At 55.5% G+C, this 57,671-nt stretch carries 50 protein-coding genes and 1 rRNA gene (1 of these 51 running past the window's edge); 21 read left to right on the forward strand and 30 right to left on the reverse strand.

Going from position 1 to position 57,671, the window contains the following annotated elements; genetic code table 11:
- Positions 1-113: ribosomal RNA gene (gene rrf / locus USG84_RS15865) — 5S ribosomal RNA — on the forward strand; the annotation flags it as partial.
- Between the two features lie 106 nt (positions 114-219).
- Here rrf and USG84_RS15870 read toward each other — a convergent pair.
- The 7 genes from USG84_RS15870 to USG84_RS15900 form a co-directional block, all read right to left on the reverse strand.
- On the reverse strand, positions 220-978 hold the full coding sequence (locus tag USG84_RS15870) for an amino acid ABC transporter ATP-binding protein (protein ID WP_061096913.1): 759 nt from the start codon (positions 976-978) through the stop codon (positions 220-222).
- A gap of 7 nt (positions 979-985) precedes the next feature.
- Positions 986-2,089, reverse strand: coding sequence for an amino acid ABC transporter permease (locus USG84_RS15875; RefSeq protein ID WP_151412477.1), 1,104 nt, complete (start codon positions 2,087-2,089; stop codon positions 986-988).
- A gap of 9 nt (positions 2,090-2,098) precedes the next feature.
- Positions 2,099-3,280 (reverse strand): amino acid ABC transporter permease, encoded by a 1,182-nt coding sequence (locus tag USG84_RS15880; RefSeq protein WP_151412454.1) that lies wholly within the window; start codon positions 3,278-3,280, stop codon positions 2,099-2,101.
- Between the two features lie 67 nt (positions 3,281-3,347).
- On the reverse strand, positions 3,348-4,373 hold the full coding sequence (locus USG84_RS15885; RefSeq protein ID WP_253543366.1) for an amino acid ABC transporter substrate-binding protein: 1,026 nt from the start codon (positions 4,371-4,373) through the stop codon (positions 3,348-3,350).
- 444 nt (positions 4,374-4,817) lie between these two features.
- Positions 4,818-5,039 carry a lipoprotein gene (locus USG84_RS15890; protein WP_008502867.1) on the reverse strand — a complete coding sequence of 74 codons (222 nt, stop codon included), beginning with the start codon at positions 5,037-5,039 and terminating at the stop codon, positions 4,818-4,820.
- A 302-nt stretch (positions 5,040-5,341) separates the two neighbouring features.
- A complete protein-coding gene (locus tag USG84_RS15895; RefSeq protein ID WP_253543365.1) occupies positions 5,342-8,455 on the reverse strand; it encodes an efflux RND transporter permease subunit in 3,114 nt (1,037 codons plus the stop codon).
- 11 nt (positions 8,456-8,466) lie between these two features.
- Entirely contained in the window at positions 8,467-9,606 is a 1,140-nt protein-coding gene (locus USG84_RS15900) for an efflux RND transporter periplasmic adaptor subunit (RefSeq protein WP_253543364.1), read from the reverse strand.
- A gap of 384 nt (positions 9,607-9,990) precedes the next feature.
- Here USG84_RS15900 and envR point away from each other — a divergent pair, with 384 nt between their 5' ends.
- The gene (envR, locus tag USG84_RS15905) at positions 9,991-10,707 is read left to right on the forward strand and encodes an acrEF/envCD operon transcriptional regulator (RefSeq protein ID WP_061096919.1); all 717 of its coding nucleotides are present in this window, start codon (positions 9,991-9,993) and stop codon (positions 10,705-10,707) included.
- Here the strand turns inward: envR and USG84_RS15910 are convergent.
- The 14 genes from USG84_RS15910 to USG84_RS15975 form a co-directional block, all read right to left on the reverse strand.
- Positions 10,623-12,704, reverse strand: a complete 2,082-nt coding sequence (locus tag USG84_RS15910; protein ID WP_253543363.1) for a putative bifunctional diguanylate cyclase/phosphodiesterase — start codon at positions 12,702-12,704, stop codon at positions 10,623-10,625. The genes envR and USG84_RS15910 overlap by 85 nt on opposite strands.
- A gap of 138 nt (positions 12,705-12,842) precedes the next feature.
- Positions 12,843-13,007 (reverse strand): DUF2556 family protein, encoded by a 165-nt coding sequence (locus USG84_RS15915; RefSeq protein WP_014885446.1) that lies wholly within the window; start codon positions 13,005-13,007, stop codon positions 12,843-12,845.
- 181 nt (positions 13,008-13,188) lie between these two features.
- Entirely contained in the window at positions 13,189-13,485 is a 297-nt protein-coding gene (fis, locus tag USG84_RS15920) for a DNA-binding transcriptional regulator Fis (protein ID WP_000462905.1), read from the reverse strand.
- 23 nt (positions 13,486-13,508) lie between these two features.
- Positions 13,509-14,474, reverse strand: a complete 966-nt coding sequence (gene dusB, locus USG84_RS15925; RefSeq protein WP_008502861.1) for a tRNA dihydrouridine synthase DusB — start codon at positions 14,472-14,474, stop codon at positions 13,509-13,511.
- A 330-nt stretch (positions 14,475-14,804) separates the two neighbouring features.
- A complete protein-coding gene (locus tag USG84_RS15930) occupies positions 14,805-15,545 on the reverse strand; it encodes a carbonic anhydrase (protein WP_151412455.1) in 741 nt (246 codons plus the stop codon).
- 138 nt (positions 15,546-15,683) lie between these two features.
- On the reverse strand, positions 15,684-16,565 hold the full coding sequence (prmA, locus tag USG84_RS15935) for a 50S ribosomal protein L11 methyltransferase (RefSeq protein ID WP_061096922.1): 882 nt from the start codon (positions 16,563-16,565) through the stop codon (positions 15,684-15,686).
- Between the two features lie 11 nt (positions 16,566-16,576).
- Entirely contained in the window at positions 16,577-18,028 is a 1,452-nt protein-coding gene (gene panF, locus USG84_RS15940; protein WP_151412478.1) for a sodium/pantothenate symporter, read from the reverse strand.
- On the reverse strand, positions 18,018-18,260 hold the full coding sequence (locus USG84_RS15945) for a YhdT family protein (RefSeq protein ID WP_006178860.1): 243 nt from the start codon (positions 18,258-18,260) through the stop codon (positions 18,018-18,020). The genes panF and USG84_RS15945 overlap by 11 nt, the downstream gene beginning before the upstream one ends.
- Positions 18,261-18,369: 109 nt before the next feature.
- The gene (gene accC, locus USG84_RS15950) at positions 18,370-19,719 is read right to left on the reverse strand and encodes an acetyl-CoA carboxylase biotin carboxylase subunit (RefSeq protein WP_003860388.1); all 1,350 of its coding nucleotides are present in this window, start codon (positions 19,717-19,719) and stop codon (positions 18,370-18,372) included.
- A 10-nt stretch (positions 19,720-19,729) separates the two neighbouring features.
- Positions 19,730-20,194 carry an acetyl-CoA carboxylase biotin carboxyl carrier protein gene (accB, locus tag USG84_RS15955; RefSeq protein ID WP_008502856.1) on the reverse strand — a complete coding sequence of 155 codons (465 nt, stop codon included), beginning with the start codon at positions 20,192-20,194 and terminating at the stop codon, positions 19,730-19,732.
- Positions 20,195-20,215: 21 nt separating this feature from the next.
- A complete protein-coding gene (gene aroQ / locus USG84_RS15960; protein WP_028014610.1) occupies positions 20,216-20,668 on the reverse strand; it encodes a type II 3-dehydroquinate dehydratase in 453 nt (150 codons plus the stop codon).
- Between the two features lie 234 nt (positions 20,669-20,902).
- On the reverse strand, positions 20,903-21,502 hold the full coding sequence (msrQ, locus tag USG84_RS15965; protein WP_151412457.1) for a protein-methionine-sulfoxide reductase heme-binding subunit MsrQ: 600 nt from the start codon (positions 21,500-21,502) through the stop codon (positions 20,903-20,905).
- Complete coding sequence (msrP, locus tag USG84_RS15970; RefSeq protein WP_151412458.1) at positions 21,503-22,504, reverse strand: protein-methionine-sulfoxide reductase catalytic subunit MsrP; 1,002 nt, start codon at positions 22,502-22,504, stop codon at positions 21,503-21,505.
- 77 nt (positions 22,505-22,581) lie between these two features.
- Positions 22,582-23,556, reverse strand: a complete 975-nt coding sequence (locus USG84_RS15975; RefSeq protein WP_061096927.1) for an MDR family oxidoreductase — start codon at positions 23,554-23,556, stop codon at positions 22,582-22,584.
- 182 nt (positions 23,557-23,738) lie between these two features.
- On the opposite strand from USG84_RS15975, the gene csrD reads away from it, so the two are divergent.
- The 8 genes from csrD to tldD all read left to right on the forward strand — a co-directional run bounded on the left by csrD (position 23,739) and on the right by tldD (position 36,003).
- Positions 23,739-25,679, forward strand: coding sequence for an RNase E specificity factor CsrD (gene csrD / locus USG84_RS15980; RefSeq protein ID WP_061096928.1), 1,941 nt, complete (start codon positions 23,739-23,741; stop codon positions 25,677-25,679).
- Positions 25,680-25,961: 282 nt separating this feature from the next.
- Entirely contained in the window at positions 25,962-27,005 is a 1,044-nt protein-coding gene (gene mreB / locus USG84_RS15985) for a rod shape-determining protein MreB (RefSeq protein ID WP_000913396.1), read from the forward strand.
- A 61-nt stretch (positions 27,006-27,066) separates the two neighbouring features.
- Positions 27,067-28,083: a rod shape-determining protein MreC gene (gene mreC, locus USG84_RS15990; protein WP_028014605.1), complete on the forward strand. Its 1,017-nt coding sequence runs from the start codon at positions 27,067-27,069 to the stop codon at positions 28,081-28,083.
- Positions 28,083-28,571, forward strand: a complete 489-nt coding sequence (gene mreD / locus USG84_RS15995; RefSeq protein WP_151412459.1) for a rod shape-determining protein MreD — start codon at positions 28,083-28,085, stop codon at positions 28,569-28,571. Before mreC ends, mreD begins: the two co-directional genes overlap by 1 nt.
- Before the next feature lie 9 nt (positions 28,572-28,580).
- The gene (locus USG84_RS16000; protein ID WP_061096929.1) at positions 28,581-29,174 is read left to right on the forward strand and encodes a Maf family protein; all 594 of its coding nucleotides are present in this window, start codon (positions 28,581-28,583) and stop codon (positions 29,172-29,174) included.
- Positions 29,164-30,633, forward strand: a complete 1,470-nt coding sequence (gene rng, locus USG84_RS16005; RefSeq protein WP_008502847.1) for a ribonuclease G — start codon at positions 29,164-29,166, stop codon at positions 30,631-30,633. The genes USG84_RS16000 and rng overlap by 11 nt, the downstream gene beginning before the upstream one ends.
- A 42-nt stretch (positions 30,634-30,675) precedes the next feature.
- Entirely contained in the window at positions 30,676-34,473 is a 3,798-nt protein-coding gene (yhdP, locus tag USG84_RS16010; protein WP_320738371.1) for an AsmA2 domain-containing protein YhdP, read from the forward strand.
- 84 nt (positions 34,474-34,557) lie between these two features.
- On the forward strand, positions 34,558-36,003 hold the full coding sequence (gene tldD, locus USG84_RS16015; RefSeq protein WP_320738372.1) for a metalloprotease TldD: 1,446 nt from the start codon (positions 34,558-34,560) through the stop codon (positions 36,001-36,003).
- Between the two features lie 110 nt (positions 36,004-36,113).
- On the opposite strand, the gene aaeR is transcribed toward tldD, so the two are convergent.
- Complete coding sequence (aaeR, locus tag USG84_RS16020) at positions 36,114-37,040, reverse strand: HTH-type transcriptional activator AaeR (RefSeq protein WP_028014600.1); 927 nt, start codon at positions 37,038-37,040, stop codon at positions 36,114-36,116.
- A gap of 179 nt (positions 37,041-37,219) precedes the next feature.
- Here aaeR and aaeX point away from each other — a divergent pair, with 179 nt between their 5' ends.
- The 5 genes from aaeX (at position 37,220) to USG84_RS16045 (ending at position 42,196) form a co-directional block, all read left to right on the forward strand.
- A complete protein-coding gene (gene aaeX / locus USG84_RS16025) occupies positions 37,220-37,423 on the forward strand; it encodes a p-hydroxybenzoic acid efflux pump operon protein AaeX (RefSeq protein ID WP_003860416.1) in 204 nt (67 codons plus the stop codon).
- A gap of 7 nt (positions 37,424-37,430) precedes the next feature.
- Positions 37,431-38,363 carry a p-hydroxybenzoic acid efflux pump subunit AaeA gene (gene aaeA, locus USG84_RS16030; RefSeq protein WP_028014599.1) on the forward strand — a complete coding sequence of 311 codons (933 nt, stop codon included), beginning with the start codon at positions 37,431-37,433 and terminating at the stop codon, positions 38,361-38,363.
- 5 nt (positions 38,364-38,368) lie between these two features.
- Positions 38,369-40,336 carry a p-hydroxybenzoic acid efflux pump subunit AaeB gene (gene aaeB, locus USG84_RS16035; protein ID WP_151412461.1) on the forward strand — a complete coding sequence of 656 codons (1,968 nt, stop codon included), beginning with the start codon at positions 38,369-38,371 and terminating at the stop codon, positions 40,334-40,336.
- An 87-nt stretch (positions 40,337-40,423) separates the two neighbouring features.
- Positions 40,424-41,878 (forward strand): NAD-dependent succinate-semialdehyde dehydrogenase, encoded by a 1,455-nt coding sequence (locus USG84_RS16040; RefSeq protein WP_061096933.1) that lies wholly within the window; start codon positions 40,424-40,426, stop codon positions 41,876-41,878.
- 45 nt (positions 41,879-41,923) lie between these two features.
- Entirely contained in the window at positions 41,924-42,196 is a 273-nt protein-coding gene (locus USG84_RS16045; RefSeq protein ID WP_028014596.1) for a barstar family protein, read from the forward strand.
- 61 nt (positions 42,197-42,257) lie between these two features.
- Here the strand turns inward: USG84_RS16045 and yhcN (USG84_RS16050) are convergent, their stop codons facing one another.
- The 3 genes from yhcN (USG84_RS16050) to argR form a co-directional block, all read right to left on the reverse strand.
- On the reverse strand, positions 42,258-42,524 hold the full coding sequence (gene yhcN / locus USG84_RS16050) for a peroxide/acid stress response protein YhcN (protein ID WP_061096934.1): 267 nt from the start codon (positions 42,522-42,524) through the stop codon (positions 42,258-42,260).
- A 110-nt stretch (positions 42,525-42,634) separates the two neighbouring features.
- Positions 42,635-42,898, reverse strand: a complete 264-nt coding sequence (gene yhcN / locus USG84_RS16055) for a peroxide/acid stress response protein YhcN (protein ID WP_014885423.1) — start codon at positions 42,896-42,898, stop codon at positions 42,635-42,637.
- Positions 42,899-43,272: 374 nt separating this feature from the next.
- Positions 43,273-43,743: a transcriptional regulator ArgR gene (gene argR / locus USG84_RS16060; protein WP_008502836.1), complete on the reverse strand. Its 471-nt coding sequence runs from the start codon at positions 43,741-43,743 to the stop codon at positions 43,273-43,275.
- 397 nt (positions 43,744-44,140) lie between these two features.
- On the opposite strand from argR, the gene mdh reads away from it, so the two are divergent.
- On the forward strand, positions 44,141-45,079 hold the full coding sequence (mdh, locus tag USG84_RS16065; RefSeq protein WP_014885422.1) for a malate dehydrogenase: 939 nt from the start codon (positions 44,141-44,143) through the stop codon (positions 45,077-45,079).
- Positions 45,080-45,140: 61 nt separating this feature from the next.
- On the opposite strand, the gene degS is transcribed toward mdh, so the two are convergent.
- From degS to zapG, 3 genes are all read right to left on the reverse strand, one after another.
- Positions 45,141-46,208, reverse strand: coding sequence for an outer membrane-stress sensor serine endopeptidase DegS (gene degS, locus USG84_RS16070; protein ID WP_028014593.1), 1,068 nt, complete (start codon positions 46,206-46,208; stop codon positions 45,141-45,143).
- Positions 46,209-46,300: 92 nt separating this feature from the next.
- Positions 46,301-47,668: a serine endoprotease DegQ gene (degQ, locus tag USG84_RS16075; RefSeq protein WP_320738373.1), complete on the reverse strand. Its 1,368-nt coding sequence runs from the start codon at positions 47,666-47,668 to the stop codon at positions 46,301-46,303.
- A 170-nt stretch (positions 47,669-47,838) separates the two neighbouring features.
- Positions 47,839-48,237, reverse strand: a complete 399-nt coding sequence (gene zapG / locus USG84_RS16080; protein WP_010436126.1) for a Z-ring associated protein ZapG — start codon at positions 48,235-48,237, stop codon at positions 47,839-47,841.
- A gap of 189 nt (positions 48,238-48,426) precedes the next feature.
- Here zapG and zapE point away from each other — a divergent pair, with 189 nt between their 5' ends.
- The 5 genes from zapE to sspB all read left to right on the forward strand — a co-directional run bounded on the left by zapE (position 48,427) and on the right by sspB (position 52,186).
- Positions 48,427-49,551: a cell division protein ZapE gene (gene zapE / locus USG84_RS16085; protein WP_151412462.1), complete on the forward strand. Its 1,125-nt coding sequence runs from the start codon at positions 48,427-48,429 to the stop codon at positions 49,549-49,551.
- Between the two features lie 348 nt (positions 49,552-49,899).
- Complete coding sequence (gene rplM, locus USG84_RS16090) at positions 49,900-50,328, forward strand: 50S ribosomal protein L13 (RefSeq protein WP_003860434.1); 429 nt, start codon at positions 49,900-49,902, stop codon at positions 50,326-50,328.
- 15 nt (positions 50,329-50,343) lie between these two features.
- Positions 50,344-50,736: a 30S ribosomal protein S9 gene (gene rpsI / locus USG84_RS16095; protein WP_003860436.1), complete on the forward strand. Its 393-nt coding sequence runs from the start codon at positions 50,344-50,346 to the stop codon at positions 50,734-50,736.
- A 308-nt stretch (positions 50,737-51,044) separates the two neighbouring features.
- Positions 51,045-51,683, forward strand: a complete 639-nt coding sequence (gene sspA / locus USG84_RS16100; protein ID WP_028014589.1) for a stringent starvation protein SspA — start codon at positions 51,045-51,047, stop codon at positions 51,681-51,683.
- Positions 51,684-51,688: 5 nt separating this feature from the next.
- On the forward strand, positions 51,689-52,186 hold the full coding sequence (sspB, locus tag USG84_RS16105; RefSeq protein WP_061099617.1) for a ClpXP protease specificity-enhancing factor: 498 nt from the start codon (positions 51,689-51,691) through the stop codon (positions 52,184-52,186).
- A 29-nt stretch (positions 52,187-52,215) separates the two neighbouring features.
- Here the strand turns inward: sspB and gltD are convergent, their stop codons facing one another.
- The gene (gene gltD, locus USG84_RS16110; RefSeq protein WP_061096937.1) at positions 52,216-53,634 is read right to left on the reverse strand and encodes a glutamate synthase subunit GltD; all 1,419 of its coding nucleotides are present in this window, start codon (positions 53,632-53,634) and stop codon (positions 52,216-52,218) included.
- Positions 53,635-53,643: 9 nt separating this feature from the next.
- Positions 53,644-57,671: the 3' portion of a glutamate synthase large subunit gene (gene gltB / locus USG84_RS16115; RefSeq protein WP_320738374.1), read on the reverse strand. Its footprint extends 433 nt past the window's final position; 4,028 of the gene's 4,461 nt are visible here — the last part of the coding sequence; its start codon lies off the right edge, out of view — the gene reads right to left on this strand; its stop codon occupies positions 53,644-53,646.

The raw sequence follows: 57,671 nt of genomic DNA on the forward strand, positions 1-57,671 counted from the left end.
GGCGGCTTTAGCGCGGTGGTCCCACCTGACCCCATGCCGAACTCAGAAGTGAAACGCCGTAGCGCCGATGGTAGTGTGGGGTCTCCCCATGTGAGAGTAGGGAACTGCCAGACATCAAATAAGTGAAAAGGCCATCCGCAAGGATGGCCTTTTTGCGTTTCGGCCCTGCACAAACCGTAGGCCGGGTAAGGCGAAGCCGCCACCCGGCAGAGCAAACGACTAATGAATCACCTGCGAAAGGAATGCTCGCGTACGTTCTGACTTCGGATGCGCAAAGAACTCATCCGGCGGTGCCTGCTCAACAATCTCCCCGCGATCCATAAAGATCACCCGGTCGGCCACGGTTCGCGCAAAACCCATCTCATGCGTCACGCAGAGCATCGTCATACCGGATTGCGCCAGCCCAATCATGGTATCCAGTACCTCTTTCACCATTTCCGGATCCAGGGCAGATGTCGGTTCGTCAAACAGCATGATTTTGGGTTTCATGCACAGCGAACGGGCGATAGCCACACGCTGCTGTTGCCCGCCCGAGATCTGGCCGGGAAACTTATTGGCGTGCTCCGCGATACGAACGCGTTCAAGGTAGTGCATCGCCAGCGCCTCCGCTTCCTGTTTCGGCATCTTTCGAACCCAAATCGGCGCAAGCGTACAGTTCTGCAGAACGGTCAGGTGTGGAAACAGATTAAAGTGCTGGAATACCATTCCCACTTCCTGCCGCACGCGTTCGATATTGCGGATATCTTCATTCAGCTCGATACCATCAACCACAATGCGCCCTTGCTGATGCTCTTCAAGATGGTTAATACAGCGAATGGTTGTGGATTTACCTGAACCGGAAGGGCCGCAAAGGACGATGCGTTCGCCCTGCTTTACCTTAAGATTGATGTCCTTCAGGACATGAAACTGTCCGTACCATTTATTGACGTTTTCCAGCGTAATCATCGCGTTGGCGGGTGTCATAGTAATCTGGCTCATAATTTCCTCAGTGCGGTGTACGCCCGGTGTTAAAGCGCTTTTCCAGATGCTGGCTATAGCGCGACATGCTAAAACAAAAGATCCAGTAGATCAGAGCGGCAAAGACATAGCCCTCGGTGGACATACCCAGCCAGACAGGGTCAACGGTTGCCTGTTGTACGCTGCTAAAGAGATCGAACAATCCGATGATGATCACCAGACTGGTATCTTTGAAGAGAGCAATGATCGTATTGACCAGCCCAGGGATAACCAGCTTGAGCGCTTGCGGAAGGATCACCAGCCCCTGCGTTTTCCAGTAACCGAGCGCCAGCGATTCCGCCGCTTCGTACTGGCCTTTGGGCAATGCCTGCAGGCCACCGCGCACAACTTCAGCGACATAGGCGGACTGGAAGAGAATCACCCCGACCAGGGCACGGATCAGCTTGTCGATCGTTGTACCTTCCGCCATAAACAGCGGCAGCATGACCGACGACATGAACAGTACGGTGATAAGCGGTACGCCGCGCCAGAATTCAATAAAGATAACGGAAAGCACACGTACGACCGGCATTTTTGAACGGCGTCCCAGAGCCAGTAAAATCCCCCACGGCAGCGCGCCGGCGATCCCCACTGAAGCGATAATCAACGTCAGCGTCAGACCGCCCCACTGGCGCGTTTCAACACGTTCCAGCCCCAGGAAACCGCCATACATCAGCACCCAGACAGTAATCGGATATACCACTGCCCAGCCGGCAATATACCGTCCACGATGAGGCAGCTTTTTCCAGAACATCACCGCGATAGAGAGCAGGCCGATGACCAGCGCCAGATTAATCCGCCAGCGCTGTTCATGCGGATACAATCCATACATGAACTGACCGAAGCGCTCATGAATAAATACCCAGCAAGCGCCAGCTTTTGTGCAGTCTGCTCGGGTTGAACCGACCCAGTTGGCCTGTATAACCGCCCAGTTCAGCAGGGGAGGGATCAATTCCCACATGAGCCACAGGCAGACAATCGTCAGCAGGCTATTACTCCAGCTGGAGAACAGATTCTTACGCGCCCAGAGAATAAAACGTCCACCTGTCGAGCTGGCAGGGCGCGAGGAGTGCGACAGTATCGCTTTTGTCATCATAGATCCTTAGCGCTCGACCAGTGCTATACGACGGTTATAAAGGTTCATCAGCAACGAAATGGCCAGACTGATGATCAGATAGACGGACATGGTGATGGCAATGGTTTCTATAGCCTGTCCGGTCTGGTTAAGCACGGTTCCGGCGAAGAGAGACACCATATCCGGATAACCAATGGCAGCTGCCAGCGACGAGTTTTTGACAATGTTGAGATACTGGCTGGTCAGGGGCGGAACGATCACCCGTAAAGCCTGCGGAATAATGACCTGGCGAAGCGTCACGGTATTCGGCAAACCGAGTGAACGTGCCGCCTCGTGCTGCCCGTAAGGCACGGCCTGGATCCCGGAGCGGATGATTTCCGCAATAAACGCGGAGGTATAAATTGAAAGCGCCAGCGTTAGTGCTGCCAGTTCAGGAATTAACACCATTCCGCCCTGGAAATTGAACCCGCGCAGATGAGGAATATCCCAGTGCAGGGCTGCACCAAAAAGCCAGTGAGCAACTAACGGTAAGCCAACAGTCATCGCAGCGGCTGCTGGCCATGTTTTACGAAGCTGTCCGGTTTTAATCTGGTGCTTGCGGTTATAGCGGAACAGGCCGACGGAAATCGCGAGCGCAACAATAATAGCGACGATAAAGGCGTAAATCCCTTCGGCCACCTGCGGTGAGGGAATGTATAACCCACGATTACTCAGGAAAAACAGCTCAAACGCATCGACGGCCTGGCGGGGACCGGGAAGGTTACGCAGCACCGCGAAATACCAGAAAAAGATCTGCAGTAGCGGTGGGATGTTGCGAAACGTCTCAATATAAATAGTGGAAAGCTTTCGCAGGAGCCAGTTTTCAGAAAGACGCGCCAGCCCAATAAAGAAGCCCAGGATGGACGCGAAGACAATACACAGTGCGGATACCAACAGCGTATTCAGTAAACCAACCACAAACACGCGTCCGTACGTGTCTCCTTCCTGATAGTCGATAAGGTGCTGAACAATCCCAAACCCCGCGCTGCGATCCAGAAACGCAAACCCGGAGGTAATACCGCGATTATTCAGGTTAGTGATGGTGTTATGGATGAGATACACGGCGATAAGAACAACCGCAACAATAGCAATAATCTGGAATAGCCAGGCGCGGACCGCGGGATGAGAAAAGGATAGCGATCCTTTTACGGCTGAGCGGCGATGGGACATAAAGAAACCTCAGTAACCATGACTCTGGAGTGGGCACTGCCCGAGCAGTGCCCGTTACAGCTATGACTTAACGTACTGGTGGCGCGTACTGAATGCCGCCGTTATTCCAGAGATTGTTCTGGCCGCGTTTGATCTTCAGCGGGCTTTCCGATCCCACGTTACGCTCGAAGACCTCAGCGTAGTTACCCACCTGTTTGACGATGTTGTAAGCCCATTTGTTATCCAGCTTCAGATCCTTACCGAAGTCACCTTCTTTACCGAGCAGGTGCGCCATATCCGGTGTGGAAGGATTCGCCGCTTTCTCATCGACGTTTTTCGAGTTGATGCCCATCTCTTCTGCATTCAGCATGGCAAACAGCGTCCAGCGAACGATAGAGAACCAGTCTTCATCGCCACGACGTACAACCGGTCCGAGAGGTTCTTTGGAGATTACTTCAGGCAGAACAATCCATTCCGCCGGATTGCTCAGCTTAATGCGTAAGGCATACAGCTGTGACTGGTCAGAGGCCAGCGTGTCGCAACGACCGGATTCCAGCGCTTTGGCTGATTCATCCGAGCGGTCGAAAGTCACTGGGGTGTATTTCATCTTATTTGCTTTGAAATAATCCGCGACGTTCAGCTCGGTATCGGTGCCCGCCTGGATACACACGGTGGCGCCGTCCAGCTCTTTGGCGCTTTTCAGGCCCGCTTTATTGTGGGTCAGGAAGCCGATGCCGTCATAATAGGTCACGCCCGTAAATGACATCCCCATGCCTGCGTCACGGGAAGAGGTCCAGGTGGTATTACGCGAGAGCATGTCAACTTCGCCGGACTGCAGCGCCGTAAAGCGCTCTTTCGCCGTCAGCGGGGTGTATTTTACTTTGCTGTCATCGCCAAAAACCGCAGCGGCGACGCCACGGCAGACATCCACATCAATACCGGTAAATTTGCCGTTCGCATCGGCATAAGAGAAGCCAGGCAAACCGTCACTGATACCGCATTGAACAAAACCTTTCTTTTTAACGGCATCCAGCGTCGTTCCCGCATGGGCTTGACCAGCTATGGCAAACAACATGCCTGCAGCGGTCAGGCTGGCTATCATCGTCTTTTTCATAATGGATCCTGTGTGGCGAAATTTATTGTTATAGAAGCGTTTTTAAGCGCTTAACCTGTCTGTGGCATTGGCCAACGTTTATAAAGCAAACGTAATGCCAGTTTTGCGTTCGGCGAAATAAGTGATAACTGAACGCTTAATGCAGAGTGTAGACAGGCTTAAATAAAATGAGCGCCCCGAAACAGTGCGAAATTACAACCTGTGCCACAAATTGGAGCAAAAGTTTTAACCGGGATGAGATAAAAGACGAGATAGTTTCAGCAGTGAATATTGGCAGAGTATTCAATAGTATTAATATATGAAAATCATTAGATATAAAAAAGTGTTGATGGCGGTTGGATGAAATTACATATAAGAATGAATACGGAACTTTTTTATTTATTAGAATATGGTGCACTCATTAAAAGCAAAAGCGCGGCCGGAGCCGCGCTTTCTGAACAGATGTTACTTCGTCAGGGCAACAATACCTAACGTCAAACCCGCCACTGCGGCAGCGCCGCCGGCGATAGCACCCGCTGTTTCCCAGTTATCCTGGGTGGTGCCTTTCATACAGGTATTGGTATGGACCAGTCGACCCTGGTCATCGTAAACCGGTACACAAGGAGAGTCGTGCGCGCAACCAGCAAGCAGCGCAGCGAGAAGTGCAACGGAAATGAATCTTTTCATGATGTTACCTCAGTATTATTTCTCATTCGCTACAAAGCCAGGAGGGCTATTAACGAACTGGAGATTATTTTACCACCAGGGTAAGTTCCCGTTACACGTGGAATAATCTCAAATTATGTAGTTTGTAAAAATCATGGAGAAAAAGCGTTTCATGAATGAATTCATGGAGAAATTATGGAGACGCAAGAGGGCATTTTTACTTAATGCAAACTCATGAGGTTTTAATGCGCAATCCAATAATGACTAATCCTTTGTTTATATTAAAAATAAAAAAGGCACCAAACGGTGCCTTCAGGGATATATTAATCCTTATGGTTGGTAAATCGTCGCCGGACCACCACAAAGAAAACGGGCACGAAGAAAATCGCCAGAAGCGTTGCGGAAAGCATGCCTCCCATTACGCCCGTACCGACGGCGTTTTGCGCGCCGCTACCGGCCCCGGAGCTGATCACCAGCGGCATGACGCCAAGTATGAAGGCCAGAGAGGTCATCAGGATCGGGCGAAGGCGCATTCGTGAGGCTTCCAGCGTGGCTTCAATAATCCCTTTACCTTCTTTTTCCATCAGGTCTTTAGCAAATTCGACGATCAGAATGGCGTTTTTCGCCGATAAGCCAATCGTCGTCAATAGGCCGACCTGGAAATAGACGTCATTGTTTAACCCGCGCAGCGACGCTGCGAAAAGCGCCCCGATGACGCCCAGCGGCACAACCAGCATGACAGAGAAGGGAATGGACCAGCTTTCGTACAGCGCTGCCAGGCACAGGAACACCACGATCAGCGAAATGGCGTACAGAGCAGGTGCCTGGTTGCCGGAAAGACGCTCCTGATAAGACATTCCCGTCCAGTCATAGCCGATGCCGGAAGGCAGTTTTGCCGCCAGGCTTTCCATCATCACCATGGCCTCACCGGTACTTTTCCCTGGGGCTGACTCACCGAGGATCTCCATGGACGGCATGCCGTTATAGCGTTCCAGACGAGGGGAACCGTAAACCCAGTGAGCGCTGCTGAAGGATGAGAACGGCACCATTTCCCCATTCGCGCTGCGCACGTAGAGGTTGTTGATGTCCCCCGGCAACATACGGAATTTCGCATCCGCCTGGACGTAAACTTTTTTCACGCGGCCATGATCGATAAAGTCATTCACATAGGTACCACCCAATGCCGTCGATATCGTCTGGTTGACGTCAGATATGCTAATACCCAACGCCTGCGCTTTCTCCAGATCGACATCCAGCTTGAACTGCGGTGTATCCTCCAGACCGTTAGGACGCACGCGAACCAGCAGGTCAGGGTGCTCTTTCACCATACCGAGCAGCTGGTTACGCGCCTGCGTCAGCTGGGTATGCCCCAGGTTCGCCTGATCGATAAGTTCAAAGTCGAAGCCCGTTGCGGTTCCCAGCTCGATAATGGCAGGCAGGTTAAACGGAAATACAAGGCCGTCTTTAATCTGGCTGAACGCTTTTGTCGCTCGGCCCACGATGGCCCCAACGCTATTTTCCTTTCCAGAACGTTCTTCCCAGGGCTTCAGGCTGACGAAGGCGATACCGGAGTTCTGGCCCTGGCCGCTAAAGCTAAAGCCGTTAACGGTAAAGACGGATTCAACGTTCGCTTTCTCTTTGGTCAGATAATAGTCCTGAACCTGGTCGAGAACCTGCTGAGTACGCGTCTGAGTCGCACCCGCCGGGAGTTGGACCATCGTCATAAATACCCCCTGATCCTCTTCAGGCAGGAAGGAGGTAGGTAAGCGCAGGAACAGCACCGCCATCCCACCGACAATAATGACGTACACCACCAGATAGCGACCGGTCTTACGCAAAATACCGCTTACGCTGTTGCTGTAGTGCTCCACGCTCTTATCAAAGAGCGCATTGAACCAGCCAAAGAACCCCCCTTTCTTCTCATGATGATCGCCAGAGACGGGCTTAAGCAGCGTTGCGCAGAGTGCAGGCGTCAGGATCAGCGCAACCAGCACGGAGAGCGCCATGGCGGAAACGATAGTCAGCGAGAACTGACGATAGATGGCGCCCGTCGAGCCACCAAAAAAGGCCATCGGAACAAAGACCGCTGAGAGAACCATGGCGATCCCCACCAGCGCGCCCTGGATCTGCTCCATAGACTTCTGCGTGGCCTCTTTCGGCGGCAGCTTGTCCTCGACCATCACGCGCTCAACGTTCTCAACGACCACGATGGCGTCATCAACCAGCAGCCCTATCGCCAGTACCATCCCGAACATCGTCAGGGTGTTGATGGAAAAACCGAACGCCGCCAGTACTGCGAAAGTCCCCAACAGCACGACCGGCACCGCAATTGTGGGGATAAGGGTTGCCCGCAGGTTTTGCAGGAACAGATACATGACCAGGAAGACCAGAACGATCGCTTCAAACAGGGTCTTCACCACTTCATGAATAGAAATTTTCACAAAAGGCGTGGTGTCATAGGGATAGACGACCTTCAGCCCCTGCGGGAAGAACTGTTGCAGCTGCGCCAGTTTGCTCTTGATGGCTGCCGCTGTATCCAGCGCGTTTGCCCCGGTTGCCAGCTTAATCCCCAGGCCAGTGGCTGCCTGCCCGTTGATTTTGGTCACCATATTGTAGTTTTCGCCACCCAGCTCAATGCGAGCGACATCCTTCAGGTGAACCATTGAGCCGTCCTGGTTCACTTTGAGCGTCACGCGGCCAAACTCTTCGGGTGATTTCAGGCGAGTCTGCGCGATGATGGAGGCATTCAACTGCTGTCCGGGCACAGACGGCGTACCGCCCAGCTGGCCTGCTGCTATCTGATCGTTCTGCGTTTTCAACTGGTTGATAATATCCAGCGGTGTCAGCTGGTATTTGTTCATCGCGTTGCTGTCGAGCCAGATGCGCATCGCATACTGGGCACCAAACAGCTGAACGTCGCCGACGCCCGTCGTTCGGCTGATAGCATCTTTGACGTTCGAGGCGACATAGTCGGAGATATCATCCTGAGTGAGGTTTTTGTTGTCCGAAACAAAACCGGCGACCAGCAGGAAGCTGCTGCTGGATTTCTCAACGCCAATCCCTTGCTGCTGTACCTCTTGCGGCAGCAGCGGCATGGCGAGCTGCAGCTTGTTCTGCACCTGCACCTGGGCGATGTCCGGATCCGTTCCTGACTCGAAGGTCAGGGTGATGGTGACATTACCTGCTGAATCGCTGGTGGAAGACATATACATCAGGTTATCAATACCGTTCATGTTCTGTTCGATAACCTGGGTCACGGTATCCTGCACCGTCTGGGCGTCAGCGCCGGGGTAGGTTGCGGAAATTGCCACGGCAGGCGGAGCAATCGTCGGATACTGGGCGACGGGCAGTTTGAGAATAGCCAGCCCGCCTGCAATCATCAAAATGATGGCAAGTACCCAGGCGAAAACCGGCCTCTGAATAAAGAAATTAGCCATGTCGTCGTTCCTTAACCGGCGGGAGTCGTGGTGGTATCTGGCGTGGCGACGACGGTAGCCCCTGGTCTGACTTTTTGTAATCCGCTGACAATCACGCGGTCACCGTTTTTCAGCCCTTCCGTCACCAGCCAGCGGTCGCCAATGGCCTGAGGCGCAACGACGGTACGTGATTCAACCTGGTTTTTATCATTAACCACCAGCACGGTTGCGTCGCCTCGCGGCGTACGGGTCACTCCCTGCTGCGGAACCAGAATGGCATCTGGCTGTATGCCTTCATCAATGCGGGCGCGAACGAACATCCCCGGTAACAGCAGGTGTTGAGGATTCGGGAAAATGGCGCGCAGCGTGATTGAGCCGGTGCTTTCATCCACCGTAACGTCGGAGAACTGCAGGGTGCCTTTCTGCGGATAGGGCTGGCCATTCTCCATCAGCAGCTCAACGCTGCTGGCCGTGTCGCCTTTTTGCAGGCTCGTCTGCTTCAGGCGCATAAATTCATTGCTCGACTGGGTGACATCGACATAAATCGGATCAAGCTGCTGGACCGTCGCCAGCGCTGCGGCTTGCCCGTTCGTGACGAGCGCCCCTTCCGTCACGCTGGATTTGCCGATGCGGCCATCGACAGGGGACGTTACTTTGGTATACGCCAGGTTGATACGTGCGCTTTCAACGCCCGCTTTTGCGGCGACAACGCTGGCATCTGCCTGCTGGGCCGTGGCCACGGCCTGGTCATACTCCTGCTTGCTGACGTACTGTGTTCCCACCAGTGGGAGATAACGTTTCACCGTCAGGTGTGCAATGTTGGCTGCCGCCTGCGCCTTTGCCAGCTCGCCTTTCGCGCTGTCGTAAGCCGCCTGATAGGTGGCAGGATCAATCTGATAAAGTGAATCCCCTGCTTTTACATCGCTACCTTCCGTGAAGTTGCGACGCAGAATGATACCGCTAACCTGTGGACGAACCTCCGCAACGCGGAACGCATCTGTTCTGCCCGGGAGTTCAGTTGTGACGGCCAGCGGCGCGCTTTTCACGATATGGACGCTGACCTGAGGCGCCTGTGCATGTTGTTGTTGATTTTCCTGGCCATCGCATCCAGTGAGCAGTACAGCGCAGACAATGAAACCGGCTAAGGGTAAACGTCTGAAATGATTCGTCATTACTGTTCCTTTAAATACCCATTAACCGATGTTTGCCGTAGATCGGTAGTTGGGGCAGAGGGAAAAAATAAAATGTAGCTGCGTATAATAATGAGGGTATTTAATGTTTTTTAATTTATAAGTGCGAATGACGAGGCCTGAGGGGAAAATCAGAATCGGTCTCGTAGAAAAGAGGGATATACTTCTGCCCGATAAATCAGGTTAATAGGGTTTAATACGCAAATCATTTATTTCGTGAATTTAATTCCAGGTATGTATTTAGGTTACTTATAGATTAAGTAAATTGACTTTTTTTGTGCAAAATTAAAACGGGTTTTAGTGAATACTTCCAGCCATCCGAACCTGATGTTACGTATATACCCAGTGAGTAAAGAGTAGCTGTCAATGGCGCGTAAAAAGAAAGAAGAGGCTCAACAAACCCGACAGCAGTTGATAGAGGCGGCTATCGGGCAGTTTGCGACGCGAGGCGTAGCCAGCACGACGCTGACGGATATCGCAGATGCCGCAAAGGTTACGCGCGGTGCTATCTACTGGCACTTTACCAGTAAAGCAGAAATATTTAATGCCATATGGGAACAGCAATTACCGCTACGTGACATCATTCGCGACAGGCTTTCTCTCTCCGAAAATGACGACCCGTTGTTAATGCTTCGTGAGCAATTCATTACTGCGTTGCAGTATATCGCGCACGAACCCCGTCAATGTGCGCTGTTACAAATTTTGTATCATAAGTGTGAATTTAATAGCGATATGATTTCAGAGAATGAAATTCGGAAACGCATTGGGTTCAATTATGATTTTTTGCGCGTTACGCTGGAAAAATGTATTTCTCGGAACATCATTTCGTCGCAGGTGAACGTTGATCTGACCATAATCGTATTCCACGGTTTTTTTAGCGGCATCATTAAAAACTGGTTAATGAATACCGACAGTTTTAATCTTTACCAGCAGGCGCCAGCCCTGGTCGACTGTATTCTGGCGACACTCCCTCTCTTGCGCGTGTCGCCTCGTGATGATTACTCCACAGCGCCTGGCAACATTTCACCACGTGCGCAAAGCGCCTCGATGGTCTGCGCGCTGGCGGGTTTACCTAACAGATAACCCTGTAAGGTATTACAGCCCAGCTCCGTCAAAAAGGTTTGCTGCGCTTCGGTTTCCACACCTTCAGCCACGACTTTGAGATTGAGCGTTTTCGCGAGGGCCACAATCGCAGAGACAATAGTGGCATCCTCGCTTTCACCGCTTAACTCTTTCACAAACGCTCTGTCTATCTTCAGTTCACAGGCCGGTAAACGCTTGAGATACAGCAGGCTCGAATATCCGGTCCCAAAATCATCAATCGAGGCTTTCACCCCAGCATCCGTAAGCTCTGTCAGCACCCGCACGCTTTCATCGGGGTTGCTCATCGCCGTAGTTTCCGTGACTTCCAGGATCAACATTTCCGGCGGGACGTGATGACGCTCCAGACAGTCGAGCACTGTTTTAACCAGCGAGGGCTGTTCGAACTGCAGCGTCGACAAGTTTACTGCCATTGACCAGTTTTGATGCCCCTGAAGATGCCATTCCCTCAGCTGGCGACAGGCTTCATTAAGCACCCAGTTACCAATAGGAATGATAAGCCCGGTTTTTTCCGCCAGCGGCAGGAAAAGATCCGGCGTCAGTAAACCCTGCTTCGGATGCTGCCAGCGCAGCAGCGCTTCAAACCCGAGGAGGGGGCCCGCGGGCGCGTGAAATTTTGGCTGATAAAGCAGGCGCAGTTCATCACGATCGATAGCCATCCACAGATCGTTCATTAACTGAAGATGGGTCTGCGCCAGCGTGTTCATGGAGGGCTGGAAAAAGTGATAACCGTTTCGGCCCATATGCTTGGTGTGATACATCGCCGCGTCGGCGTTAAACATCAGCTCACGTTCGGTTTTGCCGTCGTGAGGGTAGAGGGCGATACCAATGCTAAGCGTTACCACCAGTTCATAGGGGTCGAGAGTGAACGGGCTATCGATCGCCCGCACCAGCGAATTTGCCAGCGAGGCCGCATCGTCCGGACCTTCTCCCTCAGCCAGCAGAACAAACTCATCGCCGCCAATGCGTGCAAGGGTAAACTGGCCCTTCAGGAGATGCAGCAGACGCTGCGTAACGGCGACCAGCAGCCTGTCACCGACATCATGGCCGTAGGCGTCATTGACGGCTTTAAAACCGTCGAGATCCATGAACATCAGGGCGAAATGGGTACCTTCACGGTCGGCTTTGCTGATGGCCTGATCGAGTCGGTCCTCCAGCAGGATACGGTTGGGCAGACGCGTCAGCGTATCGTGCAGCGCCAGTTGCGCAAGTTCCCGGTTCGCTTCTGCCAGCGACGAAGCCAGAAGGGCGGTTCGTGCCTGCAGGCGGGCATCCAGCATCGACACCAGCAGAGTGATCCCAAGAATAGAGAGCGCGACGACGCTGACCAGCACGGCCAGCCAGCTGCCGTTAATACCGTGATGGTGAACCATGGTAGACATTGGAAACTGCGCGGCTTTCATCCCGGCGTAGTGCATACCGGCGATGGCAATTCCCATCGTGATGGCGGCACCCAGGCGCATCAGCACCACCTGAGCGGCTTCGTGGCGCAGGCGGAAGGTCAGCGACAATGCCGCAAGCGAAGCGGCAAGCGCAATCACGACCGAAATGGCTACCCACAGCGTGTCCCAGACGATCCCCGGCATCACCTCCAGCGCTGCCATACCGGTGTAATGCATGGCAACAATACCGATTCCCATCACCAGAGCGCCGGGGAGCAGGCGGTGCATGCGCAGCTGTTCACAGCTGACGAGCCATAGCGCAAACAGTGACGACCCCACGGCGATGACCATAGATAAAATCGTCAGGGTCGCGTTGTAGCTCATGCTCATGGAGAGATCCATCGCCAGCATGCCGATAAAGTGCATGGCCCATACGCCAATGCCCATTGCAACACCGCCTCCCGCCAGCCAGACGCGCGCTGCGATGCCCTGACTCCCGGCGACACGTGCAGCCATATTCAGCGCGGTATAAGCGGCAAGGATGGCAACAGCAAAGGAGAGGGCTACAAGGATAGGGTTGTATTGGCTAACCAGCATGGTCGGTTCTACTCGAGTATGACGTTACGCGGGAGAGGTAGAGAAGGGCGAGACATTATCACCGTCAGGTAACGGCTCAAAGGGATTTAAATCCCCGTTTTTAGTGGGTAATACGGGGAGGTCGGTGACGGCAGGACGTTAATCGAGTTCTGAACAGTTCACTAATTTCAGCGGATTGACGGAGTTCATATTGCGGCACTTGTCGGTTTCGGTGCTCATCAGTTCAATCCACTGCATCAGGAGGGCATCGAAAAGGAAAACGGAGATTGCAAAGACAACCAGCCACCAGTATTTACGAATCATTGTGTCATTCCGCGAGAAGAGAGAGCCACTGAAGTGGTGGAAATATACACGAAAAGATGCGGTTTAAAAGCGGGATAAGCGAAGGTTTACAAAGCGTTGACGGTGACAGAAAACGACAATAAAAAAGGCGCATCCCCATGCCAGGTAGCGCCTTTTTAAACAAGCAGTTAGCTAATCGAAATTAGTTCATGCCGTATTTTTTCAGTTTCTTACGCAGAGTACCACGGTTGATACCCATCATCAGCGCAGCGCGGGTCTGGTTACCGCGGGTGTATTGCATCACCATGTCCAACAGTGGCTGTTCAACTTCAGCCAGTACCAGCTCATACAGGTCATTAACATCCTGACCATTCAGTTGAGCAAAATAGTTCTTCAGTGCCTGTTTAACCGAGTCACGCAGGGGCTTTTGAGTTACCTGATCCTGAGAGTTAACGGTAGAAACGGTCAGTACGTCAGAATTTACGCGTTGTTCGAACATAGTTCTGTCAGCTCTTTATTTCATTACGCAAGATTTTCGAAGTATGCCTCCAACGCCTCCAGCTGTTCGCTGGCATCCTCAATGGCGTTGAATGTGCGCCGAAACTGGTCATCTGGAGCGTGCTCCTGGAGATACCAGGAGACGTGTTTACGCGCAATTCGGTACCCTTTTGCCTGACCGTAGTGGTCATGCAGTTCCCGAACATGCGAACAAAGCAAGCGCTTTACCTCTGCCAGAGGCAGTGGGGCAAGCAGCTCTCCAGTGTCCAGATAATGCTGGATTTCCCGGAAGATCCAGGGTCTTCCCTGAGCTGCACGTCCTATCATCAGAGCATCAGCTCCCGTATAGTCGAGTACAGCCCTGGCTTTAAGCGGGTCAGTTATGTCGCCATTCGCGATAATCGGAATGGAAACCTTCTGCTTAACTGCCCGAATGCTGTCGTATTCAGCTTCACCATTGAACAAACAGGCGCGAGTGCGTCCGTGGATGGTCAGGGCCTGAATACCACAATCTTCGGCCAGTTGGGCAATCTCTACACAGTTACGGTGTTCCGGCGACCAACCCGTGCGAATCTTCAACGTAACAGGAACGTCCACTGCGCTGACAACCGCCGTCAGGATAGCTTTCACCTGGTCGGGGTATTGCAGAAGGGCTGAACCTGCAAGCTTGCGATTCACCTTTTTGGCCGGGCAACCCATATTGATATCAATAATCTGGGCACCACTTTCCACGTTAATACGCGCGGCATCTGCCATCTCTTCAGGCACGCTTCCGGCAATTTGCACGGTGCGAATACCTGGTTCATCAATGTGCACCATCCGAAGGCGGGATTTATCGCTTTCCCAAACCTGCGGGTTAGACGACATCATCTCGGATACGGTTAAACCAGCTCCCATCTCATAGCACAGCGTCCTGAACGGCCGGTCTGTAATACCTGCCATTGGGGCTGCGATCAGGCGATTTCTAAGCTGGTGGTGTCCGATGCGCATGAGTTAAGAAATGACCATACTGTGACTGCAAGGCGGCGTATATTACGCATTTTTTGCACGAGATGAAAGGCCAAACTTTGAACAATCCACTGTTATAGATCAAGGAATCGCCGCTCAATCTTTCTGTTGAAAATTATTCATTATTTAAATCATTAGGTTATGCTTGAATGGTTGTTTTATGGGCGCTTACAATTTCCCGTAACTTCTCATCAATTCTGAATAAATGCGACATATGAGCGGGATAATCTGCTGTTTTTAGCAGCAGATTTCCCCGCTTCATTGCGATCTACATCGCATTTTAGAACATGATCTCAGGGCAAAAAATGCAGGTTATTCGACCACAAGACGACCATGGAGGGACTGTACCGGACGGTTATTATCGTGATGCATTGTGTGGGTGAATTTCTCAAGCTGCTCGGCGGAGACCGTCAGAGGATGCTTAAGCACGATCCAGGTGACGCCTTCTGAACACGGGGGCGTGGTTAGCGAACCGCTAAAACGCCAGTACGTTTTATCCTCCGGCAGCAGCTTATTCAGGTTGAGCTCCTGCTTGATGGAGACGTTCAGCTCAGCCTGCTGAGGCATCACGCTCCACAATTTATTCAGCTCCGGATTCGCGGCCCCTTTGTCGAACATGACCGCGACCACCGTCAGTTCCCCCTTCGCATTTTTATGCACAAGATGCATTTCCATCGCGTAATGCTTGCCATGCACGGTGTTTTCGCTCGGCGCGTGGAAGTGGAACTGTTGTAACGTCCAGGTTTGCTTATCCAGCGTGATGGTGTCGCGGGTGTCGGCCTGCTCGCTTGCCTGAATGGTATGGCCATTGTTTGTCAGCGTCACAGGGCCATCAATGTAGTGCGTTTGCAGCGGGGAAAGGTGGGCGTTAACGGTCGAGTCAATATTAATCGGAGACTGGTACATTCCGCTTTGACAGGTTTTGTACGCTTCATCCAGTTCGCCCCAGTGCTCCGGTGAACTTTCTCCTTTGTAGCTCCAGTGTGATGCGTATGCTGAAGCCGAGATCATGCTCAGCGCTAACAGCGCTGCCTTGCCATAAACGTGTTTCATAATATTCTTCCTGTGAATTTTTATTATCCAAATCAAAATATATCAATATGATTTGTATGGTTATTTTACCGGAGGCAGGCCAGGGGCGGGAGGAATATTCGAGGAGAAAAGGCGTGGTCAGAGGACCACGCCAAATACTTATTTTTTACGACCGGTAATACGGCACCACTCTTCCTTCTCCACAACAGGGTCGAGAGCGAAAAGATCGGCGTAGGCTTCGCAAACGCTCTCTGCCTGGCTTGCCAGGATGCCAGAAAGTCCCAGCAGACCGCCCTCAACGGGCAGCACGCTGATTAATGGCGCCAGTTCACGCAGTGGGCCCGCGAGGATGTTTGCCACCACCACATCGGCTTTCATGGCTTCTGGCTGCGCTTCCGGCAGGTATAGCTCCAGGCGATCGGAGACGCCGTTACGCTCGGCATTATCGCGGCTGGCCTGAATGGCCTGCGGATCGATATCGATCCCGATAGCTTTCGCCGCGCCCAGTTTCAGGGCTGCAATCGCAAGGATCCCGGAACCGCAGCCGAAGTCGATCACCGTCTTACCTTCCAGATCCAGACCATCCAGCCACTGCAGGCACAGGGACGTGGTTGGGTGGGTGCCGGTGCCAAACGCCAGGCCTGGGTCAAGCATCACGTTAACCGCGTTTTCGTCTGGAACCTCGCGCCAGCTTGGGCAGATCCACAGACGTTTGCCGAACTGCATCGGGTGGAAGTTGTCCATCCACTCGCGTTCCCAGTCCTTGTCTTCCAGCTGTTCGATTTTATGCACAAAACCTGCACCCAGAAGAGGATGGTTTTCCAGAATCGCCACCACCTCTTTCATGTCGGTTTCGGCATCAAACAGGCCAATCACGTCGGTATCACCCCACAGGCGCGTTTCGCCCGGCAGCGGTTCAAAGACCGGCGTGTCGTGCGTGTCCTGGAAGGTGATGGAGACAGAGCCGGCTTCCATCAGCGCATCGCTCAGCTCTTCGGCGTTCGCGCCGGTTGTGTTCAGTTTTAGTTGGATCCACGGCATGGCAAAACTCTTTATTTATCAGTAGAAATCATAGCGGGTTGTGGGGCGGGCTGGCCGAAACGGTTCCCCACCACAAACGCCAGTAAACTTAGCAGTAACGAAGGCACAATCGGATGGAAGCCCAGATACTGAATCTTAAATGTCGCAAGGATGGCATACAGCACACCGCCAACAATCATCGCGCTCAGCGCGCCTGCAGCGTTCGCGCGTTCCCAGTAAAGACCTAATACCAGCGGCCACAGGAAAACGGCTTCAAGACCGCCAAACGCAAGCAGGTTCAGCCAGATGATCATCTCCGGCGGACGCCATGCGGCTAACATCAGCAAAGCGCCTAATACCAGCGTAATGACGGCAGACATCCGCTTCAGCCGACGTTCATTTTCAACCTGCTCAGGGCGCAGGTTCAGATAGAGATCTTTAATGATCGTAGCGGAACTTTGCAGTAACTGGGCGTTAATGGTCGACATAATCGCGGCCATTGGCGCCGCGAGGAAAATCCCGGCGGCGAAGGGCGGCAGCACTTTAACCATCAGCGTTGGGATCACCAGATCCGGCACGGTAAGGTCGGGGATCACCGCGCGCCCTAATGCACCTGCCAGATGCATACCAAACATCAGGACCGCGACCACAATCGTCCCGATGATGATGCCCTTGTGAACGGCTTTACTGTCTTTATAGGAGATACAGCGCACGGCGGTATGCGGCAGACCAATCACCCCGAAGCAGACCAGCACCCAGAAAGAGGTCATAAAGGTCGGCGAGAGGATATCATCCGCGCCCTGCGGTGAGACCAGTTTCGGGTCAATCGCTTCAAGGGTTTCCACCGCATGAGTGAGTCCACCCGCGGCATGAACAATCCCCACCAACAGAACGATCGTGCCGATGAGCATGACCATTCCCTGCAGCGTATCGTTCAGCACGCTGGCGCGGAACCCGCCAAACGCGGTATACAGCGCGATGCTTACCCCGAAGATAATCAGGCCTGTCTCGTAAGGGATCCCGGCCGCCGTTTCCAGCAGGCGCGCCCCGCCGATAAACTGTACGGTCATTGCACCAATAAAGGCCACCAGCAGGCTTAAGCTCGCCAGCCACACCAGCAAGCGGCTCTGGTAACGGGCAAACAGCATGTCGTTGAGCGTGACGGCATTATAGCGGCGCGCCAGAATGGCAAATTTTTTGCCCAGAATACCGAGGGAGAGCCAGACGGCAGGTAGCTGGATCATGGCCAGCAATACCCAGCCTAACCCGTATTTGTAGGCCGCACCGGGACCGCCAATAAACGAGCTGGCGCTAATATAGGTCGCGGTAAGCGTCATCGCCAGCACGACGCCGCCCATCGAACGGCTGCCGAGGAAATACTCATTCAGGAAAGTGCCGGTCGCTCTTTTACGCATGGCATAAATGGATAAACCAAACACGACCAGCAGGTATGCGACAAGCGGCAGAATGACTTCAAGCTGCATCATCGTCCTCCAGCGGAATATCCCGGTAGATGAATTTCACCATCGCCCAGCACAGCAGAATAAACACCAGCGGTACCAGCAGGCAGGCCATTTCAAACCAGTGCGGCAGGCCGGTGATGCCAATAGCGGAGTCAGGTAAGTAAGCAGTTACTAACCATGCAGCAAGATAGAGAAGGGTCAGCCACAGCGCCCAGCGCGCTTCTTTATGGGCCTGAACAAAACGTTTGTCCATTTTTTGTCCCTTGTGGATGCAGAAAGCGGGGATTGTACATGATGGGGCTTTGCGATCCCCAGAAATAAAAAAAGGCCGGATAATCCGGCCTTTTAGCAACACAGTTCTCTTACTTCTCGTTCAGGCCGAGTTTTTTCTCCAGGTAGTGGATGTTCGTCCCACCATTCTGGAAGTGCTCGTCGCTCATGATACGCATCTGCAGATCAACGTTGGTTTTGATGCCGTCGATGATCAATTCCTGCAGGGCGTTCTTCATGCGGGCAATCGCCACGTCACGGTTTTCGCCGTAGCAGATAAGCTTACCGATCATTGAGTCATAGTACGGCGGTACGGTGTAACCGGCGTAGATATGAGATTCCCAGCGCACGCCAAAGCCACCCGGCGCGTGGAAACGCGTGATTTTACCCGGGCTTGGCAGGAAGGTGTTCGGGTCTTCGGCGTTGATACGGCACTCTACCGCATGGCCTTTCACCACAACTTCTTCCTGCTTGATGGACAGAGGCTGACCGGCTGCGATACGCAGCTGCTCTTTGATCAGGTCAACGCCGGTGATCATTTCGGTCACCGGGTGTTCAACCTGAATACGGGTGTTCATTTCAATGAAGTAGAACTCGCCGTTTTCGAACAGGAACTCAAAGGTACCCGCCCCGCGATAGCCGATATCGACGCACGCTTTGGCGCAACGCTCGCCGATGTAGCGACGCAGTTCCGGGGTAATGCCCGGCGCTGGTGCTTCTTCGACCACTTTCTGGTGACGACGCTGCATGGAGCAGTCACGTTCTGCCAGATAGATCGCGTTACCCTGACCGTCAGCCAGCACCTGAATTTCGATGTGGCGTGGGTTTTCCAGGTATTTTTCCATATACACCATGTCATTGCTGAAAGCTGCTTTCGCTTCCGCTTTGGTCATGGAGATGGACTGCGCCAGTTCAGCGTCGCTGCGCACAACGCGCATACCGCGACCGCCGCCGCCGCCGGACGCCTTGATGATAACCGGGTAGCCAATGCGTTTAGCATGAGCACGGTTAGCATCCATGTCGTCGGTCAGAGGGCCGTCAGAGCCTGGTACGGTTGGAACACCGGCTTTTTTCATCGCGGTGATTGCAGACACTTTGTCGCCCATCAGGCGAATGGTGTCGGCTTTCGGACCGATGAAGATAAAGCCAGAACGTTCAACCTGCTCAGCAAAGTTGGCGTTCTCAGAGAGGAAGCCGTAACCCGGATGAATTGCCACCGCGCCGGTGATTTCAGCGGCGCTGATGATAGCCGGGATGTTCAGATAGCTTTTTACGGACGGAGCCGGGCCAATACAGACCGTCTCATCCGCCAGCAATACGTGTTTTAAATCGCGATCCGCGCTTGAGTGCACAGCGACGGTCTTGATGCCCAGTTCTTTACAGGCACGAAGAATACGCAGTGCGATCTCGCCGCGGTTGGCGATAACAATTTTATCCAGCATGTTCGCCTCGTTACTCGATGACGACCAGCGGCTCGTCAAATTCAACCGGCTGACCACTTTCGACCAGAATCGCTTTCACAGTACCTGATTTGTCTGCTTCGATCTGGTTCATCATTTTCATCGCTTCAACGATGCACAGGGTATCGCCTACGTTGACTTTCTGACCCACTTCGATGAACGCCTTCGCGTCCGGGCTCGGGGTGCGGTAGAAAGTACCAACCATTGGGGAACGTACGATGTGACCACTGATTTCTGCTGCAGCGGCAGGTGCGGCTTCGGCTGCTGCTGGCGCAACGGCTGCGGAAAGCGCAGGCTGCTGCACTGGCGCAGCGTAAGCTTGCTGCATTACCGGGAAGCTAGCGGCTGGGGCTGCACGGCTGATGCGTACAGACTCTTCGCCTTCAGAAATTTCCAGTTCGGAGATGCCTGATTCTTCAACCAGCTCGATCAGTTTTTTAATCTTACGAATATCCATGAGTGGGTTCCGTACTCTTGTTTAGTGTGATTGTGACAAGCGTTTTACCGCTGTCTGTAAAGCGTATGAATAGCCGTCTGCGCCCAGTCCGCAGATAACGCCAGCAGCGATATCCGACAGATACGAATGGTGGCGGAACGGCTCTCGGGCGTGCACGTTACTCAGGTGGATCTCGATAAACGGGATACTCACCGCAAGCAGTGCGTCGCGGATAGCAACACTGGTGTGCGTAAACGCGGCCGGATTGATCAGGATATAGTCCACAGTGTCTTTAGCCTGATGAATACGGTCGATGATTGCGTACTCCGCGTTTGACTGAAAATGATCCAAATCCACATTCAGCGAGGCCGCTTCCGTGCTCAGACGGTTAACAATTTCGCTCAATGTCAGCGTGCCGTACTTCTCTGGCTCACGGGTGCCGAGCATGTTCAGGTTCGGTCCGTTTAAAACTAAGATATGGAACTTATCAGTCATTATGCCGCTATCTCCTGCGATTTTCGGGTAAAAAACAAAATATACCGTCGAAGCGCAAATGTCACCTTTTCAGAGGCCCAAAACCGCTGTCAGGCGAACCAAGGTCGCACATTATAACGATTTCGTAGCATTTGGCAGCTAAATACTGGTCTTATCAGGGAAGATTATCAACCGCAATCCAAAAAAGATTTGCGGTTGAGAGGTAATCTGCAGGAAAACGCACAGTTTCGCGAACTATCGCAACCACTGGCGGAACTTCTTGTAACGCCATGCTAAAAGCGCCACGGCCGCCAGCGCGTAAAGGACCGGCTGCGGAGAGAGGATCTTCACCGACCACAGATAATGAATGGGGGCGAGGATCGCGACAAGATAGACGAAGTTGTGCAGCAACTGCCAGCGACGGCCCAGCTTTCGCTGCGCATATTGCGTGGACGTCAGCGCTAACGCCAGTAAAACCACCCAGCTCACAATACCCAGCGTCAGATAAGGTCGAGTCACCAGCTCGCGGCCAAGCAGTGTCAGATTGTTAATTCCCAGTTCCAGCAGGGCGTAGCTGGTGAGGTGCAGGGTCGCCCAGACAAAACACCATAGCCCCAAAAGCCGACGGGTGCGTATCAATAATGGCTGTTTAGCGTAGCGCGCCAGCGGCGAGACGAGCAAGGTGGCCAGCAAAAATTTCAGAGCCATCCGACCCGTAAAATGCTGGATATCCTTTGCCGGATCGGCGCTAAAGAGGCCCTGGCTGGCCGCCCAGAACAGCCACAGAAAAGGAAGTATCCCGGCTAAATGCAGCAGCACTTTCAGCCAGGTTATCTGCTTTGCCGTTAATCGCACTCAGAAGTTCTCCCGTAAATTAAGGCCACGATAAAGAGACGCCACTTCATCCGCATACCCGTTAAACAGCAGCGTGGGCTGGCGCTTCACGTCCAGCGCGCCGCCGGAGCCGATAAAGCGTTCCGTCGCCTGCGACCAGCGGGGATGATCCACATGCGGGTTCACGTTGGCGAAGAAGCCGTATTCACCCGGCGCCGCCAGGTTCCATGTCGTCGGCGGACGTTCGCGGGTCAGCTTAATGCTGACGATTGATTTAATCCCTTTGAAACCGTATTTCCACGGCACGGTTAAACGGATGGGGGCACCGTTCTGCGGCGGAAGCGCCTTGCCGTAAACGCCGACGGTCAGGAGGGTAAGGGGATGCATAGCTTCGTCGAGACGTAACCCTTCAACGTACGGATACTCCAGCCCGCCGCCGATGAACCGGTCTTTCTGGCCCGGCATCTCGTCCGGGGCGTAGCGCGTCTGGAAGGCGACGTATTTTGCGTTGCTGGTGGGCTCAACCATCGCCAGCAGCTTATGCAGCGGGAAGCCTACCCAGGGCACCACCATCGACCAGGCCTCTACGCAGCGCATGCGATAGATACGCTCTTCGAGCGGGAAGCGGGTGGTCAGATCGTGATGGTCCAGCGTCAGCGGTTTTGCCACTTCGCCGTCGATTTTCAGCGTCCACGGATCGGTTTTCATGCTGCCGGCATTGGCGGCAGGATCGGCTTTATCCAGACCAAATTCGTAGAAGTTGTTGTAGCCGGTGACTTTATCTTCCGGCGTGAGCGCCAACTTGTTTTGCCATTCGGCGGGTTGGGTAAAGGTAAGCGGGGCACCGGAAGGGGCCTTTGGGCGATCGTTGCCTTTAAACCAGTCGAGCAGGTCGGCGTGCGCCGCTGGAGAGAGCGTCAGTGCCGTGGCGCTGATGCCAAGCATTTTCAGGATCTGGCGGCGCTGTAACATAAAGACAGACTCAGACGTTACGTCGGCTTCCGTCAGTTTTCGGTTTTTCATGGCATCCTCCGTCATGCGTTTTTCTAAGCATGACGGAGGAGAAGCGTTAGCGCGAATATGTCACGAAAATTTGAAGATTAGGCGATTTTCACCAGCGCGCGGCCGTGGAACTGGTTATCCATGATCTTGCTGGCATATTCAGGTGCCTGGCTGAGCGTAATTTCGGTGGCGCTCTGGGTATAGAAAGATTCCGGCAAATCGCGCACCAGACGCTCCCATGCCTCTGCACGGCGAGCCGCAGGCGTCATCACGGAATCCACGCCCTGCAGGCGGACGTTACGCAGAATAAATGGCATGACGGTCGTTGGCAGGGCAAATCCGCCCGCCAGGCCGCAGGCTGCCACGCAGCCGCCGTAGTTCATCTGCGCCAGGACTTTAGCCAGCACCTTATCACCGACGGTATCCACCGCGCCTGCCCAGACCTGTTTTTCCAGCGGGCGGGTCTCGGCAAACTCATCGCGGCCAAGAATGCGGCTGGCGCCGAGTTGACGCAGATAATCATGCGTGCTTTCACGGCCGGAAACCGCCGCAACCTGATAACCCAGCTTGTGCAGCAGCGTGACCGCCGTGCTGCCCACGCCACCGCTGGCCCCGGTCACGACAATTTCACCCGACTCGGGGCGAATACCTGCATCTTCCAGCGCCATCACGCACAGCATGGCGGTAAAGCCCGCGGTACCAACGATCATCGCTTTGCGGCCATCTATGCCTTTCGGCATAGGCACCAGCCAGTCGCCCTTCACGCGCGCCTGCGTTGCCAGACCGCCCCAGTGATTTTCGCCCACGCCCCAGCCGGTGAGCAGCACCTGCTGGCCCGCATGAAAACGGGGATCTTCGCTGCTGTGAACCCGGCCAGCAAAATCAATACCCGGCACCATAGGGAAATTTCGGATGATTTTACCCTTACCAGTGATCGCCAGCGCATCTTTATAATTTAAACTGGACCAGTCGATGTCGACGGTGACGTCGCCTTCCGGCAGGCGAGTCTCTTCTACGGCCTGTACGGAGGCAAGCGTTTTGCCGTCCTGCTGTTCTAGGATTAAAGCCTGCATATGGAGTCCTCACGGCTCAGATGATTGGAAAATAGTTCCTGGAGACTATACTCGCTCAGGGTAAAGCAATGCCGATTTAACGCAATAAATTGCCAGATACGCCAGGTTTGGTAGTATGCCGCATTTGAAATGCAAGTTAGCGCTTACTCGCTACCCCATCAACCCACGGAGTAATCTCAAGGATGCGATTAACGACGAAGTTCTCGGCTTTTATCACCCTGCTGACGGGGCTTACCATCTTTGTCACGCTTCTTGGTTGCTCTCTGAGTTTTTATAACGCCATCCAGGACAAACTGGTCAACCGGGTGCAGTCCGTTGCGTCGGTGATTGATACGCGTCTGCTGACCACTCCGCTTCCTGAGCTTTCCCGGGAGCTGGATGAGCTGATGGTGCCGGTTGATATAATTCAGGTCGACATTCAGCAGGGAAAGCATGCGGTTTTAAGCCATGAACGGCAGGACAGCTATCGACCTGCGGGTGTGGTGAGCCAGTATAGGGAAGTAACGGTGCACTCCCTCAAAAATCCGGGGATGACCATACACATGGTCTACCTCGATCCCATGGCCAGCTATTTCCGTTCCATGATGACCACCGCGCCGCTCACTGTCGCCGTCGGCTTCATTATTTTGCTGATTTTTCTCGCGGTCCGCTGGCTGCGCCGCCAGCTCTCCGGTCAGGAACTGCTGGAGAACCGCTCCGTGCGTATCCTGAACGGTGAACGCGGCCCGCAGGTGCGCGGCTCGGTCCATGAATGGCCGTCACGCGCCAGCAGCGCGCTGGATACGCTGCTCTCAGAGATCCAGTTTGCCAGCGACCAGCGCAGCCGTATGGATACGCTAATCCGCTCTTATGCCGCGCAGGATAATAAAACCGGCCTTAACAACCGCCTTTTCTTTGACAATCAACTCGCCACGCTGCTCGACGACCCGGAGAAAGTGGGCACGCACGGGGTGGTGATGATGATTCGCCTGCCCGATTTCGATCTGCTGCGCGACACATGGGGACAGCGGGCGGCGGAAGAAAATCTCTTTACGCTGATCAACCTCCTTTCCACCTTTATTATGCGCTATCCGGGCGCGCTGCTGGCCCGTTACCACCGCAGCGACTTTGCCGTATTGCTGCCGCACCGCACGCTGAAGGAATCAGAAAGTATTGCCAGCCAGCTGCTTAAGGCCGTCGACGCGCTGCCGCAGAGCAAAATGCTCGACAGAGACGATATGGTCCACATGGGGATCTGCGCCTGGCGCGGCGGACAGTCGACAGAGCAGGTGATGGAGCATGCGGAAGCGGCCACCCGCAACGCCGTGCTGCAGGGGGCGAACGGATGGGCGGTCTACGATGACTCGCTGCCGGAAAAAGGGCGCGGAAACGTGCGCTGGCGTACTTTGATTGAGCAAATGCTGAGTCGCGGTGGGCCACGTATTTATCAAAAACCGGCGGTCATGAAAAACGGCTATGTCCATCACCGTGAATTGATGTGCCGTATTTTCGACGGGACGGAAGAGGTTATTTCTGCGGAATATCTGCCGATGGTGCTGCAATTTGGGCTCTCGGAAGAGTATGACCGCCAGCAAATTACACGCCTGATTCCGTTTTTATCATTCTGGCCCGAAGAGAACCTGGCGTTACAGGTCACCGTTGAGTCATTAATACGCCCGCGTTTTCAGCGCTGGCTGCGTGATACATTAATGCAATGCGAAAAATCGCAACGCAAACGCATTATTTTTGAACTTGCTGAGGCGGATGTGGGTCAACACATCAGCCGGTTGCGTCCGGTGGTCCGTTTGATCAACGCGCTCGGTGCCCGTGTCGCGGTAACGCAGGCTGGTTTAACGCTGGTCAGCACCAGCTGGATCAAGGAGCTGGATGTGGAGCTATTAAAGCTACATCCGGGGCTGGTAAGGAATATTGAAAAGCGCACGGAAAACCAGCTGCTGGTTCAGAGTCTGGTTGAAGCGTGTAAGGGAACGCGAACGCAAGTATTTGCCGCAGGCGTGCGCTCCAGAGGCGAATGGCAGATGTTAGCAGAGCGCGGGGTAACGGGTGGTCAGGGCGATTTTTTTGCTGCCTCTCAGCCGCTTGACACCAACGTGAAAAAATATTTGCAAAGATACTCTGTTTGACCTGCCGTTTACGTTGTTTTCACGTAGAATATCGCGCCTGTAGCTTTGAGTATGTCGAGCAAAAAGCCAGTGAACGACCTTTAACGGGTTACAAATGTCAGTGAGGAACACGACTGTTTACTCAGCCCTGAGGGAGTCAGGGGATGAATTTGTAACATCAGGAAACGTACTGCACAAATTTTCACCGTTGCAGATGATTTTTGCGCCTTGTCGCTGCTGCGTGTGGTTGGTAAAGTAAGCGGATTTTGTTTTCCGCCCCAGCTTTCAGGATTATCCCTTAGTATGTTGAAAAAATTTCGTGGCATGTTTTCCAATGACCTGTCCATTGACCTGGGTACCGCGAATACCCTTATTTATGTAAAAGGACAAGGCATCGTATTGAATGAGCCTTCTGTTGTGGCCATTCGTCAGGATCGTGCAGGCTCGCCGAAAAGCGTGGCCGCAGTGGGTCATGACGCGAAGCAGATGCTGGGTCGTACCCCTGGCAACATTGCCGCTATTCGCCCAATGAAAGACGGCGTTATCGCTGACTTCTTCGTGACTGAAAAAATGCTTCAGCACTTCATCAAGCAGGTTCACAGCAACAGCTTCATGCGCCCAAGCCCGCGTGTGCTGGTGTGTGTGCCGGTTGGCGCAACTCAGGTAGAACGTCGCGCAATCCGTGAATCTGCCCAGGGTGCAGGTGCACGTGAAGTGTTCCTGATTGAAGAGCCAATGGCTGCGGCAATCGGTGCGGGCCTGCCTGTTTCTGAAGCCACCGGTTCTATGGTGGTGGATATCGGTGGTGGTACCACTGAAGTAGCCGTTATCTCTCTGAACGGCGTGGTGTACTCCTCCTCCGTACGTATCGGCGGTGACCGCTTCGATGAAGCCATCATCAATTACGTGCGCCGTAACTACGGCTCTCTGATCGGTGAAGCCACCGCAGAGCGTATCAAACACGAAATCGGTTCTGCATATCCGGGCGATGAAGTGCGTGAGATCGAAGTGCGTGGCCGTAACCTGGCGGAAGGTGTTCCACGCGGCTTTACCCTGAACTCCAACGAAATTCTGGAAGCACTGCAGGAACCACTGACGGGCATCGTGAGCGCGGTAATGGTTGCGCTGGAACAGTGTCCACCAGAGCTGGCGTCCGACATCTCCGAGCGCGGTATGGTTCTGACCGGTGGTGGTGCGCTGCTGCGTAACCTCGACCGCCTGTTGATGGAAGAGACAGGTATTCCTGTCGTAGTTGCAGAAGATCCACTGACTTGCGTCGCCCGCGGTGGTGGCAAGGCGCTGGAAATGATCGACATGCACGGCGGCGACTTGTTCAGCGAAGAGTAGTCATGGTGAAAGGGTAGCGAATCGCTACCCTTTCTCTCTGACACGAGAATACGCATAGCCTATGAAGCCAATTTTTAGCCGTGGCCCATCGCTACAGTTTCGCCTCATTCTGGCGGTTCTGGTTGCGCTTGGCGTCATTATTGCCGATAGCCGCCTCGGTACGTTCAGCCAGATCCGAACGTACATGGATACCGCCGTCAGTCCTTTCTACTTTATATCAAATGGTCCCCGTGAACTGCTCGACTCCGTTTCTCAAACGTTGTCTTCACGAGACCAGCTCGAACTTGAAAACCGGGCATTACGCCAGGAACTGCTGCTGAAAAACAGCGAACTGCTGATGCTGGGGCAATACAAGCAGGAAAACGCGCGTCTGCGTGAACTGCTCGGCTCGCCGCTGCGTCAGGACGAGCAGAAGATGGTTACCCAGGTGATCTCCACCGTGAACGACCCTTACAGCGATCAGGTTGTGATCGACAAAGGGAGCGTGAACGGGGTGTATGAAGGTCAGCCCGTCATCAGTGATAAGGGCGTAGTAGGCCAGGTTGTTGCCGTCGCCAAACTGACCAGCCGCGTGCTGCTGATTTGCGACGCCACCCACGCACTGCCGATCCAGGTCCTGCGTAATGATATCCGCGTGATTGCGGCCGGTAACGGCTGCACGGACGATCTGCAGCTGGAACACCTGCCTGCTAACACGGACATCCGTGTCGGCGACGTGCTGGTGACGTCCGGTCTCGGTGGACGCTTCCCTGAGGGCTACCCGGTTGCGGTGGTCTCTTCGGTTAAGCTGGATACGCAGCGTGCATACACCGTGATTCAGGCCCGTCCAACCGCCGGTTTACAGCGTCTGCGCTACCTTCTGCTGCTCTGGGGCGCCGATCGTAACGGTGCTAACCCGATGACGCCTGAAGAGGTGCATCGCGTGGCGAACGAACGCCTGATGCAGATGATGCCGCAGGTTCTCCCGCCAGCGGACTCAATGGGGCCGCCTGCGCCCGTGCCTGCGCCGGCAACCGGGTTAACGCAGCCGCAGCCTGATGCGCCGCCACCGCCTAAACTCTCTTCGGGAGGGCAGTAGTGGCAAGCTATCGTAGCCAGGGACGCTGGGTCATCTGGCTCTCGTTCCTCATTGCACTGTTGCTGCAGATTATGCCCTGGCCGGATAACATTCTCGTTTTCCGGCCAAACTGGGTCTTGCTCATTTTACTTTACTGGATCCTTGCCCTGCCGCATCGCGTAAATGTCGGCACGGGTTTTGTGATGGGTGCCATACTGGATCTCATTAGTGGCTCTACGCTGGGCGTGCGCGCCCTGTCCATGAGCATTATTGCGTACCTCGTCGCACTGAAATTCCAGCTCTTCCGTAACCTCGCGCTCTGGCAACAGGCCCTGGTCGTGATGCTGTTGTCGCTTTCTGCGGATATCGTTGTTTTCTGGGCAGAGTTTTTAGTGATCAACGTCTCTTTCCGACCGGAAGTGTTCTGGAGTAGTGTAGTAAACGGTGTGCTCTGGCCGTGGCTATTCCTGCTGATGCGTAAGGTTCGCCAGCAGTTTGCTGTGCAATAAAAGGTTTCTATGACGTCTCTGTATCTTGCTTCCGGCTCCCCGCGCCGTCAGGAACTCCTGGCGCAGTTAGGGGTCTCTTTTGAACGCATCGTGACCGGCATTGAAGAAAAACGTGCTGAGGGCGAAAGTGCCCGGCAGTACGTGTCTCGTCTGGCGCGCGAGAAAGCGCTGGCAGGCGTGGCCTGCGTGCCGCGCGATCTGCCCGTGCTGGGAGCGGATACCATCGTTATCCTTAACGGTGAAGTCCTCGAGAAACCGCATGACGCCGACCATGCGGCGCGCATGCTGCGCAAGATGTCCGGGCAAACGCACCAGGTGATGACGGCCGTCGCGCTGGCGGACAGCCAGCACGTGCTGGATTGCCTGGTGGTTACGGATGTCACGTTCAGAGTGCTTACCGACGACGAGATCGCCGCTTACATTGCCAGCGGTGAACCGATGGATAAAGCAGGTGCATACGGTATTCAAGGGCTGGGTGGCTGTTTTGTCAGGAAGATTAATGGCAGCTATCACGCCGTAGTCGGCTTACCGCTGGTGGAAACGTATGAGTTGCTGAGCAATTTTAACTCACTGCGTGAGGGAAGGGATAATTATGACGGCTGAATTGTTGGTAAACGTAACGCCATCGGAAACCCGTGTGGCCTATATTGACGGTGGCATTCTTCAGGAAATTCATATTGAGCGTGAAGCGCGGCGCGGAATAGTAGGCAATATCTACAAAGGTCGTGTCAGTCGTGTACTGCCGGGTATGCAGGCGGCTTTTGTAGATATTGGACTGGATAAGGCGGCATTTTTACATGCCTCCGACATCATGCCGCACACCGAGTGCGTTGCGGGCGAAGAGCAAAAGCAGTTTGCCGTTCGCGACATTTCCGAGCTGGTGCGTCAGGGCCAGGACTTAATGGTACAGGTGGTGAAAGATCCCCTCGGCACCAAAGGTGCCCGTCTGACCACCGACATTACCTTACCTTCCCGCTACCTGGTCTTTATGCCGGGCGCGTCGCACGTGGGCGTTTCGCAGCGTATTGAAAGCGAAAGCGAGCGCGAGCGGCTGAAGAAAGTGGTCAGCGCCTACTGCGATGAACAGGGCGGGTTTATTATCCGCACCGCCGCAGAAGGGATCAGCGAAGAAGACCTGGCGTCGGATGCGGCTTACCTGAAGCGCGTCTGGACCAAAGTGATGGAGCGTAAAAAGCGCAACCAGACCCGCTACCAGCTTTACGGGGAGCTGGCGCTTGCGCAGCGCGTGCTGCGTGATTTTGCCGACGCGCAGCTCGACCGCATCCGCGTGGACTCTCGCCTGACGTATGAAGCGCTGCTGGAGTTTACCGCTGAATACATCCCGGAAATGCCGGGCCTGCTGGAGCATTACACCGGGCGTCAGCCGATCTTCGATCTCTATGATGTCGAAAACGAGATCCAGCGCGCCCTGGAGCGTAAGGTCGAACTGAAGTCCGGCGGGTATCTGATCATCGATCAAACCGAAGCGATGACCACCGTCGATATCAACACCGGCGCGTTTGTCGGCCATCGCAATCTGGATGACACCATTTTCAATACCAACATCGAAGCCACGCAGGCGATTGCGCGCCAGCTTCGCCTGCGCAACCTCGGCGGCATTATCATTATCGACTTCATCGATATGAGTAATGAAGACCATCGCCGTCGCGTGCTGCACTCGCTGGAGCAGGCGCTGAGTAAAGATCGCGTGAAGACCAGCATCAACGGCTTCTCTCAGCTGGGGCTGGTGGAAATGACGCGCAAGCGCACCCGCGAGAGCGTTGAGCATGTGCTGTGTAATGAGTGCCCGACCTGCCATGGACGCGGAACGGTAAAGACGGTTGAGACCGTCTGCTACGAAATTATGCGCGAAATCGTCCGTGTTCATCATGCCTACGACTCCGATCGTTTTCTGGTCTATGCTTCCCCTGCGGTGGCTGAAGCGCTGAAAGGCGAAGAGTCGCACGCGCTGGCGGAAGTGGAAATCTTTGTCGGCAAACAGGTAAAAGTACAAATTGAACCGCTCTATAACCAGGAGCAGTTTGACGTCGTAATGATGTAAAACGCAGTACGCTGCGTGACGAAAGCTGACAAGGAGAGATGCGTGAGGCGATTGCCGGGGATTTTATTGCTTACAGGGGCAACGCTGGTCGTGATTGTCGCGTTGCTCGTGAGCGGGCTACGCCTCGTGTTACCGCATCTGGACAGCTGGCGTCCGCAGCTGCTGGCGAAAATCGAATCCACCACCGGCGTGCCGGTGGACGTCAGCCAGGTCAGCGCCAGCTGGCAGAACTTTGGCCCGACGCTCGATGTACGGGACATCAACGCCAGCCTGAAAGACGGCGGCTACCTGAAAATCAAACGCGTGACCCTGGCGCTGGACGTCTGGCAGAGCCTGCTGCATCTGCGCTGGCAGTTTCGCGATCTCACCTTTTATCAACTCCAGTTTCTGACCAATACGCCGCTGACGGGCGGTGATAACAATCAGGGCCTGGAAGCCAACCGCTTCAGCGATCTCTTCCTCCGCCAGTTCGATCATTTCGATCTGCGCGACAGCGAAGTGAGCTTTATTACCCTTTCCGGCCAGCGCGCCGAGCTGGCGATCCCGCAGCTGACCTGGCTCAACGGCAAGGATCGGCACCGCGCCGAGGGGCAGGTTAACCTCTCCAGCCTGAACGGCCAGCACGGCGTCATGCAGGTGCGTATGGACCTGCGTGACGATGACGGCCTGTTAAACAACGGCAAAGTCTGGCTGCAGGCCGACGATGTGGATGTAAAGCCCTGGCTCGGCGACTGGTTACAGCAAAACATGCAGCTGGAAGCCGCCCGTTTCAGCCTTGAGGGCTGGATGACCCTGACGAAAGGGAAATTTGCCAGCGGCGATATCTGGCTGAAGCAGGGGGGCGCGAGCTGGAAAGGCGAAAAACAGCAGCATCAGCTTTCCGTTGATAACCTCACCGCGCACGTGACGCAGGAAAAAGAGGGCTGGCAGTTCGCCATCCCGGATACGCGCATCACGATGGACGGCAAGCCGTGGCCGCGCGGTGCGCTGACGCTGGCCTGGATGCCGGAACAGGACGTGGGCGGCGCGGCCAGTAAACGCAGCGACGAGCTGCGCATCCGCGCCAGTAACCTGGATCTGGCGGCCATTGAAGGCCTGCGCTCCATGGCGGCAAAGCTCTCTCCGGACCTGGGCGAGATCTGGCTGGCGACGCAGCCGAGCGGAAAGATTGATTCTCTTGCGCTGGATATCCCGCTTCAGGCGACGGAAAAAACCCGTTTCCAGGCATCCTGGAAAGATCTTGCCTGGAAGCAGTGGAAGATGCTGCCGGGCGCGGAGCACTTCAGCGGCAAGCTGGAAGGGAGCGTGGAGAACGGCAGGCTGACGGCGGATATGCACAACGCTAAAATGCCTTACGAGACGGTCTTCCGCGCGCCGCTGGAAATTGAACAGGGCAGCGCGGTGCTTAACTGGCTCCGTAACGATAAGGGCTTCCAGCTTGATGGTCGCCATATCGACGTTAAAGCCAAAGCGGTACACGCGCGCGGTGACTTCCGCTATTTGCAGCCGCAGGGTGACGAACCGTGGCTGGGTATTCTGGCCGGGATCAGTACCAATGACGGCTCTCAGGCATGGCGCTATTTCCCGGAAAACCTGATGGGGAAGGCGCTGGTCGACTATCTGAGCGGCGCAATTCAGGGCGGTCAGGCGGAAAACGCCACGCTGGTCTACGGCGGTAACCCGCATCTTTTCCCGTACAAACATAATGAGGGGCAGTTCCAGGTGCTGGTGCCGCTGCACGACGCCACCTTCGCGTTCCAGCCGGGCTGGCCCGCGCTGAAAAACCTGGATATCGAGCTTAACTTCCTCAACGACGGATTATGGATGAAGGCGGACAGCGTTGCGCTGGGCGGCGTAACGGCAAGCAACCTGACGGCCAACATCCCGGATTACTCAAAAGAGAAGCTGCTGATTGATGCCGACATAAACGGCCCCGGGAAAGCGGTGGGACCGTACTTTGAGGAGACTCCACTCAAAGAGTCGCTGGCGGCGACCCTTCAGCAGCTCCAGCTCGATGGCGATGTGAATGCTCGCTTACATCTTGATATCCCGCTGGACGGAGAGATGACCACCGCCAAAGGTGACGTCCGTCTGAAGAACAACAGCCTGTACATTAAACCGCTTGATAGCACCCTGAAAAACCTAAGCGGACAGTTCAGCTTTGTGAACGGTAATTTGAAAAGCGAGCCGCTGACCGCCAGCTGGTTTAATCAGCCGGTAAATATCGACTTCTCAACAGCCGAAGGGCAAAAGGCTTATCAGGTGGCCGTCAATCTGGACGGCAACTGGCAGCCGTCGCGTATGGACGTCCTGCCGAAGCCGATTGAGGCGTCAGTGGCGGGCGCGGTCGCCTGGCAGGGCAAAGTGGCCATCGACCTGCCTTATCACGCCGGGGCAAAGTATAAGGTCGACATCACGGGCGACCTGAAGAATATTCAAAGCCAGCTGCCCGCGCCGCTGGATAAACAGGCCGGTCAGCCGCTGCCGGTGAAGCTTAACGTGGATGGCAATCTGGACAGCTTCGCGCTGACCGGAAGCGCGGGTGGAACAAACCACTTTAACAGCCGCTGGCTGCTTAACCGCAAGCTTACCCTCGACAAAGCCATCTGGACGACGGACAGCAAAACCACTCCGCCGTTGCCTGAGCATGCGGGCGTTGAGCTGAATCTCCCGCCGATGGACGGCGCGGAGTGGCTGGCGCTGTTCCAGAAAGGCGTTGGGCAAAACGTTGATGAAGCCGCCCAGTTCCCGCAGACCATTACCGTACGCACGCCGTCGCTGATGCTGGGCGGACAGCAGTGGAACAACCTGAGCATCGTCTCACAGCCAACCGCTAACGGCTCAAAAGTGGAGGCCCAGGGCCGTGAGATCAACGGCACGCTGACCATGCGCAATAATGCGCCATGGCAGGCAGCGATCCGCTATCTCTACTACAACCCGGCCGCCGCGGGTAAAGATAAACCGGCGAATACATCCCCGCTGAGTAATACCACCCGCGTCGATTTTAGCGGCTGGCCCGATCTGCAGCTGCGCTGCGCGGAGTGCTGGCTGTGGGGGCAAAAGTACGGCCGTATCGACGGTGATTTTGCCATCCAGGGGAATACGCTCAAGCTTTCCGGCGGGTTGATCGACACCGGCTTTGGCCGCATGACGGCGGGCGGAGAATGGGTGAACAAGCCGGGCGAGCAGCGCACGTCCCTGAAGGGCGACATTAAAGGCAACAAGCTGGATGCGGCGGCCAATTTCTTTGGCATCAGCACGCCGCTGCGCGGCTCCTCGTTTAACGTTAATTACGATCTTCACTGGCGCGCCGCGCCGTGGACGCCGGACGAAGCGTCGCTGAACGGTATTCTGAAAACACACTTTGGCAAAGGTGAAATTGCCGACGTGAGCACGGGGCGCGCCGGGCAGATCCTGCGCCTGCTGAGTTTTGATGCGCTGCTGCGCAAGCTGCGCTTCGATTTCAGCGACACCTTCAGCGAAGGTTTCTACTATGACTCCATCCGCAGTACGGCGTGGATCAAGGACGGCGTTTTGCATACGGACGACACGCTGGTGGATGGGCTGGAAGCGGACATCGCCATGAAAGGCTCGGTCAACCTCGTGCGTCGCGAGCTGGATATGGAAGCCGTGGTGGCGCCGGAAATTTCCGCAAGCGTGGGCGTGGCGGCGGCCTTTGTGGTGAACCCGATTGTCGGTGCGGCGGTGTTTGCCGCCAGTAAAGTGCTGGGGCCGCTGTGGAGCAAGGTCTCCATTCTGCGCTACCGCATTACCGGCCCGGTGGATAAACCGCAGATTAACGAGGTGCTGCGCCAGCCGCGCAAAGATGCACAGCAATGATTTGACGTGGGCTGGTAATTGCCTCACTCTCAATAAATACGATCTTTATACCGCCACGGGCGGCAACGAACGAGTAGCAATACGATGAGTCTGAACCTGGTAAGTGAACATTTGCTCGCAGCGAACGGCCTGAGCCATCAGGACCTGTTCTCCATTCTTGGTCAACTGACCGAACGCCGTCTCGACTACGGCGATCTCTATTTCCAGTCGAGCTATCACGAATCCTGGGTTTTAGAAGACAGCATCATCAAAGATGGCTCATATAACATCGACCAGGGCGTCGGCGTGCGCGCCATCAGCGGCGAAAAAACCGGTTTTGCCTATGCCGACCAGATTAGCCTGGCCGCCCTTGAGCAGAGCGCTCAGGCCGCACGCACCATTGTGCGCGATACCGGCGACGGTCGCGTGAAAACCCTGGGTGAAGTGCAGCACTCCGCGCTTTATACCAGCATCGACCCGCTGCAGAGCATGACCCGCGAAGAGAAGCTGGACATTCTGCGCCGCGTGGACAAAGTGGCGCGCGCCGCCGACAAACGCGTGCAGGAAGTTTCCGCCAGCCTGAGCGGTGTGTATGAACTGATTCTGGTGGCGGCAACGGACGGTACGCTGGCGGCCGATGTGCGTCCGCTGGTGCGTCTCTCCATCAGCGTGCAGGTCGATGACAACGGCAAACGCGAGCGCGGCTCAAGCGGCGGCGGCGGTCGTTTCGGCTATGACTGGTTCCTGGGCGACGTTGACGGCGAAGCGCGCGCTGACGCGTGGGCTAAAGAAGCCGTGCGCATGGCGCTGGTGAATCTTAATGCTGTTGCGGCGCCGGCCGGGACATTCCCGGTGGTGCTGGGCGCAGGCTGGCCGGGCGTGCTGCTGCACGAAGCGGTGGGCCACGGTCTGGAAGGCGATTTTAACCGTCGCGGGACGTCCGTATTCAGCGGCCAGATCGGGCAGCTCGTCTCCTCTGAGCTGTGCACCGTAGTGGATGATGGCACCATGCCTGACCGCCGCGGCTCGATTTCTATCGACGATGAAGGTACGCCAGGCCAGTACAACGTGCTGATCGAAAACGGCGTGCTGAAAGGCTACATGCAGGACAAACTCAACGCGCGCCTGATGGGCGTAGCGCCGACGGGTAACGGCCGTCGTGAATCCTACGCGCACCTGCCGATGCCGCGCATGACCAACACCTATATGTTGCCGGGCAAATCCACGCCGCAGGAGATTATCGAATCCGTGGATTACGGTATCTTTGCGCCAAACTTTGGCGGCGGCCAGGTGGACATCACCTCCGGTAAGTTTGTCTTCTCGACTTCAGAAGCGTACCTGATTGAGAAGGGTAAAGTGACCAAAGCGGTGAAGGGCGCAACCCTGATTGGCTCCGGCATTGAAGCCATGCAGCAGATTTCCATGGTCGGTAACGATCTGAAGCTGGATAACGGCGTGGGTGTTTGCGGTAAAGAAGGCCAGAGCCTGCCGGTTGGCGTGGGTCAGCCAACGCTGAAGGTTGATAACCTGACGGTGGGCGGCACGGCGTAATTTTCTTCACCCCCTCACCCTAACCCTCTCCCCAACGGGGAGAGGGGACTGCCCCGTGCGGTCTTTTCCCCCTCGCCCCTTTGGGGAGAGGGCCGGGGTGAGGGGAAAGCCTACTCTTTCCTTCTCCCCCGCATCCCCTGAAACAGCTCCGCCACGTCCACAAAATAGTCCGTCAGATAGTTAATACATACCTGCACCTTCAGCGGCAGCTTGTCCTTTTCGGTATACAGGGCGTAGACCGGGCGCGGATCGGACTGGTAGCGCGGGAAGAGGATCTCCAGCACGCCGCTGTTGATCTCATTGATCACCCACATCAGCGGCACGTAGGCGATCCCGGCGCCAGCCACCAGCCAGCGGGAGATGGTCATCGGATCGTTGGTGACGAACCGGCCTTCTGGCAGCAGTCGGGTAGATATGCCTTCCGGGGCAATCAGTTCAAACTCATTATCGGGGCGGACGCTGTACTCCAGCCACGAGTGGTTAGCGAGATCGGCAGGTTTCTCCGGCACGCCGTACTGTGCCAGATAGCTCTTCGAGGCGCAGACCACCATCGGCATGCTGCCCAGCCTGCGCGAGAACAGGCTGGAATCCTGCAATGCGCCAACGCGGATCACCACGTCTAATCCATCGGCAATCAGGTCCGGCGCAGGGATGCCCGTCACCAGATTGACGGTAAGCCCTGGGTACTCTTTCAGCATGTCCGCCGTCATGGCAGCGAGAACATTTTGTGCCATAGTTGAAGAACACCCTATGCGCAGGGTGCCGATCGGCGTGTTGTTAAAGGCATAGAGCTGTTCGTGAACATCCTGCACTTCATGCAGCATGCGGCGACAGCCCTGATAGTAAATTTTACCGGCTTCCGTCAGCCCGATGCTGCGGGTGCTGCGGTTGAGCAGCTTAACCTGAAGCTCATCTTCCAGTTTGGACACCGTCTGGCTGATGGATGAGACGCTCATCTGAAGCTGGCGCGCGGCGGCGGTAAAGGAGCCGAGTTCAACCACTTTGGCGAAGACGGACATGCGTTTTAAACGTTCCATTGTTCACTCTGGCTTAAAAGTGATTTAGATCACATATGATAGATAACAGCATAACAGTTACGTTAATATATTATTAATTACATAACGGCTGCGCCATTCTCGCCCTGCGTTTCTTGCTCTCCTGCGATGGCGTGCGCTTAAAAATTCTGAAGCCTGCACTCTCTCTTATCAAGGTCAACATGAGTCTGTTTCCCGTTATCGTGGTGTTCGGTCTGTCGTTCCCACCGATATTTTTCGAGCTTCTTTTATCACTGGCGATCTTCTGGCTGGTGCGCAAGGTGCTGGTCCCGACCGGGATCTACGATTTCGTCTGGCACCCTGCATTGTTCAATACCGCGCTGTATTGCTGCCTGTTTTACCTGATATCGCGCATGTTTGTCTGAGGTTGATGTGAAAACGCTAACAAGAAAAATCTCCCGCACCGCCATTACCATGGCGCTGGTTATCCTCGCGTTCATCGCTATTTTTCGCGCCTGGGTTTATTACACCGAATCACCGTGGACGCGTGACGCGCGCTTCAGCGCCGATGTGGTGGCTATTGCCCCCGACGTGGCCGGCCTTATCACGGCGGTTAACGTTCACGATAACCAGCTGGTGAAGAAAGATCAGGTCCTGTTTACCATCGACCAGCCTCGCTATCAGAAGGCGCTGGAGGAAGCAGAAGCAGACGTGGCCTATTACCAGGCGCTGGCCGCGGAGAAACGCCGTGAGGCTGGCCGCCGCAACCAGCTGGGCGTTCAGGCCATGTCCCGTGAAGAGATTGACCAGTCCAACAACGTGCTGCAAACCGTGCTGCACCAGCTGGCGAAAGCGCAGGCAACGCGCGATCTGGCGAAGCTCGACCTGGAGCGTACCGTGATCCGCGCGCCAGCCGATGGCTGGGTGACCAACCTGAACGTCTATGCCGGGGAATTCATTACCCGCGGCTCAACCGCCGTGGCGCTGGTTAAACAGAACTCCTTCTACGTGCTTGCCTATATGGAAGAGACCAAGCTGGAGGGCGTTCGTCCGGGTTATCGCGCAGAAGTCACGCCGCTTGGCAGCAACCGCGTCTTTAAGGGTACCGTCGACAGCGTCGCCGCAGGGGTAACCAACTCCAGCAGCTCTAACGATGCCAAAGGGATGGCGACGGTGGATTCTAACCTGGAGTGGGTGCGTCTGGCGCAGCGCGTGCCGGTACGTATTCATCTCGATGAGCAGCAGGGCAACCTGTGGCCAGCGGGTACCACGGCGACGGTGGTGATCACCGGAGAAAAAGACCGGGATGCCAGCCAGGACTCCCTCTTCCGTAAAATTGCCCATCGCCTGCGCGAGTTTGGTTAATCGCCATGGGTATCTTTTCCATCGCCAGCCAGCACATTCGCTTCGCCGTGAAGCTGGCGTGCGCCATCGTGCTGGCGCTGTTCGTTGGCTTCCATTTCCAGCTTGAAACACCTCGCTGGGCGGTGCTCACCGCCGCGATTGTCGCGGCGGGCCCTGCCTTCGCCGCGGGTGGGGAACCCTACTCTGGCGCGATCCGCTATCGCGGGATGCTGCGTATCATCGGGACCTTTATCGGCTGCTTCGCGGCGCTGACCATTATTATTCTGATGATCCGCACGCCGCTGCTGATGCTCATGGTCTGCTGCATCTGGGCGGGTTTCTGCACCTGGATCTCGTCTCTGGTGAAAGTGGAGAACTCCTACGCCTGGGGGCTGGCGGGCTATACCGCGCTGATCATTGTCATCACCATCCAAAGCGAACCGCTTCTCGCGCCTCAGTTTGCCGTGGAGCGCTGCAGCGAAATTGTGATTGGTATTGTCTGCGCCATCGTGGCTGATCTGCTTTTCTCTCCGCGCTCGATCAAGCAAGAGGTGGATCGCGAGCTGGACGCGCTGATCGTTGCCCAGTACCAGCTGATGCAGCTGTGCATTAAACACGGCGACAGCGAAGAGGTGGATAAAGCCTGGAGCGGGCTGGTTCGTCGTACGCAGGCGCTGGAAGGGATGCGCAGCAACCTCAATATGGAGTCGTCGCGCTGGGCGCGGGCGAATCGTCGCCTTAAAGCCCTCAACACCGTCTCCTTAACGCTGATTACCCAGGCGTGCGAAACCTATCTCATCCAGAATACCCGCCCGGAAGCGGTCACCGATACGTTTCGCGAGCTGTTTGCCGAGCCGGTAGAGACCGTGCAGGACGTGCATAAGCAGCTTAAGCGCATGCGCCGGGTGATTGCCTGGACCGGGGAGCGCGACACGCCGGTAACCATCTATACCTGGGTCGGCGCCGCGACGCGCTATCTGCTGCTGAAGCGCGGTGTAATCAGTAACACCAAAATCAGCGCGGCGGAAGAAGAGGTGCTCCAGGGCGAAGTGGTGATCAAGGCGGAATCTGCCGAGCGTCATCACGCGATGGTCAACTTCTGGCGTACCACGCTTGCCTGCATGCTCGGCACGCTGTTCTGGCTGTGGACGGGCTGGACGTCCGGCAGCGGCGCGATGGTAATGATTGCCGTCGTGACCGCACTGGCGATGCGTCTGCCTAACCCGCGCATGGTCGCCATTGATTTCCTCTACGGCACCATCGCCGCGCTGCCGATTGGCGCGCTCTATTTCCTGGTCATCATCCCGTCGACGCAGCAGAGCATGCTGCTGCTCTGTATTAGCCTGGCGGTGATGGCGTTCTTTATCGGCATTGAAGTGCAAAAGCGTCGCCTGGGATCGCTGGGGGCGCTGGCGAGTACGATTAACATCATCGTGCTGGATAACCCGATGACCTTCCACTTCAGCCAGTTCCTCGACAGCGCGCTGGGCCAGCTGGTGGGCTGTTTCCTGGCAATGATGGTGATTCTGCTGGTACGGGATAACTCACAGGCGCGCACGGGGCGCGTGCTGTTGAACCAGTTTGTATCGGCTGCCGTGTCGTCGATGACCACCAATACCGCGCGCCGTAAAGAGAACCACCTGCCCGCGCTCTACCAGCAGCTGTTTTTACTGCTGAACAAGTTCCCGGGCGACGTTGCGAAGTTCCGCCTGGCGTTAACCATGATCATCGCGCACCAGCGTCTGCGTAACGCGCCGGTGCCGATCAATGACGATCTCTCGGCCTTCCACCGTCAGCTGCGTCGTACCGCCGACCATGTGCTTTCCGCCAGCAGTGACGACAAACGCCGTCGTTACTTTACCCAACTGCTTGAAGAACTGGATATTTATCAGGAAAAGCTCAAGCACTGGCAAGCGCCGCCGCAGGTGACCGAGCCGGTAGGACGGCTGGTGTTTATGCTGCATCGCTACCAGAATGCCCTCACGGATAACTGACTGAAGTAAAAAACCGACGCCAAAAGCGCCGGTTTTTTGTGGCTATACTTATTCCAGCACGTACTTACATTCAGGAAGGGAGGACACATGACGACTCAGGCGCTTCAGGACAACACCCTTTTTCAGACCGGCTATCTGGTTGACGGCATCTGGAAAACGCTGGACACAACGTTTGATGTGCTGAACCCCGCGACGGGTGAGGTCATCGCCAAAGTGGCGAAAGCGGGTAAAGCGCAAACCGAAGAAGCGATCGCAGCGGCCACCAAAGCCTTCCCGGCATGGCGTGCCAAAACCGCGAAAGAGCGTTCGGCCATTCTGTACCGCTGGTACGAACTGATTATTGAAAATAAAAGCTGGCTCGGGCGGTTAATGACTACCGAGCAGGGCAAGCCTCTGAAAGAGGCGGAAGGGGAAGTGGAGTATGCCGCCAGCTTTATCCAGTGGTTTGCCGAAGAGGCCAAGCGCGCGAACGGTGAAATTATTCCGCCGATCAAGCCCGGCTCGCGCATTCTGGCGACCCGTGAACCCATCGGCGTCGTCGCGGCCATCACGCCGTGGAATTTCCCGATGGCGATGCTCACCCGCAAGTTAGGCCCGGCGCTGGCAGCCGGGTGTACCGGGGTGATCAAACCTGCCAATAACACGCCGCTCAGCGCCTTTGCGCTGCTGACGCTGGCAAAACAGGCGGGCGTGCCCGACGGTGTGCTCAACGCGGTGGCCGGAAATACCCATGAAATCAGCGACGCGATCATGGCCAGCCACGACGTGCGTAAAATCTCCTTTACCGGTTCGACCTCCGTCGGCAAAACGCTGGTGCGCAACGCCGCAGAAACCATGAAAAAAGTCTCGATGGAGCTGGGGGGAAATGCCCCGTATATCGTCTTTGAGGATGCCGACATCGAGGCTGCGGTAAAAGGCGCGATCGCCAATAAGTTCCGCAATGCGGGGCAGGTCTGCGTCAGCGTTAACCGCTTCTACATTCAGGAAACCGTCTACGACAAGTTTGTGAATAAGCTCGCAGATGCGGTTAATGCCCTTAAGGTGGGGAATGGCCTTGATGACGGCGTCGTCGTCGGGCCGCTGATTGAATCCGCCGCGGTCGACAAGGTTCGTGAGCACGTTGAAGATGCTGTCGCACGAGGGGCGACCGTGCTGGCGGGCGGCAAACCCCATCCGCTGGGCGGCAATTTCTGGATGCCAACCGTGCTGGGCGACTGTCACGAAGGCATGAAGCTGGCAGAAGAAGAGACGTTTGGCCCGGTTGCGGCGTGTTTCCGCTTCACCTCGGAAGATGAGGTCATCCAGCGCGCGAATAACACGCCTTACGGGCTGGCGGCTTACTTCTACACCCAGAACCTTTCCCGGGTTTTCCGCGTTTCACAGGCCATCGAGAGCGGGATGATTGGCATTAACGAGTGCGCCGTTTCCACCGAACTGGGGCCTTTCGGCGGCGTAAAAGAGTCCGGTCTTGGGCGTGAGGGATCCGTGCTGGGGCTGGAAGAGTATCTGGAAGTTAAAACCCTGCATATCGGGGGATTATAATAGACAGGGCGGCATCTGCCGCCCGCCTGGACTGAGTGGCTGGCAATGAAAACCTATACTTTTGATTTTGACGAAATCGACAGTCAGGAAGACTTTTATCGGGAATTTATCCGGGCGTTTGATCTTGAACGGGAAAGCGTGACCAATCTGGATACGCTGTGGGACGTGGTCACCGGCAGCATGCTGCCGCTACCGCTGGAGATTGAGTTTATCCATCTGCCCGATAAGCTGCGCAGACGTTTCGGCGCGCTGATATTACTCTTCGATGAAGCGGAGGAAGAGCTTGAAGGACAGCTGCGCTTTAACGCGCGGCATTAAATGAAAAAAGCCCCTGACCACGAGGCCAGGGGCAAGTCGTATGATGAGATACGACGAGGGTTTATTTATACAGTTCTGCCGTGGCATGCCAGTGGTCACCCTGATTCAGTTCGGTGACGCGATAGCTGCTGGCGCCTGCTTTCTCAGCTTTGGCGGCAAGTTCCTGACGAATGTCCATCGGGGAGCCGGTGACTGACGTCACGGAGACGCTGCCCATCGGCTGCAGATTTTGTGCCTGATCGGCATTCACTTGCTGCACGGCTGCGCTTGCGCCGAAAGAGAGAACGGATGCCAGACCCAGGGTTGCGATGATCAATTTGGTTTTCATAGTTTTTACTCCTGAACAGGTTTTTTGCTCAACGGCGAGAAGGGTTGAACTGCTATTTTTATGCCTGGTGCCGTTGAGTGGAGAATTACGTCTTCAGTGATTACTAAAACTTATTTGTACAGCTCGGCGGTGGCGTGCCAGTGGTCACCGGAACGTGCTTCGATGATGCGATAGGATGACGCACCTTTTTCTTCCGCTTTTTTGTTCAGCATCTCATGCATGTCCATTGGAGACGTGCCAACAGCGCCGACAGAAACCGTACCGATTGCCTCACGGGATTGCGCCTGGTCAGCATTAATAGCGTCAGCCGCGAAGGCACCGAAGGACAGGACAGACAGGACGCTCAGCGCCGCTACAGTAGTTTTGATTTTCATGATTCTTACCTCGTCGAATTTTTTAGTGGGGTCTTGTTTCGTGACCCTCATCACAAAATCAAGTATACACTAATAACGGCAAAAATTAATACCAGACTAATGGTTTCCCTTGTTATTACGTGTTAAACACGCTTTTTTTTATAACCTAATTGCATAATATTGGGTGTTTTATGAGCAAGTTACGCTGGTATTTATAAGTAAATCATAGGTATATCGCATTTTGATTTTTTGTGCGATTTACGGGATTGTTATTCACTGGATGAATGTTAATGAGTGGTAAAAAGCACTAATCGTCAAAGCAAGGGCAGAGAAATAAAGGGGGAAATGAGGCAAGAGCAGAATGATCCCCGCAGCGGCGCTACGGGGAGAGCGCATTACAGTTCCTGTTCGAACAGAACCAGAATCGCTTCGTGGAGATCCTTCACGGAGAAACCGCTAGCCGGGGTGGTAAAGATGGTGTCATCACCGGCAATGGTGCCAAGGATACCCTCTGTTTTACCTAACGAGTCCAGCATGCGGGCAATCAGCTGCGCGGCACCCGGGCTTGTGTGAATGACCACGACGGCGTCGTTATAGTCGATATCCAGAACCAAATTCTTGAGCGGACTGGAGGTGGTCGGCACGCCAAGTTCTGCCGGCAGGCAATAGACCATCTCCATCTTGGCGTTGCGGGTACGCACCGCGCCAAACTTGGTTAACATTCGGGAGACTTTCGACTGGTTGATGTTATCGAAGCCTTGTTCCTGCAGCGCCTGAACAATTTCTCCCTGAGAACTGAATTTCTCTTCTTTAAGTAGCGCCTTAAACGCTTTTACCAATTCTTCTTGCTTAGACGAGCTTCGCATAAGTCACCCGGAATATGACGAAAGAAACAACATTATTATGCATGTGGATGAATTTTTATGCAAATTATCTGCTCAACGGCAGGCTGAAATAATGTTATGAAAGGGAGTGATTTTATCAGATTTCGTTATCAGAAAACATGCCTGGGTCACGCCGCGCAAATAAGCTTAAAAGTAAATTAAATGTTATCAAAATGATGTTGTTTTGGTGGCGGGGCAGGGTGTATTGTAACCACCTCTTAATTCGTTGCCATCTGTCGTCAGATAGCTTTCTGGAGAGAGATAAAGTCGTGTGACCTCAAATTCTTTAGCTTCGAAAATTGTAATTAAAGACATGCTGATTTAAGGTCGCGGCAACGGATTTACAGATACTTAAGTTAACCATAATAAGGAGTTTAGGATGAAAGTCGCAGTCCTCGGCGCTGCTGGTGGTATCGGCCAGGCGCTTGCCCTACTACTGAAAACCCAACTGCCTTCAGGCTCAGAACTCTCCCTGTACGATATTGCTCCGGTAACCCCTGGCGTGGCGGTTGACCTGAGCCACATCCCGACCGCTGTAAAAATCAAAGGCTTCTCCGGTGAAGATGCGCGTCCTGCGCTGCAGGGTGCTGACGTGGTCCTGATTTCTGCAGGCGTGGCGCGTAAGCCAGGCATGGATCGTTCAGACCTGTTCAACGTCAACGCGGGCATCGTGAAAAACCTGGTGCAGCAGATTGCTGAAGTGTGCCCGAAAGCATGCATCGGTATCATCACTAACCCGGTGAACACCACCGTTGCTATTGCAGCCGAAGTGCTGAAGAAAGCGGGTGTGTACGACAAAAACAAACTGTTCGGCGTGACCACGCTGGATATCATCCGTTCCAACACCTTCGTTGCTGAGCTGAAAGGCAAACAGCCAACAGAAGTGGAAGTGCCGGTTATCGGCGGCCACTCTGGCGTGACCATTCTGCCTCTGCTGTCGCAGATCCCGGGCGTGAGCTTCACCGAGCAGGAAGTGGCTGACCTGACCAAACGTATCCAGAACGCGGGCACCGAAGTGGTGGAAGCGAAGGCGGGTGGCGGTTCTGCGACTCTGTCTATGGGCCAGGCGGCTGCACGTTTCGGTCTGTCACTGGTTCGCGCCCTGCAGGGCGAGAAAGGCGTTGTTGAATGCGCTTATGTTGAAGGCGACGGCGAACATGCCCGCTTCTTCTCTCAGCCGCTGCTGCTGGGCAAAAACGGTATTGAAGAGCGTAAGTCTATCGGTACGCTGAGCGCGTTTGAGCAAAACGCGATGGAAGGCATGCTGGACACGCTGAAGAAAGATATCACCCTGGGTGAAGAGTTCGTTAACAAGTAAAACGAAGCGCCACCCGGCAAAAAAACCGAAGCACTTACTGGCTTCGGTTTTTTTATGGCTGTTAGTTTGTTGCCGGGTATTCCTGAATCGTCACGTGCAGCGTCATTTTCTTATCGTTGCGCATGATTTCCACCGGGATGATCGAGCCAGGGCGAATTTCGGCCACCTGGTCCATCGTCTCCAGCGCAGAGACTGCCGGCGTGCCGTTGACCGACACGATGACATCGTTAACCTGAATCCCCGCGTTAGCCGCCGGGCCACCCGGTGCCACCTCGTTGACCACGATGCCCTGAATCTGATCGATACCGCCGCCCTGAGTATGCATCGGCGCAATTTCGCGCCCGCCGATACCGATATAGCCGCGGATCACGCGTCCGTCGCGGATCAGCTTATCCATAATCTTGGTCGCCAACTGGAACGGAATAGCAAAGCCGATCCCTTCCGGCGTCTCGCCGTCGTTACTTTTATCGAACGAGAGGGTGTTGATGCCCATCAGTTCGCCCAGCGAGTTGACCAGCGCGCCGCCGGAGTTACCGTGGTTGATTGACGCATCCGTCTGCAGGAAGTTCTGCCGTCCTGACGGGTTGAGGCCAATGCGGCCGGTTGCGCTGATGATCCCCTGCGTAATCGTCTGGCCGAGGTTGTAAGGGTTACCGATAGCCAGGACGACGTCGCCAATGTGAGGCGTGCGTTTACGATTGATCGGAATGACCGGCAAGCCGCCCGTGGCGTTAATCTTCAGCACGGCCAGGTCGGTCAGGCTGTCTGAACCCACAAGCAACGCCTCAAACACGCGGCCATCCTGCAGGGCGACGATGATCTGGTCGGCATCGTTGATCACGTGTTTGTTCGTAATAATGTAGCCGCGCTCGTCCATAATCACCCCGGAGCCGAGGGTGCGGATCTCCAGCTGGTTATGCGCTGAGCTATTGAGGCCGCGGTTATAAACGTTAACCACGGCAGGGGCGGCGCGGCGAACGGCCTGGTTATAGGTCGCCGGCGTTTCATCCGTGCTGTCGAACTGGGGAGCAGACAGCTTATTAAACTGACGCAAAGACGGCATCGCCAGCAGCAGCAGGCCAGCGACAATCAAACCGATGACAATGGAACGTAAGAGCTTTAAAAGCATGATGCGCGTGTCGTGAAAAAAGGAACGATTTGCAGCATAACATGAGTTATCCGGACATCACACGCAGCGGTGATGTCCGGGATCGCAAATGCTTAGCGCAACAGAATGTAGATAGACTCATTGCCACGCATGACCTGCAGGGCAATGACCGCCGGTTTACTCTCCAGCACCTTGCGCAGTTCGGCAATGGACTGCACGCGATTGCGGTTCACGCCAATGATGACGTCTTCCTGATGCAATCCGGCCTGCGCGGCAGGGCTGCTCTTCTCGACGGTGTCCAGGCGAATGCCTTTAGTACCGTCTTTCAGCTGCCCGTCGCTCAGCGTTGCCCCCTGCAGCGCCGGGGCGATAAGCTCCGCACTGGCAGATGACGAGGTGCTCTTATCCAGCGTTACTTCGACGTTCAGCGGCTTACCGTCACGGATCAGGCCCAGCTTCACTTTGGCCCCCGGTTCGGTGGTGGCGATACGCGAACGCAGCTCAGCAAAGCTGCTCAGCGGCTTGTCGTTAAGGCTGACGATCACATCGCCCGATTTGATGCCTGCTTTTGCCGAGCCGGAGTTTGGCAGCACTTCACTGACAAACGCACCGCGCTGCACGTTGATATTGAACGCTTTCGCGATATCCGCGCTCATCTCCATGCCTTTAATACCCAGCAGCCCACGTTTGACTTCGCCGAACTGAATAAGCTGCTGCGCCAGCGTTTTAGCCATATTGCTCGGGATCGCAAAGCCGATCCCAATGCTGCCGCCGCCCGGCGCCAGAATCGCCGTGTTAATGCCGATCAGCTCGCCGTTAAGGTTGAGCAGTGCCCCGCCGGAGTTGCCGCGGTTGATTGAGGCATCGGTCTGGATGAAGTTTTCCAGACCTTCCAGATTCAGGCCGCTACGTCCCAGCGCCGAGATAATGCCGGAGGTGGCGGTTTGCCCTAAACCAAAGGGGTTGCCCACGGCAACGGCAAAATCACCGACACGCAGTTTGTCGGAATCCGCAATGGCAATCTGGGTCAGGTTGCTCGGGTTCTGCACCTGCAACAGCGCGATGTCGCTCTGGTCATCGCCGCCAATCAGTTTGGCGTCAAATTCGCGGCCATCGTTCAGCTGGACGCTGATTTTATCGGCCTGGCTGATGACATGATTGTTGGTCAGAATATAGCCTTTAGCTGCATCAATGATGACGCCAGAGCCCAGGCCTTCAAAAGGCTGAGCCTGCTGGTTGGGGGACTCATCGCCAAAATATTTTTTTAGTTCTTCCGGTACGCGCTGGCTTTGAACCGCCGTGCCTTCTACCTGAACGCTCACGACTGCGGGCAATACTTTTTCCAGCATCGGCGCGAGGCTGGGAATGGCTGCCTGTGCCGGCACCTGCGAAGGCAACGCCGCAACGGCAGGGAAGGACGCCGAGAGAGATAACCCGACACTTAACGCTAACGCGCTCAACAGCTGGTTTTTTTTCTTCATTGATGCTGACTCTCGTATCCTGGAATGAAAGAAGAACGGCCCAAAATCATGATGATGTTATTGAATTTTATACCGCTGAACAATGAGGTGTTTGACTAAATAATAGCTGGGGACGGGAAGAAAGGACGGGCGCAAGAGATGCGCCCGTAAAATATATTTATGTTGTGCGATTAATCGCGTTTTGCGCCACCGCGCAGCAGGCCGGACGCGCCGTCAGAGTAATCGCGTGGCATCTGAACCGGAGCCTGATCGTTACCGGCTTCTGAGTCGGCCAGACGGTTGCGGAACGGGTTAGTCTCCGCGGTCATTTCCGGCAGCAGGCTGCTGGAGCTTTTCGCCATATGCTGATAGAGCTGACGGTAGTCGGTCGCCATGTTGTCCAGCAGCTCGGCGCTACGGGCAAAGTGGCTGACCAGCTCTTCGCGATACTCTTCCAGCTCTGCTTTATTCTTTTCCAGTTCGTACTGCAGTGACTGCTGCTGACGCAATTTGCGGTTACCGAAACGCATGGCCACAGCACCGATCACGATGCCGACGACTAAACCGATTAGCGCATATTCCCAGGTCATGAACTTCTCCCGTTGTCTTGTTGTTCCGTAGGGTGTTGGCTCGGCTCCTGCCTGTGCCTGATAATGCCACTATAACCGCTATTTCCGCAGAAGTGGAATCCTGACGTATCATCGCGTAGTGTAGAACGGCCTTTTTTTCATCAGTCACGCCTGCTGATGAGCGTTAATTGAAGGAATAACAATAAGATTATGCAAAACCTGTCCCCTGCATCGCGATATCAACTGGCCCTGAATGAGGGCACTCATCAGCCTGATGACGTTCAACGTGAGGCGGTAAACCGTCTGGAGATGATTTATCAGGCGCTCACGGCAAAACCTGCTGAAGTAGAACAGAGCGGTGGACTCAAGGCCGCGTTTGGGCGCCTGCTCGGCAAAAAAGCAACGCAGGCCCAGACGCCGGTGCGCGGTTTATATATGTGGGGCGGCGTCGGTCGCGGGAAAACCTGGCTGATGGATCTGTTTTACCTCAGCCTGCCGGGTGAGCGTAAGCAGCGCCTGCACTTCCATCGCTTTATGCTGCGGGTGCATGAAGAGCTGACCGCGCTGCAGGGCAAAAGCGATCCGCTGGAGATTGTGGCTGACAGATTCAAGGCGGAAACGGACGTGCTCTGCTTCGATGAGTTTTTCGTGTCTGACATCACCGACGCCATGCTGTTAGGCGGCCTGATGAAGGCGCTGTTTGCCCGCGGGATCACGCTCGTTGCCACGTCGAATATCCCGCCAGATGAACTCTATCGCAACGGCCTGCAGCGGGCGCGCTTCCTGCCCGCCATCGATGCTATCAAGCAGCACTGCGACATCATGAATGTCGATGCCGGTGTTGATTATCGTCTGCGCACGTTAACGCAGGCTCACCTGTGGCTTTCGCCGTTAAACGCCGACACCACCCGCGAGATGGATAAACTCTGGCTGGCGCTGGCGGGTGCAAAACGCGAAAACGCACCGACGCTGGAGATTAACCATCGTCCGTTGCCAACCCTTGGCGTAGAAAACCAAACGCTGGCGGTCTCTTTTACGACGCTCTGCGTGGATGCCCGCAGCCAGCATGACTACATTGCGCTTTCGCGCCTGTTCCACACCGTGATGATGCTGGATGTGCCGGTGATGACGCGGCTGATGGAGAGCGAAGCGCGGCGCTTCATTGCGCTGGTGGACGAGTTTTACGAGCGCCACGTCAAGCTTGTCGTCAGCGCCGAGGTGCCTTTATACGAGATCTACCAGGGCGAGCGGCTGAAGTTCGAGTTCCAGCGCTGCCTCTCGCGCCTGCAGGAGATGCAGAGCGAGGAGTACCTGAAGCTGGAGCATATGCCATAAAAGCCCCCCCTCTCCCCGTGGGAGAGGGGCTGGGGGTGAGGGCATCAGGCCTTAACAAACGCCACCCTCTCCCTGTGGGAGAGGGGCTGGGGGTGAGGGCACCAGACCGCACAATATCTAACCCCGAAAAACCCATTCCAAATCACATTTAAGGGTCGATCTTTGACCTCAACTTCTCTATAATCTTGCGACCCCACGTTACGAGAAGGTTTTTTTCCCCGAAACTTTCTATGTGTCGGCATGTGCTATTCGAAGGGGTAGGTTTGCCGGACTTTGTCGTGTGAACCTCAACTGACTAAACGTTTGGGTGTTCACCAACGTGTAACTTATTATTTGGGTAAGCTTTTAATGAAAACTTTTACAGCTAAACCAGAAACCGTACAGCGCGACTGGTATGTTGTTGACGCGACCGGTAAAACTCTGGGCCGTCTGGCTACTGAACTGGCTCGTCGCCTGCGCGGTAAGCATAAAGCGGAATACACTCCGCACGTTGATACCGGTGATTACATCATCGTTCTGAACGCTGACAAAGTTGCTGTTACCGGCAACAAGCGTACTGACAAAATGTACTACCACCACACCGGCCACATCGGTGGTATCAAAGAAGCGACCTTTGAAGAGATGATTGCCCGCCGTCCTGAGCGTGTGATTGAAATCGCGGTTAAAGGCATGCTGCCAAAAGGCCCGCTGGGTCGTGCTATGTTCCGTAAACTGAAAGTTTACGCAGGCAACGAGCACAACCACGCGGCACAGCAACCGCAAGTTCTTGACATCTAATCGGGATTATAGGCAATGGCTGAAAATCAATACTACGGCACTGGTCGCCGCAAAAGTTCCGCAGCTCGCGTTTTCATCAAACCGGGCAGTGGTAAAATCGTAATCAACCAGCGTTCTCTGGAACAGTACTTCGGTCGCGAAACTGCCCGCATGGTAGTTCGCCAGCCGCTGGAACTGGTTGATATGGTAGAAAAACTGGATCTGTACATCACCGTTAAAGGTGGTGGTATCTCCGGTCAGGCAGGTGCGATCCGTCACGGTATCACCCGCGCTCTGATGGAGTACGACGAATCCCTGCGTTCTGAACTGCGTAAAGCTGGCTTCGTTACTCGTGACGCTCGTCAGGTTGAACGTAAGAAAGTGGGTCTGCGTAAAGCACGTCGTCGTCCACAGTTCTCCAAACGTTAATCCATTCTGCTTACGCAGAACGATTGGCGAAAAACCCGCTTCGGCGGGTTTTTTTATGGATAATGCGCAGGTTATCCACAGTAACATTTCATATATCTTCTCTTTTTCCACATTTCCAGAATCCCCTCACCACAAAGCCATCAAAATCTGGTAAACTATCATCCAATTTTCTGCCCAAATATCGGTGAATACTCGATTTTTGTTCGATTCTTGAACAATGTGTCTTCTCGGGGATGGGCGATACAACATCTGGCTGGCCCCTGTTGGGCTGGTAGCAGTAAAAATTCTGAATATACCTGGAGGTTTTCATGGCTGTCGCTGCCAACAAACGTTCGGTAATGACGCTGTTTTCTGGTCCTACTGACATTTATAGCCATCAGGTTCGTATCGTGCTGGCCGAGAAGGGTGTCAGTTTTGAGATCGAGCATGTGGAAAAGGATAACCCGCCTCAGGATCTGATCGATCTCAACCCGAGCCAAAGCGTACCGACGCTGGTGGATCGCGAGTTGACCCTGTGGGAATCCCGTATCATTATGGAATACTTGGATGAGCGTTTCCCGCATCCGCCGCTGATGCCTGTTTACCCTGTTGCGCGTGGTGAAAGCCGCCTGTACATGCAGCGTATCGAAAAAGACTGGTACTCGCTGATGAACGTCATCACCAGCGGCTCCGCTTCTGAAGCCGACGCTGCGCGTAAGCAGCTGCGTGAAGAGCTGCTGGCAATTGCCCCAGTGTTTGGTCAGAAACCTTTCTTCCTGAGCGATGAGTTCAGCCTGGTGGATTGCTACCTGGCCCCGCTGCTGTGGCGTCTGCCAATCCTGGGCGTAGAGTTCAGCGGCCCTGGCGCAAAAGAGCTGAAAGGCTATATGACTCGCGTATTTGAGCGCGACTCTTTCCTGGCATCTTTAACTGAACCGGAACGTGAAATGCGTCTCGGCCGAGGCTAATGACTGTGGAAATGTCACAACTTACCCCACGCCGTCCGTATCTGCTGCGCGCCTTCTATGAATGGCTGCTGGATAACCAGCTCACGCCGCACCTGGTTGTGGATGTGACGTTGCCGGGCGTGCTGGTTCCGATGGAATACGCGCGTGACGGACAGATCGTACTGAACATTGCCCCGCGTGCGGTGGGTAACCTGGAACTGGCAAACGACGAAGTGCGCTTCAACGCGCGTTTCGGCGGCGTGCCGCGTCAGGTTTCCGTGCCGCTGGCTGCGGTGCTGGCTATCTACGCGCGTGAAAACGGTGCAGGTACGATGTTCGAGCCGGAAGCGGCATACGATGAAGAGGTTGCCAGCCTCAACGATGACGAAGGCATCACCGCCAGCGAAAGCGAAACGGTAATGTCCGTGATTGATGGCGATAAGCCCGATCGTGAAGATGACAACGATCCTGATGACGATCCGCCACCTCGCGGTGGTCGACCGGCGCTACGTGTCGTTAAATAAAAAAACAGGCCCGATTGGGCCTGTTTTTTTTACACTTCCAGGTAGTTGAGGATCCCGTCGGCCGCCTTACGACCTTCGGCAATCGCCGTGACCACCAGGTCAGAACCGCGAACGATATCGCCACCGGCAAAGATTTTCGGGTTGCTGGTCTGGAACGCGTTATCGCTGCCCTCTGGCGCAATCACGCGGCCCTGCGAATCCAGCTCCACGCTGTGCTTCGCCAGCCACTCCATGCTGTGAGGACGGAAACCAAACGCCATCACCACGGCATCGGCCGGGATCACATGCTCAGAGCCTGCGACAATCTCCGCGCGACGACGGCCTTTTGCATCCGGCGCGCCCATCTCCGTGCGCGCCATCTTCACGCCGCTCACTTTACCGTTGGCATTCACTTCAATACCCAGAGGCTGGATGTTGAACTGGAATTCCACGCCCTCTTCGCGCGCGTTTTTCACTTCGCGCTTAGAGCCCGGCATGTTCTCTTCGTCACGACGGTAGGCGCAGATGACGTGCGCCGCGTTCTGACGAATGGACGTACGCACGCAGTCCATCGCGGTATCACCGCCGCCCAGCACCACCACGCGTTTGCCTTCCATGCTGACGTATGGCTCATCGGCCGTTTCGCCATAGCCCATGATCTGCTTGGTGTTGGCAATCAGGAACGGCAGGGCATCATAAACGCCCGGCGCGTCTTCGTTCTCCAGACCGCCGCGCATGGACTGATAGGTGCCAACGCCCAGGAACACGGCGTCGTAATCCTTCAGCAGGTCGTCGAGCTGCACGTCGCGGCCCACTTCCACGTTCAGTTTGAACTCGATGCCCATGCCGGTGAAGATTTCACGGCGACGGGTCATGACCTCTTTTTCCAGCTTAAAGGCCGGGATACCGAAGGTCAGCAGACCGCCGATTTCCGGATGGCGGTCAAAGACCACCGCCTTCACGCCGTTGCGGGTCAGCACGTCCGCACAGGCCAGGCCCGCCGGGCCCGCGCCGATGATGGCCACGCGCTTGTCGGTTTGCTTCACGCCGGTCATATCCGGACGCCAGCCCATCTCGAACGCTTTATCGTTGATATAGCGCTCGATGTTGCCGATGGTTACCGCACCGAACTCGTCGTTCAGCGTACAGGATCCTTCGCACAGGCGGTCCTGAGGACACACGCGGCCGCACACTTCCGGCAGGGTGTTGGTCTGGTGAGACAGCTCGGCGGCTTCAAAAATACGCCCTTCATTGGCCAGCTTCAGCCAGTTCGGGATGTAGTTGTGTACCGGACATTTCCATTCGCAGTAAGGGTTACCGCAGGACAGGCAGCGGTCTGCCTGTGCTTTGGCCTGGCCTTCCGAAAACGGCTCATAGATTTCAACAAATTCAATTTTGCGGATCTTCAGCGGTTTCTTTGGCGGATCAACACGCTGCAGGTCGATAAACTGGTATACGTTCTGGCTCATCTGAATTCCTTACTGCGCCTGCACGCGCAGCTCTGCTGCGCTACGACTACGGTGACCCAACAGGGCTTTAACATCGCTGGACTTCGGCTTAACCAGCGCGAATTTCGCAGAGAACGCCGGCCAGTTCGCCAGGATCTCTTCGCCGCGCGAAGAACCGGTATGCTGCACGTGTTCGGTAATCAAACCGCGCAGGTGTTCTTCATGGATAGCCAACGTATCAACGTCCAGCACTTCCACCAGCTCCGGGTTCACGCGTTTGCGGAACTCACCGTCTTCATCCAGGACGTACGCAAAACCGCCCGTCATGCCTGCGCCGAAGTTCACGCCGGTTTTACCGAGAACGCAAACAATCCCGCCCGTCATGTATTCACAGCCGTTGTCGCCAATACCTTCCACCACGGTGATCGCACCGGAGTTACGCACCGCGAAACGTTCGCCCGCACGGCCTGCGGCAAACAGACGACCGCCGGTCGCGCCGTAGAGACAGGTGTTACCGATGATGCTGGCTTCGTGGCTGCGGAAGGCTGAGCCGACCGGAGGACGCACCGCCAGCAGACCGCCCGCCATGCCTTTGCCGACGTAGTCGTTGGCATCGCCGGTCAGATACAGCTCAACGCCGCCTGCGTTCCACACGCCGAAGCTCTGACCCGCGGTACCGCTGAAGTGCGCGGTAATCGGATCCGCTGCCAGCCCCTGGTCACCGTGCGTCTGCGCGATGTAGCCGGAGAGGGATGCGCCCACGGAGCGGTCGGTGTTGCGGATATCAAACCAGAACGTTTTGCTCTGCTTGTCGTCCACGTACGGCTTCGCCTGCTGCAGCAGCTGCGCGTTCAGCACGCCGTTATCGAACGGCGGGTTGTTCTCGGTGCAGTAAACCGCTTTGCCAGGGTGCGGCTGCGCGGTTTCCAGCAGCTTAGACAGCTCCAGCTTCTGCTGCTTCGCCGTGAAGCCTTCCAGCTCTTTGAGCAGGTCGGTGCGGCCAATCAGGTCTACCAGGCGCTTCACGCCCAGCTGCGCCATCAGCTCGCGGGTTTCGCGGGCGATGAAGTCAAAGTAGTTGGTCACTTTGAACGGCAGGCCGTGATAGTGGTTTTTACGCAGCTTCTCGTCCTGGGTCGCAACGCCCGTTGCGCAGTTGTTCAGGTGGCAAATACGCAGGTATTTACAGCCGAGCGCAACCATTGGGCCGGTACCGAAGCCGAAGCTTTCCGCGCCGAGGATCGCCGCCTTGATGATGTCGAGGCCGGTTTTCAGGCCGCCGTCCACCTGGAGACGGATCTTGTGGCGCAGACCGTTAGCCACCAGCGCCTGCTGGGTTTCCACCAGGCCAAGCTCCCACGGGCAGCCCGCGTATTTCACGGACGAGAGCGGGCTTGCGCCGGTGCCGCCGTCGTAGCCGGCGATGGTGATGAGATCCGCATAGGCTTTCGCCACGCCGGTAGCAATGGTACCGACGCCCGGCTCGGAAACCAGCTTCACGGAGATCATCGCCTTCGGGTTGACCTGCTTCAGGTCGAAAATCAGCTGCGCTAAATCCTCGATAGAGTAGATATCGTGGTGCGGCGGCGGGGAGATCAGCGTCACGCCGGGCACCGAGTAGCGCAGTTTGGCGATGTACGGGGTGACTTTATCACCCGGCAGCTGACCGCCTTCGCCCGGTTTAGCACCCTGAGCGACTTTAATCTGAATCACGTCGGCGTTGACCAGGTACGCTGGCGTGACGCCAAAGCGACCGGATGCCACCTGCTTGATGCGGGACACTTTGTTGGTGCCGTAACGCGCCGGATCTTCACCGCCTTCGCCGGAGTTGGAGTTGCCGCCGATGCTGTTCATGGCTTCCGCCAGCGCTTCGTGGGCTTCCGGACTCAGCGCGCCGATGGACATCGCTGCGGTATCAAAGCGTTTGAACAGTTCGGATGCAGGCTCAACTTCGTCAATGCTGACCGCTTCATCGCCCGGATTGAGGGCAATAAGGTCGCGCAGCGTCGCCGCCGGACGGTTGTTCACCAGCTCAGCGTACTGCTGGTAATCGCTGTATTCGCCGCTCTGTACCGCCTGCTGCAGCGTGCGCACCACGTCCGGGTTGTAGGCGTGATATTCGCCACCGTGAACGTATTTCAGCAGACCGCCCTGATCCAGCGGCTTACGTGCCAGCCAGGCGCGTTTGGACAGGTTAACCAGCTCCTGCTGGAAGTCAGCAAAACCGGCCCCGCCGATGCGGCTGACCACGCCCTGGAAGCAGAGGTTGGCGACGTCGTCGTGCAGGCCTACCGCTTCAAACAGCTTCGAACAGCGGTAAGAGGCAATGGTCGAGATGCCCATTTTGGACATGATCTTGTACAGGCCTTTGTTGATGCCGTTACGGTAGTTCAGCATCACCGTACGGTAATCTTTGTCGATGGCGCGGGTGTCCACCAGACGGGCCAGCGTTTCGTAGGCCAGGTACGGGTAGATCGCCGTCGCGCCAAAGCCTAACAGCACGGCAAAGTGGTGCGGGTCGCGGGCGCTGGCGGTTTCCACAATGATGTTGGCGTCGCAGCGCAGGCTCTTATCCACCAGGCGCGTCTGGATAGCGCCCACCGCCATTGGCGCAGGCACCGGCAGACGGTTTTTGGCAATATTGCGGTCAGACAGCACCAGCAGCACGGTACCGTTACGCACCATCTGCTCGGCTTTGTCGCACAGCGCGTTAACCGTCTCTTCGAGGCTCGCTTCGGTCACGTCGAACGTAATGTCGAGCGTGTCGGCGCGGTAGTGCTCCTCGGTCATGGTGGTGAGCTGTTTGAAATCGGAGTACAGCAGGATCGGCGATTTAAAGGTCAGACGGTGCGCCTGGCCTTCGGCTTCGCAGAAGACGTTCATCTCGCGACCGATGCTGGTTGCCAGCGACATCACGTGGGCTTCGCGCAGCGGATCGATCGGCGGGTTAGTGACCTGCGCGAACTGCTGGCGGAAGTAGTCGTAAATAATGCGCGGCTGGCTGGAGAGCACGGCAAACGGGGTATCGTCACCCATGGAGCCGACCGCTTCCTGGCCGTTTTCGCCGAGCACGCGGATAACCGAGTCCAGCTCTTCCGCGCTGTAATTAAACTGTTTCTGGAAGCTGGCAAGCGTATCGTCGTCCAGCTCGCGGCTGCCCACCTCTTCGTCCGGCAGATCTTCAAACGGCACCAGACGGCGCACGTTTTTCGCCATCCACTCTTTGTACGGGTGGCGGCTCTTCAGATCGTTGTCGGTTTCGGCGGAGTGCAGGATGCGCCCACCGCGGGTGTCGATAACCATCAGCTCGCCCGGGCCGACGCGACCTTTCTCGACCACTTCGTCAGGCTGGTAATCCCAGATGCCGACTTCAGAGGCGCAGGTGATGAGCTTGTCTTTGGTGATGACGTAGCGTGCCGGACGCAGGCCGTTACGGTCCAGGTTACAGGCAGCGAAGCGACCGTCGGACATAACGATGCCCGCCGGGCCGTCCCATGGCTCCATGTGCATGGAGTTAAAGTCGAAGAACGCGCGCAGCTCAGGGTCCATATCCGGGTTGTTCTGCCAGGCCGGCGGCACCAGCAGACGCATGGCGCGCACGATGTCCATCCCGCCCGCCAGCAGCAGCTCCAGCATGTTATCCATGGAGCTGGAGTCCGAGCCGGTTTCGTTCACGAACGGTGCCGCATCGTGCAGGTCAGGGATCAGCGGGGTCTGGAACTTATAGGTACGGGCGCGCGCCCACTGGCGGTTACCGGTGATGGTGTTGATCTCACCGTTGTGCGCCAGGTAGCGGAACGGCTGCGCCAGCGGCCAGCGTGGCACGGTGTTGGTGGAGAAGCGCTGGTGGAACAGGCAAATGGCCGATTCCAGACGCAGGTCCGCCAGGTCCAGGTAGAAGCGCGGCAGGTCAGCCGGCATACACAGACCTTTATAGATGTTTACCAGGTTAGAGAGGCTACAAACGTAGAACTCTTTATCGTCCTGGAGACGTTTTTCGATGCGGCGACGGGCGATAAACAGACGGCGTTCCATATCTCGCGGACGCCAGCCCGCAG

This window comes from Enterobacter sp. 168J2 (genome assembly GCF_034107265.1).
Taxonomy (GTDB): Bacteria; Pseudomonadota; Gammaproteobacteria; order Enterobacterales; family Enterobacteriaceae; genus Enterobacter; species Enterobacter nematophilus.

Excerpts from the sequence above, each read along its gene's own strand:
- panF (WP_151412478.1), bottom strand. The coding sequence starts at position 18,028 with ATGCAGCTTGAAGTCATTCTGCCGCTTGTCGCATACCTGCTGGTCGTG.
- accC (WP_003860388.1), bottom strand. The coding sequence starts at position 19,719 with ATGCTGGATAAAATTGTTATCGCCAACCGCGGCGAGATCGCACTGCGT.
- envR (WP_061096919.1), top strand. The coding sequence starts at position 9,991 with ATGGCGCGTAAAAAGAAAGAAGAGGCTCAACAAACCCGACAGCAGTTG.
- zapG (WP_010436126.1), bottom strand. The coding sequence starts at position 48,237 with ATGACCTGGGAATATGCGCTAATCGGTTTAGTCGTCGGCATCGTGATC.
- USG84_RS15875 (WP_151412477.1), bottom strand. The coding sequence starts at position 2,089 with ATGACAAAAGCGATACTGTCGCACTCCTCGCGCCCTGCCAGCTCGACA.
- msrP (WP_151412458.1), bottom strand. The coding sequence starts at position 22,504 with ATGAAAAACCGAAAACTGACGGAAGCCGACGTAACGTCTGAGTCTGTC.
- prmA (WP_061096922.1), bottom strand. The coding sequence starts at position 16,565 with ATGCCGTGGATCCAACTAAAACTGAACACAACCGGCGCGAACGCCGAA.
- USG84_RS15870 (WP_061096913.1), bottom strand. The coding sequence starts at position 978 with ATGAGCCAGATTACTATGACACCCGCCAACGCGATGATTACGCTGGAA.
- aaeB (WP_151412461.1), top strand. The coding sequence starts at position 38,369 with ATGGGTATCTTTTCCATCGCCAGCCAGCACATTCGCTTCGCCGTGAAG.
- mdh (WP_014885422.1), top strand. The coding sequence starts at position 44,141 with ATGAAAGTCGCAGTCCTCGGCGCTGCTGGTGGTATCGGCCAGGCGCTT.
- USG84_RS16000 (WP_061096929.1), top strand. The coding sequence starts at position 28,581 with ATGACGTCTCTGTATCTTGCTTCCGGCTCCCCGCGCCGTCAGGAACTC.
- rplM (WP_003860434.1), top strand. The coding sequence starts at position 49,900 with ATGAAAACTTTTACAGCTAAACCAGAAACCGTACAGCGCGACTGGTAT.
- degS (WP_028014593.1), bottom strand. The coding sequence starts at position 46,208 with ATGCTTTTAAAGCTCTTACGTTCCATTGTCATCGGTTTGATTGTCGCT.
- USG84_RS16045 (WP_028014596.1), top strand. The coding sequence starts at position 41,924 with ATGAAAACCTATACTTTTGATTTTGACGAAATCGACAGTCAGGAAGAC.
- USG84_RS15930 (WP_151412455.1), bottom strand. The coding sequence starts at position 15,545 with ATGAAACACGTTTATGGCAAGGCAGCGCTGTTAGCGCTGAGCATGATC.
- USG84_RS16040 (WP_061096933.1), top strand. The coding sequence starts at position 40,424 with ATGACGACTCAGGCGCTTCAGGACAACACCCTTTTTCAGACCGGCTAT.
- USG84_RS15885 (WP_253543366.1), bottom strand. The coding sequence starts at position 4,373 with ATGAAAAAGACGATGATAGCCAGCCTGACCGCTGCAGGCATGTTGTTT.
- argR (WP_008502836.1), bottom strand. The coding sequence starts at position 43,743 with ATGCGAAGCTCGTCTAAGCAAGAAGAATTGGTAAAAGCGTTTAAGGCG.
- rng (WP_008502847.1), top strand. The coding sequence starts at position 29,164 with ATGACGGCTGAATTGTTGGTAAACGTAACGCCATCGGAAACCCGTGTG.
- tldD (WP_320738372.1), top strand. The coding sequence starts at position 34,558 with ATGAGTCTGAACCTGGTAAGTGAACATTTGCTCGCAGCGAACGGCCTG.
- USG84_RS15895 (WP_253543365.1), bottom strand. The coding sequence starts at position 8,455 with ATGGCTAATTTCTTTATTCAGAGGCCGGTTTTCGCCTGGGTACTTGCC.
- USG84_RS15880 (WP_151412454.1), bottom strand. The coding sequence starts at position 3,280 with ATGTCCCATCGCCGCTCAGCCGTAAAAGGATCGCTATCCTTTTCTCAT.
- zapE (WP_151412462.1), top strand. The coding sequence starts at position 48,427 with ATGCAAAACCTGTCCCCTGCATCGCGATATCAACTGGCCCTGAATGAG.
- fis (WP_000462905.1), bottom strand. The coding sequence starts at position 13,485 with ATGTTCGAACAACGCGTAAATTCTGACGTACTGACCGTTTCTACCGTT.
- yhcN (WP_014885423.1), bottom strand. The coding sequence starts at position 42,898 with ATGAAAATCAAAACTACTGTAGCGGCGCTGAGCGTCCTGTCTGTCCTG.
- accB (WP_008502856.1), bottom strand. The coding sequence starts at position 20,194 with ATGGATATTCGTAAGATTAAAAAACTGATCGAGCTGGTTGAAGAATCA.
- USG84_RS15910 (WP_253543363.1), bottom strand. The coding sequence starts at position 12,704 with ATGCTGGTTAGCCAATACAACCCTATCCTTGTAGCCCTCTCCTTTGCT.
- USG84_RS15900 (WP_253543364.1), bottom strand. The coding sequence starts at position 9,606 with ATGACGAATCATTTCAGACGTTTACCCTTAGCCGGTTTCATTGTCTGC.
- mreB (WP_000913396.1), top strand. The coding sequence starts at position 25,962 with ATGTTGAAAAAATTTCGTGGCATGTTTTCCAATGACCTGTCCATTGAC.
- aaeX (WP_003860416.1), top strand. The coding sequence starts at position 37,220 with ATGAGTCTGTTTCCCGTTATCGTGGTGTTCGGTCTGTCGTTCCCACCG.
- USG84_RS15915 (WP_014885446.1), bottom strand. The coding sequence starts at position 13,007 with ATGATTCGTAAATACTGGTGGCTGGTTGTCTTTGCAATCTCCGTTTTC.
- aroQ (WP_028014610.1), bottom strand. The coding sequence starts at position 20,668 with ATGACTGATAAGTTCCATATCTTAGTTTTAAACGGACCGAACCTGAAC.
- degQ (WP_320738373.1), bottom strand. The coding sequence starts at position 47,668 with ATGAAGAAAAAAAACCAGCTGTTGAGCGCGTTAGCGTTAAGTGTCGGG.
- USG84_RS15945 (WP_006178860.1), bottom strand. The coding sequence starts at position 18,260 with ATGGACAAACGTTTTGTTCAGGCCCATAAAGAAGCGCGCTGGGCGCTG.
- rpsI (WP_003860436.1), top strand. The coding sequence starts at position 50,344 with ATGGCTGAAAATCAATACTACGGCACTGGTCGCCGCAAAAGTTCCGCA.
- aaeR (WP_028014600.1), bottom strand. The coding sequence starts at position 37,040 with ATGGAACGTTTAAAACGCATGTCCGTCTTCGCCAAAGTGGTTGAACTC.
- yhcN (WP_061096934.1), bottom strand. The coding sequence starts at position 42,524 with ATGAAAACCAAATTGATCATCGCAACCCTGGGTCTGGCATCCGTTCTC.
- USG84_RS15975 (WP_061096927.1), bottom strand. The coding sequence starts at position 23,556 with ATGCAGGCTTTAATCCTAGAACAGCAGGACGGCAAAACGCTTGCCTCC.
- sspA (WP_028014589.1), top strand. The coding sequence starts at position 51,045 with ATGGCTGTCGCTGCCAACAAACGTTCGGTAATGACGCTGTTTTCTGGT.
- USG84_RS15890 (WP_008502867.1), bottom strand. The coding sequence starts at position 5,039 with ATGAAAAGATTCATTTCCGTTGCACTTCTCGCTGCGCTGCTTGCTGGT.
- csrD (WP_061096928.1), top strand. The coding sequence starts at position 23,739 with ATGCGATTAACGACGAAGTTCTCGGCTTTTATCACCCTGCTGACGGGG.
- mreC (WP_028014605.1), top strand. The coding sequence starts at position 27,067 with ATGAAGCCAATTTTTAGCCGTGGCCCATCGCTACAGTTTCGCCTCATT.
- dusB (WP_008502861.1), bottom strand. The coding sequence starts at position 14,474 with ATGCGCATCGGACACCACCAGCTTAGAAATCGCCTGATCGCAGCCCCA.
- gltD (WP_061096937.1), bottom strand. The coding sequence starts at position 53,634 with ATGAGCCAGAACGTATACCAGTTTATCGACCTGCAGCGTGTTGATCCG.